Annotated in this window: 55 protein-coding genes and 2 pseudogenes (2 of these 57 only partly in view); 35 read left to right on the forward strand and 22 right to left on the reverse strand. The window is 41.8% G+C overall.

Annotation, left to right across the window (positions count from 1 at the left end; all coding sequences use genetic code 11):
- On the forward strand, positions 1-437 hold the 3' portion of the coding sequence (locus BQ4305_RS17275; protein WP_110928997.1) for an urease accessory protein UreD. The gene continues 379 nt to the left of window position 1, outside the view; only the last 437 of its 816 coding nucleotides appear in the window; the start codon falls outside the window, past its left edge; the stop codon is at positions 435-437.
- 90 nt (positions 438-527) lie between these two features.
- Entirely contained in the window at positions 528-2,042 is a 1,515-nt protein-coding gene (locus tag BQ4305_RS17280) for a coproporphyrinogen III oxidase (protein ID WP_110928998.1), read from the forward strand.
- Positions 2,043-2,155: 113 nt separating this feature from the next.
- Here the strand turns inward: BQ4305_RS17280 and BQ4305_RS17285 are convergent, their stop codons facing one another.
- Positions 2,156-3,013, reverse strand: a complete 858-nt coding sequence (locus BQ4305_RS17285) for a dimethylarginine dimethylaminohydrolase family protein (protein WP_110928999.1) — start codon at positions 3,011-3,013, stop codon at positions 2,156-2,158.
- A 243-nt stretch (positions 3,014-3,256) separates the two neighbouring features.
- On the opposite strand from BQ4305_RS17285, the gene BQ4305_RS17290 reads away from it, so the two are divergent.
- Positions 3,257-4,048, forward strand: a complete 792-nt coding sequence (locus BQ4305_RS17290; RefSeq protein ID WP_110929000.1) for an enoyl-CoA hydratase — start codon at positions 3,257-3,259, stop codon at positions 4,046-4,048.
- A 46-nt stretch (positions 4,049-4,094) separates the two neighbouring features.
- Here the strand turns inward: BQ4305_RS17290 and BQ4305_RS17295 are convergent, their stop codons facing one another.
- The gene (locus BQ4305_RS17295) at positions 4,095-4,283 is read right to left on the reverse strand and encodes a YhzD family protein (protein WP_110929001.1); all 189 of its coding nucleotides are present in this window, start codon (positions 4,281-4,283) and stop codon (positions 4,095-4,097) included.
- A gap of 259 nt (positions 4,284-4,542) precedes the next feature.
- Here BQ4305_RS17295 and cysK point away from each other — a divergent pair, with 259 nt between their 5' ends.
- From cysK to BQ4305_RS17330, 8 genes are all read left to right on the forward strand, one after another.
- The gene (gene cysK, locus BQ4305_RS17300) at positions 4,543-5,463 is read left to right on the forward strand and encodes a cysteine synthase A (protein ID WP_110929002.1); all 921 of its coding nucleotides are present in this window, start codon (positions 4,543-4,545) and stop codon (positions 5,461-5,463) included.
- A 155-nt stretch (positions 5,464-5,618) separates the two neighbouring features.
- Positions 5,619-6,830, forward strand: coding sequence for a metallophosphoesterase family protein (locus tag BQ4305_RS17305; protein WP_110929003.1), 1,212 nt, complete (start codon positions 5,619-5,621; stop codon positions 6,828-6,830).
- A gap of 18 nt (positions 6,831-6,848) precedes the next feature.
- Positions 6,849-9,848, forward strand: coding sequence for an AAA family ATPase (locus tag BQ4305_RS17310; protein ID WP_110929004.1), 3,000 nt, complete (start codon positions 6,849-6,851; stop codon positions 9,846-9,848).
- Between the two features lie 193 nt (positions 9,849-10,041).
- Complete coding sequence (locus BQ4305_RS17315) at positions 10,042-10,455, forward strand: hypothetical protein (RefSeq protein WP_110929005.1); 414 nt, start codon at positions 10,042-10,044, stop codon at positions 10,453-10,455.
- 178 nt (positions 10,456-10,633) lie between these two features.
- Positions 10,634-10,786 carry a hypothetical protein gene (locus tag BQ4305_RS21640; RefSeq protein WP_199880741.1) on the forward strand — a complete coding sequence of 51 codons (153 nt, stop codon included), beginning with the start codon at positions 10,634-10,636 and terminating at the stop codon, positions 10,784-10,786.
- Positions 10,776-11,489: an IucA/IucC family C-terminal-domain containing protein gene (locus BQ4305_RS17320; protein WP_110929006.1), complete on the forward strand. Its 714-nt coding sequence runs from the start codon at positions 10,776-10,778 to the stop codon at positions 11,487-11,489. The genes BQ4305_RS21640 and BQ4305_RS17320 overlap by 11 nt, the downstream gene beginning before the upstream one ends.
- Positions 11,490-11,632: 143 nt before the next feature.
- Positions 11,633-12,571, forward strand: coding sequence for a 3'-5' exoribonuclease YhaM (yhaM, locus tag BQ4305_RS17325; protein WP_110929007.1), 939 nt, complete (start codon positions 11,633-11,635; stop codon positions 12,569-12,571).
- 106 nt (positions 12,572-12,677) lie between these two features.
- Entirely contained in the window at positions 12,678-12,878 is a 201-nt protein-coding gene (locus BQ4305_RS17330; protein WP_110929008.1) for a sporulation YhaL family protein, read from the forward strand.
- 24 nt (positions 12,879-12,902) lie between these two features.
- On the opposite strand, the gene BQ4305_RS17335 is transcribed toward BQ4305_RS17330, so the two are convergent.
- Positions 12,903-13,757 carry a peptidylprolyl isomerase gene (locus BQ4305_RS17335; RefSeq protein ID WP_110929009.1) on the reverse strand — a complete coding sequence of 285 codons (855 nt, stop codon included), beginning with the start codon at positions 13,755-13,757 and terminating at the stop codon, positions 12,903-12,905.
- Positions 13,758-13,952: 195 nt separating this feature from the next.
- Between BQ4305_RS17335 and BQ4305_RS17340 the strand changes: the two genes are divergently transcribed.
- Both BQ4305_RS17340 and BQ4305_RS17345 read left to right on the forward strand, forming a co-directional pair.
- Positions 13,953-14,081 (forward strand): YjcZ family sporulation protein, encoded by a 129-nt coding sequence (locus tag BQ4305_RS17340; protein ID WP_110929010.1) that lies wholly within the window; start codon positions 13,953-13,955, stop codon positions 14,079-14,081.
- Between the two features lie 76 nt (positions 14,082-14,157).
- Positions 14,158-14,238, forward strand: coding sequence for a YjcZ family sporulation protein (locus BQ4305_RS17345; RefSeq protein WP_110929011.1), 81 nt, complete (start codon positions 14,158-14,160; stop codon positions 14,236-14,238).
- Positions 14,239-14,323: 85 nt separating this feature from the next.
- Here the strand turns inward: BQ4305_RS17345 and BQ4305_RS21940 are convergent, their stop codons facing one another.
- Positions 14,324-14,506 carry a hypothetical protein gene (locus BQ4305_RS21940; RefSeq protein ID WP_110929012.1) on the reverse strand — a complete coding sequence of 61 codons (183 nt, stop codon included), beginning with the start codon at positions 14,504-14,506 and terminating at the stop codon, positions 14,324-14,326.
- 86 nt (positions 14,507-14,592) lie between these two features.
- A complete protein-coding gene (locus BQ4305_RS17355; RefSeq protein WP_110929013.1) occupies positions 14,593-15,132 on the reverse strand; it encodes a DUF3267 domain-containing protein in 540 nt (179 codons plus the stop codon).
- A 114-nt stretch (positions 15,133-15,246) separates the two neighbouring features.
- Here BQ4305_RS17355 and BQ4305_RS17360 point away from each other — a divergent pair, with 114 nt between their 5' ends.
- Positions 15,247-15,573 (forward strand): DUF1878 family protein, encoded by a 327-nt coding sequence (locus BQ4305_RS17360; protein ID WP_110929014.1) that lies wholly within the window; start codon positions 15,247-15,249, stop codon positions 15,571-15,573.
- Between the two features lie 3 nt (positions 15,574-15,576).
- Here the strand turns inward: BQ4305_RS17360 and BQ4305_RS17365 are convergent, their stop codons facing one another.
- The 5 genes from BQ4305_RS17365 to BQ4305_RS17385 form a co-directional block, all read right to left on the reverse strand.
- Positions 15,577-16,167: an HTH-type transcriptional regulator Hpr gene (locus BQ4305_RS17365; protein ID WP_110929015.1), complete on the reverse strand. Its 591-nt coding sequence runs from the start codon at positions 16,165-16,167 to the stop codon at positions 15,577-15,579.
- Positions 16,168-16,376: 209 nt separating this feature from the next.
- Positions 16,377-16,745 carry a YtxH domain-containing protein gene (locus BQ4305_RS17370; RefSeq protein WP_110929016.1) on the reverse strand — a complete coding sequence of 123 codons (369 nt, stop codon included), beginning with the start codon at positions 16,743-16,745 and terminating at the stop codon, positions 16,377-16,379.
- Between the two features lie 418 nt (positions 16,746-17,163).
- Entirely contained in the window at positions 17,164-17,691 is a 528-nt protein-coding gene (locus BQ4305_RS17375; protein WP_110929017.1) for a tryptophan transporter, read from the reverse strand.
- A gap of 118 nt (positions 17,692-17,809) precedes the next feature.
- The gene (serC, locus tag BQ4305_RS17380) at positions 17,810-18,916 is read right to left on the reverse strand and encodes a 3-phosphoserine/phosphohydroxythreonine transaminase (protein ID WP_110929018.1); all 1,107 of its coding nucleotides are present in this window, start codon (positions 18,914-18,916) and stop codon (positions 17,810-17,812) included.
- 174 nt (positions 18,917-19,090) lie between these two features.
- Complete coding sequence (locus BQ4305_RS17385; protein WP_110929019.1) at positions 19,091-19,513, reverse strand: HIT family protein; 423 nt, start codon at positions 19,511-19,513, stop codon at positions 19,091-19,093.
- 705 nt (positions 19,514-20,218) lie between these two features.
- On the opposite strand from BQ4305_RS17385, the gene BQ4305_RS17390 reads away from it, so the two are divergent.
- The 5 genes and pseudogenes from BQ4305_RS17390 (at position 20,219) to BQ4305_RS17410 (ending at position 26,733) form a co-directional block, all read left to right on the forward strand.
- Entirely contained in the window at positions 20,219-20,950 is a 732-nt protein-coding gene (locus BQ4305_RS17390) for an ABC transporter ATP-binding protein (protein WP_110929020.1), read from the forward strand.
- A 1-nt stretch (position 20,951) separates the two neighbouring features.
- Positions 20,952-22,160, forward strand: coding sequence for an ABC transporter permease (locus BQ4305_RS17395; protein ID WP_199880743.1), 1,209 nt, complete (start codon positions 20,952-20,954; stop codon positions 22,158-22,160).
- A gap of 216 nt (positions 22,161-22,376) precedes the next feature.
- Entirely contained in the window at positions 22,377-23,009 is a 633-nt protein-coding gene (locus tag BQ4305_RS17400) for a phosphatase PAP2 family protein (protein WP_110929022.1), read from the forward strand.
- A gap of 198 nt (positions 23,010-23,207) precedes the next feature.
- Positions 23,208-24,840, forward strand: a pseudogene (locus BQ4305_RS17405) (Na/Pi cotransporter family protein).
- Between the two features lie 129 nt (positions 24,841-24,969).
- Entirely contained in the window at positions 24,970-26,733 is a 1,764-nt protein-coding gene (locus BQ4305_RS17410; RefSeq protein WP_110929023.1) for a helix-turn-helix domain-containing protein, read from the forward strand.
- A gap of 285 nt (positions 26,734-27,018) precedes the next feature.
- On the opposite strand, the gene BQ4305_RS17415 is transcribed toward BQ4305_RS17410, so the two are convergent.
- From BQ4305_RS17415 to BQ4305_RS17430, 4 genes are all read right to left on the reverse strand, one after another.
- Complete coding sequence (locus tag BQ4305_RS17415; protein ID WP_110929024.1) at positions 27,019-28,224, reverse strand: M20 family metallopeptidase; 1,206 nt, start codon at positions 28,222-28,224, stop codon at positions 27,019-27,021.
- Between the two features lie 27 nt (positions 28,225-28,251).
- A complete protein-coding gene (locus tag BQ4305_RS17420) occupies positions 28,252-29,811 on the reverse strand; it encodes an AbgT family transporter (RefSeq protein WP_110929025.1) in 1,560 nt (519 codons plus the stop codon).
- A 392-nt stretch (positions 29,812-30,203) separates the two neighbouring features.
- Positions 30,204-31,592, reverse strand: coding sequence for a hypothetical protein (locus BQ4305_RS17425; RefSeq protein ID WP_110929026.1), 1,389 nt, complete (start codon positions 31,590-31,592; stop codon positions 30,204-30,206).
- Positions 31,593-31,786: 194 nt separating this feature from the next.
- Complete coding sequence (locus tag BQ4305_RS17430; protein WP_110929027.1) at positions 31,787-32,290, reverse strand: antibiotic biosynthesis monooxygenase family protein; 504 nt, start codon at positions 32,288-32,290, stop codon at positions 31,787-31,789.
- Between the two features lie 246 nt (positions 32,291-32,536).
- Here BQ4305_RS17430 and hemE point away from each other — a divergent pair, with 246 nt between their 5' ends.
- The 3 genes from hemE to BQ4305_RS17445 all read left to right on the forward strand — a co-directional run bounded on the left by hemE (position 32,537) and on the right by BQ4305_RS17445 (position 35,325).
- The gene (hemE, locus tag BQ4305_RS17435) at positions 32,537-33,577 is read left to right on the forward strand and encodes a uroporphyrinogen decarboxylase (RefSeq protein ID WP_110929028.1); all 1,041 of its coding nucleotides are present in this window, start codon (positions 32,537-32,539) and stop codon (positions 33,575-33,577) included.
- Between the two features lie 92 nt (positions 33,578-33,669).
- Entirely contained in the window at positions 33,670-34,602 is a 933-nt protein-coding gene (gene hemH / locus BQ4305_RS17440) for a ferrochelatase (protein WP_110929029.1), read from the forward strand.
- A gap of 147 nt (positions 34,603-34,749) precedes the next feature.
- Positions 34,750-35,325, forward strand: a complete 576-nt coding sequence (locus BQ4305_RS17445; RefSeq protein ID WP_110929030.1) for a TetR/AcrR family transcriptional regulator — start codon at positions 34,750-34,752, stop codon at positions 35,323-35,325.
- 130 nt (positions 35,326-35,455) lie between these two features.
- On the opposite strand, the gene yhfH is transcribed toward BQ4305_RS17445, so the two are convergent.
- On the reverse strand, positions 35,456-35,584 hold the full coding sequence (gene yhfH / locus BQ4305_RS17450; RefSeq protein WP_110929031.1) for a protein YhfH: 129 nt from the start codon (positions 35,582-35,584) through the stop codon (positions 35,456-35,458).
- Between the two features lie 170 nt (positions 35,585-35,754).
- Here yhfH and BQ4305_RS17455 point away from each other — a divergent pair, with 170 nt between their 5' ends.
- The 6 genes from BQ4305_RS17455 to BQ4305_RS17480 all read left to right on the forward strand — a co-directional run bounded on the left by BQ4305_RS17455 (position 35,755) and on the right by BQ4305_RS17480 (position 42,773).
- Positions 35,755-36,492: an MBL fold metallo-hydrolase gene (locus tag BQ4305_RS17455; RefSeq protein ID WP_110929032.1), complete on the forward strand. Its 738-nt coding sequence runs from the start codon at positions 35,755-35,757 to the stop codon at positions 36,490-36,492.
- 30 nt (positions 36,493-36,522) lie between these two features.
- Positions 36,523-37,512 (forward strand): lipoate--protein ligase, encoded by a 990-nt coding sequence (locus BQ4305_RS17460; RefSeq protein WP_110929033.1) that lies wholly within the window; start codon positions 36,523-36,525, stop codon positions 37,510-37,512.
- A gap of 189 nt (positions 37,513-37,701) precedes the next feature.
- Positions 37,702-39,240 carry a fatty acid--CoA ligase family protein gene (locus BQ4305_RS17465; RefSeq protein ID WP_110929034.1) on the forward strand — a complete coding sequence of 513 codons (1,539 nt, stop codon included), beginning with the start codon at positions 37,702-37,704 and terminating at the stop codon, positions 39,238-39,240.
- A 188-nt stretch (positions 39,241-39,428) separates the two neighbouring features.
- Positions 39,429-39,956 carry an HD domain-containing protein gene (locus tag BQ4305_RS17470; RefSeq protein WP_110929035.1) on the forward strand — a complete coding sequence of 176 codons (528 nt, stop codon included), beginning with the start codon at positions 39,429-39,431 and terminating at the stop codon, positions 39,954-39,956.
- A 531-nt stretch (positions 39,957-40,487) separates the two neighbouring features.
- Positions 40,488-41,753, forward strand: a complete 1,266-nt coding sequence (locus BQ4305_RS17475; protein ID WP_110929036.1) for a M48 family metallopeptidase — start codon at positions 40,488-40,490, stop codon at positions 41,751-41,753.
- A gap of 210 nt (positions 41,754-41,963) precedes the next feature.
- Positions 41,964-42,773, forward strand: a complete 810-nt coding sequence (locus BQ4305_RS17480; protein WP_110929037.1) for a YitT family protein — start codon at positions 41,964-41,966, stop codon at positions 42,771-42,773.
- A 347-nt stretch (positions 42,774-43,120) separates the two neighbouring features.
- On the opposite strand, the gene BQ4305_RS21645 is transcribed toward BQ4305_RS17480, so the two are convergent.
- The gene (locus BQ4305_RS21645; protein WP_199880744.1) at positions 43,121-43,285 is read right to left on the reverse strand and encodes a hypothetical protein; all 165 of its coding nucleotides are present in this window, start codon (positions 43,283-43,285) and stop codon (positions 43,121-43,123) included.
- Between the two features lie 131 nt (positions 43,286-43,416).
- Between BQ4305_RS21645 and BQ4305_RS17485 the strand changes: the two genes are divergently transcribed.
- A complete protein-coding gene (locus BQ4305_RS17485) occupies positions 43,417-43,983 on the forward strand; it encodes a competence protein ComK (RefSeq protein WP_110929038.1) in 567 nt (188 codons plus the stop codon).
- A 100-nt stretch (positions 43,984-44,083) separates the two neighbouring features.
- On the opposite strand, the gene BQ4305_RS17490 is transcribed toward BQ4305_RS17485, so the two are convergent.
- Positions 44,084-44,497 carry a hypothetical protein gene (locus BQ4305_RS17490; protein WP_110929039.1) on the reverse strand — a complete coding sequence of 138 codons (414 nt, stop codon included), beginning with the start codon at positions 44,495-44,497 and terminating at the stop codon, positions 44,084-44,086.
- 90 nt (positions 44,498-44,587) lie between these two features.
- A complete protein-coding gene (locus BQ4305_RS17495; RefSeq protein ID WP_110929040.1) occupies positions 44,588-44,950 on the reverse strand; it encodes a YhjD family protein in 363 nt (120 codons plus the stop codon).
- Positions 44,951-45,214: 264 nt separating this feature from the next.
- On the opposite strand from BQ4305_RS17495, the gene BQ4305_RS17500 reads away from it, so the two are divergent.
- The 6 genes and pseudogenes from BQ4305_RS17500 (at position 45,215) to addA (ending at position 56,494) form a co-directional block, all read left to right on the forward strand.
- Complete coding sequence (locus tag BQ4305_RS17500) at positions 45,215-45,829, forward strand: TVP38/TMEM64 family protein (protein WP_110929679.1); 615 nt, start codon at positions 45,215-45,217, stop codon at positions 45,827-45,829.
- 37 nt (positions 45,830-45,866) lie between these two features.
- A complete protein-coding gene (gene lepB, locus BQ4305_RS17505) occupies positions 45,867-46,439 on the forward strand; it encodes a signal peptidase I (RefSeq protein WP_110929041.1) in 573 nt (190 codons plus the stop codon).
- A gap of 289 nt (positions 46,440-46,728) precedes the next feature.
- A complete protein-coding gene (gene addB, locus BQ4305_RS17510; RefSeq protein ID WP_110929042.1) occupies positions 46,729-50,223 on the forward strand; it encodes a helicase-exonuclease AddAB subunit AddB in 3,495 nt (1,164 codons plus the stop codon).
- Positions 50,216-51,574, forward strand: coding sequence for a UvrD-helicase domain-containing protein (locus tag BQ4305_RS17515; protein ID WP_110929043.1), 1,359 nt, complete (start codon positions 50,216-50,218; stop codon positions 51,572-51,574). Before addB ends, BQ4305_RS17515 begins: the two co-directional genes overlap by 8 nt.
- A gap of 587 nt (positions 51,575-52,161) precedes the next feature.
- Positions 52,162-53,978, forward strand: a pseudogene (gene ltrA / locus BQ4305_RS17520) (group II intron reverse transcriptase/maturase).
- A gap of 122 nt (positions 53,979-54,100) precedes the next feature.
- Positions 54,101-56,494 (forward strand): helicase-exonuclease AddAB subunit AddA, encoded by a 2,394-nt coding sequence (gene addA / locus BQ4305_RS17530; RefSeq protein ID WP_324611621.1) that lies wholly within the window; start codon positions 54,101-54,103, stop codon positions 56,492-56,494.
- 137 nt (positions 56,495-56,631) lie between these two features.
- On the opposite strand, the gene BQ4305_RS17535 is transcribed toward addA, so the two are convergent.
- The 4 genes in view from BQ4305_RS17535 to gerPC are tightly spaced (at most 19 nt apart) and all read right to left on the reverse strand, a layout consistent with a single transcriptional unit that may run on beyond the window.
- Positions 56,632-56,850, reverse strand: coding sequence for a spore germination protein (locus BQ4305_RS17535; protein ID WP_110929045.1), 219 nt, complete (start codon positions 56,848-56,850; stop codon positions 56,632-56,634).
- Positions 56,851-56,869: 19 nt separating this feature from the next.
- Positions 56,870-57,271, reverse strand: coding sequence for a spore germination protein GerPE (locus BQ4305_RS17540; RefSeq protein WP_110929046.1), 402 nt, complete (start codon positions 57,269-57,271; stop codon positions 56,870-56,872).
- Positions 57,272-57,274: 3 nt separating this feature from the next.
- On the reverse strand, positions 57,275-57,454 hold the full coding sequence (locus BQ4305_RS17545) for a spore gernimation protein GerPD (RefSeq protein ID WP_110929047.1): 180 nt from the start codon (positions 57,452-57,454) through the stop codon (positions 57,275-57,277).
- A 14-nt stretch (positions 57,455-57,468) separates the two neighbouring features.
- On the reverse strand, positions 57,469-57,671 hold the end of the coding sequence (gene gerPC / locus BQ4305_RS17550) for a spore germination protein GerPC (protein ID WP_110929048.1). 391 nt of this gene lie beyond the right edge of the window; the window shows 203 of its 594 coding nt (coding positions 392-594); its start codon lies off the right edge, out of view; it ends in the stop codon at positions 57,469-57,471.

A 57,671-nucleotide genomic window follows, 5' to 3' on the forward strand; every position in this document is an offset into this window, starting at 1 on the left:
AAAAAGGATCCGGTTTGATACTGACGGACATTTTTACTCCGGGATGGTCGGAGGACCGGCGGGAATTTAGCTATGACTGGATACGCTCCAGGATGGATGTGTTTTATGAAGGAAAAAGAATTATCTATGATAATCTTGTGCTCCAGAGAGAAGATCTATTATCTTCCATGCTGCAGCTTGAAGGGTTCACTCATTACGGTTCATTATTGTTTATTCATGAGGAGCTCAATGAAACGGTGATGGAAATGATTTGGGGGAAGGCAGAAAGCTTTCAGGGAATCCGGGCAGGCATGTCCCGCCTGACGGTGAATGGATTTTTCTTAAGGATATTAGCGAACCAGACACAGGTCATTGAAAAGGCATTCTCTGAATGTGAAACGATTCTCAGAAAGAAAGTGTTAAAAAAGATGACCGGGGTTTTTTACCGCAAATACTAAAGAGGCCGGCGTCATGGCAGTTGACCAGAATATGCTGATTGGGTAAACTTATAAGATATTTTAAAATCAGCATACAGATAGGTGATTATCTTGAATATAGAAGTAAAAGGGTTAAATGATGAGCGGTTCCAGCGGCCGCTTCAAAATATAGCAAATCTCTTTTTTGAAGAATCCAAGGCTGCACAGAAAGCAATGGAGGATCCGGACATCACGATTGAATTTCAATGGTCGGTAAGCAAAAGGGTCGATGTTTCAGCCGTCTTGGTTCATCATGAGGACGGCCTGCAGTTTACCGCACACCATGACGAAGAGCTTGTTCTTCCTGCCGGAGAGAAAGAACGATTCATACAAGTCAAAAGGGCTGTCTCGAATGTCTATCTTCAGGTACTTCAGCAGCTGACAGGGATGACACAAAAATGGGGCATTCTCACTGGCATCCGGCCGACAAAGCTGCTTCATAAAAAGCTGCACCAGGGTCTTTCTGCTGATGAAGCCTATGCGGAACTGCAGAATGATTATCTGATTTCAGATGAAAAAATCGATTTGATGCAGCGAATCGTGGACCGCCAGCTGGCCGTTGTTCCGGATTTATATGAGCTTAGAAAAGAAGTCAGCATCTACATTGGCATTCCCTTCTGCCCAACCAAATGCGCATATTGTACGTTTCCGGCTTATGCCATTAATGGGCGCCAAGGATCGGTTACTTCCTTTTTAGGCGGTCTGCATTATGAAATTAAGGAAATGGGCCGCTATTTGAAAGAGAAGGGAATTAAGATTACGACCATTTATTATGGCGGCGGGACTCCGACCAGCATTACGGCTGAAGAAATGGATATGCTGTATGAAGAGATGTACGAATCTTTCCCGGATGTGGAAAATGTCAGGGAAGTAACAGTTGAAGCGGGGCGTCCGGATACGATTACCCCTGAGAAACTGGAAGTATTGAAGAAATGGAATATTGACAGAATCAGCGTGAATCCGCAGTCTTACATTCAAGAAACCCTGAAAGCGATTGGACGGCACCATACAGTTCAGGAAACAATAGATAAGTTCCATCTATCCAGAAGGATGGGCATGAACAATATCAATATGGACCTGATCATCGGACTTCCGGGAGAAGAACTGCCTGAATTTGAAACAACACTGGATGAAACAGAAAAACTGATGCCTGAGTCTTTAACGGTTCATACATTATCTTTCAAACGTGCTTCCGAAATGACCAGAAATAAACAAAAATATAAAGTCGCTTCACGGGAAGAAGTAGAAAAGATGATGCATGCCGCCGAAGATTGGACGGCCAGAAAAGGATATATGCCTTACTATTTATATCGCCAGAAAAACATTCTGGGCAATCTGGAAAATGTGGGTTATTCCATACCTGGGCAGGAAAGCATCTATAATATTATGATTATGGAAGAACAGCAAACGATTCTTGGTCTGGGATGCGGAGCGGCGAGTAAATTTGTCCATCCTGTCACAGGAAAAATCGAACATTTTGCCAATCCAAAGGATCCAAAATCGTATAATGATAATTTTGAGCATTATACTCATAAGAAAATTGAGATGCTTGAAGAAGTATTTAAAGAAGAAAGCTCCCAGATATAGGTTCGGAAGCTAAAGAAGGCACCGGAGGATATTCTCTCGGTGCCTTCTTTTAATGGCAGATAATTCTTAGACAAGCAAACGAAGTCCCGAATTACTCGGATTAAATCGCTTTATCAGGCCCTCCGCAGCGGCATCGAACAGCAGCGGAATGACCCGCCGGATTTTATGATTTCGCTGATGTCCACTTCAATAACTGTAAACCCTTTTTTTCTAAGCTGATCATTCGTCTTTTTATTGACAGGCAGGCTGATGATCTTGCCATCCCCAATTGAAAGCACGTTCGTACCCAAGGTGAATTGTTCTTCTGATGGCACTTCAATTAAATGGTATCGGCTTTCGAGCTTCTTTAAGACTTCTGGATCAATGGCATCACGGTAAACTAAGGCATCATTCGGTGATATGACATTGAATATGCAGTCCAGATGAAGATATTTTTCCTCAAAAGAGATAGCAGTAATGTCATAATCCGGCAGCATTTCGTTTAAGTAGTCAATTGAAACTTCATGGGTTCGGGAGCTTTGCCCAATGTATAACTGCTTGCCGTCCAGAATGACATCCCCTCCTTCGATATGTTTTTTGCTGATATTGTGATAAGGGACATTATGTTCAGTAAGCCAAGAACGCAGGATTTCTTCTTCTCCCTGTCGAATGGGCTGTGCCATTTCTGCTAAGTACACTTTATCATCAATGGTAAAACCGATGTCTCTCGTGAAGACCTGCTCGGGAAACTCTGGAAGGGAAGGCAGTTTAATAACCTCGATTCCCTCCTTCTCCATGGCTGCAACGAAATTATTATGCTGTTTGAGCGCTTCAGTGATGTTGATATTGTTCTTTATATATTTCTTTTGGGTTTCATTAATAATATCGCGGATTTTCATATGTTCTGGATCGCAGACAATTACTTTTTCTAACGTTCCATACTCCGTTCTGCAAGAGCAGGCCGTTGTTGCTGACTTTTTTGTTTGTAGCATACTTCATATTCCCCCATTTTTTTGATACTTATATAGTTCCCTAATATCGCACTGAAAAAACAGCTAATAACTTGCTTTTGAAAAATACAGGGAAAAATCTGCAGGCAGGGGCTTTTATGAATTCATCAGCCAGCTTAACATAACAATTAGTCCTTGTTTGTATAAAAATTCAAAAAAGTACAACAATTAAAAGTGGATAGATTGTATAATGATTATAGAATCGCTTACAGAGGAGGAAGAGGAGTGGAAATTGAATCTGCTTTGTCGAATGTCCTGGTCGATTATAATGGCAGAACAGCGACTGTATCGATGAATCGCCCGAAGTCCATGAATGCGATCAATCCGGAAATGCTGCAGGAATTAGTAAAAGCCTTAAAAGAAGTATCAGAGAATGAAGATATTGATATCGTGATCTTAAAGGGAAACGGGAAAGCGTTTTCGTCTGGCGGAGATATCAAAATGATGATGGATGCGGGGCAGGAGGGGCAATTTGATGAACTTATGGACGGAATCAGCGAATTAGTGACATCGCTTTATTTCATGCCTAAGCTGACGATCAGCGCTATCCATGGTGCAGCTGCAGGATTAGGATTAAGCCTGGCTTTGGCTACGGATTATCTGATCGCAGAGTCTGACAGCAAAATAGCGATGAATTTCATCGGAATTGGTTTGGTTCCGGATGGAGGGGGACACTTTTTCCTTGAAAGGCGTTTGGGAGAAGTCGGTGCCAAGGAACTGATTTGGGAAGGAAAGGTGCTCACGTCTCAGGAAGCATTCGAAAAACGTCTGATTCACGAAGTGGCAGAGGGCTCTTTAGAGGAAGCTGTACATCGCAAGGTCGAGGGCTGGCTTGCCAGCCCAATACAGGCCATGGTCAAAACAAAAAAAATCCTCAGTGAAAAAAATCGGCCGCTCCTATTGAAAATATTGGAAATCGAAAAAGCAGCACAGATGAAAATGCGTAAAACAGAAGACCATCTCGAGGGAATCCGTGCCTTTGTCGAGAAAAGGAAGCCGAATTTTACAGGTAAATAAAAAACAAAACAAGGCGTATGAATAGTTCATACGCCTTTATTGTGTGTCATCGGTGGAATACAATCATTTTTCCGTCTGGTGCCGTACAACGATGCGTGCGTTCTTCATAGCCCTTTTCTTCTAAAATCCTTTCAGCAATTTCTTTCGCGTCGTTATTGTTCTCCGCATTGATCGATTCATCCAGCAGTTTTTCTCCGGATGGATCAAAAACGGTCAGTTTATAAAGTTTGCTCATGCGTCAGCCTCCCCATACACTGTTTTCCTTCTGATTACATCGTATTGCTATCCATATTTTAACACCTGAATAGCAGTTCGCCAATCATTTTATGAATAGTCATTCAGTTTTCAAGAAATACTGCAGCTGATTCAGGGCATACTGAGAAGAGGATGATTATAAGTTTCCTTGCTTACAGTCCAATCCCAACTAATGCTATAATATAAAGGGAAAATAAATGAATTGTGTATTGGATTGACCAGAAAGGGGCATTTTTGTCATGACAGACAGAATCGTGAATAATATTACAGAATTAATCGGAGATACACCGGTTGTGAAAATTAACCGCCTTACAAATGAAGGGGATGCGGATGTATATGTAAAGCTTGAATATTTCAATCCGAGCAGAAGTGTAAAGGACCGGGCTGCCTTCAATTTAATTAAAGTAGCGGAAGAGCAAGGTCTTTTGGTGCCGGGATCGACAATCATTGAGCCTACAAGCGGGAACACAGGTATCGGACTTGCCATGAATGCAGCTGCAAAAGGATACAGAGCCATTTTGGTCATGCCTGATAATATGTCAAAAGAGAGAATCAATATTTTAAAAGCTTACGGGGCGGAAGTCGTCTTGACACCTGCAGCGAAGAGAATGCCTGGTGCGATTGAAAAGGCGAAGCAATTAGTTGAAGAAATACCAAACAGTTTCATGCCGCAGCAATTCGAAAATCCGGCCAATCCGGATATTCACCGGACTACAACAGCTGTGGAGATTCTTGATCAAATGGACCGCCAGCTGGATGCGTTCGTAGCAAGTTCAGGTACAGGTGGCACGATCACTGGCACAGGCGAAGTATTAAAGGAAGAGCTGCCTGATATTAAGGTTATTGTCGTAGAGCCTAAAGGGTCACCAGTATTGTCTGGGGGAAAGCCTGGCACCCATAAGCTGGTCGGAACAAGCCCGGGATTCATCCCAAGCACGTTAAATACGGAAGTATACGATGAGATTATTCAGGTAGCTGATGAGGATGCCATTGAAACAATGAAAGCATTGGCTGCTAAAGAAGGGATATTAGTCGGCCCTTCTGCTGGAGCGACTGTCTGGACAGCTCTTCAGGAAGCAAAACGGCTTGGCAAAGGAAAAAGGGTTGTTTGCATTGCGCCTGATAACGGAGAAAGATATTTAAGCATGAATTTGTTTTAAAAAAGTAAGGTGAAAAGAGAATAAAAAAATGCAGTCCATGGATAGTAGGGCCGGATCATTACCGGCTAATCCTGGGCTTTTTTTCTGTTTTGAATGGGAAAATACGTTCCCTTTATGATAGAATGAAGGCATTCAATTGGATGGAGGTGGAATGAATGGGAGGAGTGACCTTCATACATGCTGCAGATCTTCACCTGGACAGCCCGTTTACCGGCTTAAAAGATCTTCCAACTTTCGTGATGGAGGATTTAAGAGCCAGCACTTTTAGAGCCTTTCAGAAAGTCATTGAAAGTGCTTTGTTCCATAAGGTAGATTTTGTGATCTTAGCAGGTGATTTGTTTGATGGTGAAAATCGGAGCCTGAGAACACAGGTTAAGATGCGCATTGAGATGCAGAGGCTGGATGCAGCAGGAATTCCGGTTTATATCATACATGGCAACCATGACCATCTTTCCGGATCCTGGATTTCGATAGAGATGCCGGAAAATGTTCATGTATTCGGGGGCAGGACTGAGAGTGCAGTTTATGTAAAAGAAGATGGAACAACTGTCCGTTTATATGGTTTCAGCTACACCAAACGTCATGTAACGGAAAGGATGATCAAAACCTATTCGAAGGAGGGCGAGGCCGATTATCATATCGGACTGCTTCACGGAAATCTTGAAGGAGAAGCGGAACACAGCCCTTATGCTCCCTTTTCTCTAAGGGATCTATCTGATAGGGAGTTTGATTATTGGGCACTGGGGCATATACATAAACGCCAAATTGTTTCAGAAGAGCCGCTTGCTATTTATCCAGGGAACATACAAGGGAGAAACAGGAAGGAAAGCGGACCAAAAGGCTGCTGTCTTGTCGAGCTGGATGGATCGAATAAACGTTTTCAGTTTATAGATACAGCTGAAATCGTATGGGAAAAAGAAGTGATTCAGCTGCCTGAAACTGCTGGATTCGATACGACCCTGCAGCTTTGTGAGAGAATAATTGAAGAAAAAGGAGGAAAAAAAACGCTGCTGGACTTGGAACTCGATATTGCCGGTCACCAAGATCCGTTTTTTTTCAGCCTGGAAATGCTTGAGGATATAAAGGAGATTCTGCAGGAGCAAATCCAAGAAGAAAATTATGCGGCCGTGCACCGGCTTCGCACTGCGAATCATGAAAATTTGAACAAGCTGACGGAAGAATCCCCTTTTTTACAGGAACTTTCTGCCTTAGCAGCAGATTTTCAAGGAGTTGACTCCGCTATTGCCCCCCTTTATAAACATACAGCTGCCAGAAAGTATTTAGAGCCACTAAGCAAGGAAGAAGGAAAAGAACTTCTCATTCAGGCGGAAAATTGGCTGAAAATGCAGTTTTTGAAATCAAAATAGAAAGGAGGGAACCCGTTTATGAAAATAAAGGAATTACATATCTATGGATACGGAAAGCTTGAGAATGAACGGTTCACTGATCTTAAACAGCTGCAAGTCTTCGCAGGGAAAAATGAATCGGGGAAATCAACGATTATGTCATTTATCCAGAGTATGCTATTTGGCTTTCCGACTAAGGCCCAGCATGAGCTTCGCTATGAACCGAAGCAGCATGCGAAATATGGCGGAGCTCTTGTCCTTGAATCCAAGGAATATGGAGAAATCCATATCGAGAGGGTAAAAGGAAAAGCAGCAGGGGATGTGAAAGTGACCTTTGCAAACGGGGAAACAGCGGGGGAAGAAGGATTGGAAAGAATCCTCCAAGGGATGGATAAGCCCCATTATCAGTCGGTATATTCCTTTAATCTCGACGGGCTTGCACAGGTTTCTTCTATAAACGAGAAAGAATTGGGGAAATATTTACTTTCTGCCGGGCTCTTCGGGAATGACAGATTAACTGATGTCGAAGCAAAGCTTCAAAAAGAACTGGATAAACGTTTTAAACCATCCGGACAAAAGCCGGAACTGAATATAAAACTAAAGAAAACAAGAGCACTTAATGAGCGGCTGAAAGCGGCAGAATCAGAACAAAGTGTCTATTCTGCTCTGCTTGATGAGAGAAAAAATATAGAAAAAAAGCTGGCCGGGCTAATGGAAGAATTCAGCCAGACCGAGAAGAGATTAATGGAGCAGACCGAATTTCTTCGCATGAAGCCATTACTGGAGAAGAAAAAGGAAATAGAGGAAAGAATCGGCCATTTGAAGGACGGTACAGATTTCCCAGCCAATGGCCTGCGAAAACTGGAACAGATTCAATCTGCTTTGATCCCGCTGCACTCCCAGAGGAAGGCGCTGCTCGAAAATAAGCGAAGGATAGAGGAAAAACTGGCAGATAATGAAATCTTGCCTTATATCAGGGACAATAAAGAAGCAATAGAGACATCGATGTCGCAGTCTGCTTTTTTCGATAAATTGGAATTGGATATTAAGACTCTCGAAATGGAAATGAGAAGCAATAGGAGAGAAATTGAGAGGGTTAAGCAGACACTCCATTTGAATGACGAAACAGTCCATATTCTGCAGTTGGACACCAGCACATTTATGAAGGAAAAAATAAAAAAGCTGGAACGTAAGCTGCATCGTTTGAGAGACACGAAAATGCAGTTAGATCAGAAGTATGGCACACAAAAGGATAAATTGGAGGCTGCCGAAAAAAGGGTAGCCGAATTACAAAGTAAGCTTCTTCCAAATGACAAGAGAGAACAGCTTGAAAATCAGCGGGCTGCTCATGAGAATGAGACTTACCGTACATTAAAAAAACAGCTGCTGGATGACCAAATAAAAGAACTTGAACAAGCTTCAAAAAGAAACAGGAACTTCAAACAGGCGAATCATCGTTTAGCTGGAGCTATTAGCTGGGGGATTGTTTTCTTATTTATACTGATGGCTGTTTGGAGTTTTTTGAAATCAAATGAGCTGGCAGGTGCCGCTCTAATGGCAGCAGCCGTAATGATGGCTGTCCTGCGGCCATTTAAAAATCCTTCTGGTCAGGAAATGAGTCTGCAAATCAGTAACCTGAAAAAAAAGCGAGAAGAACTCGAATCCCGCACGCCGGGAGATGGGGGAACAGAGTGGCAATCAGCTGAAAGGCTGCTGGAAAATGAGAAAGAAATCCGCCGGCTGCTGGCAGCGGAGAAGACTAAGCTTTCAGAGCGGGAACAGGCCTTTGAAGTGATTATCCAGGAATATGAGGAATGGGAGCAAGCATGGCTTCAAGTGAATGATGACGTGACTGAGGTGTTGGCAGCCTGGGGGCTCTCTGGAAATTCAGCAGAGATTCCGCTCGAAACGGCATTTGAGCTATTGGTAAACTGGAAAACGCTGCTGGAAAAGAATCAGGATATGACAGAGAGGCATCATCTGCTGAAGAAGGACTTCGAAAAAAGGATCGAGGAGTTGCTCTGTCATGGCGCTCGGCTCCGCAAAGGCTTGCAGTCATGGAAAGAAGCAGTGTTTCATGTCCAGAAAGCATTGAAGGAGGCTGCTGCACAGCAAAATCAGACTGAACATTTAAGGGAACAAAACAGTCAGGCAGAGGAAGAACTGGCAAAGCTGCAAGCTGAGATTGAATTTCTTGATAGGGAGATTCAGAAGCTGTTTGTACAGGCAGCGGTCGAATCTGAAGAAGAATTCAGAAGCAAAGCGAAAAGAGCGGAAGAATTTGAAGAATTGCTTAAACAAGCTGAAGTGATTAATATCCAGCTGCGGCAATCCAGGCTCACCGCCGAACAGATGGAGGACTTTTGGGATCAGGATATAAGTTCCTACACAGTCAACAGTCTGGAAAGCCAGCGTGAATCATTGCAGTCCAGAAGAACGGAACTTTTAGAAAAACGATCTGAATTAAAGCATCACATTTTGAAGCTTGAGACAGCCGGAACGTATGATGAAATTCTTCATCAATTCCATGAAGAAAAGGCTTCTTTTAATGAGGAAAGTAAAGAGTGGGCAGTATTTGCACTTGCCAAGGAAATGCTTGAGAGAACTTTAGAGCAGTTTAAGAAAGAACGCCTTCCCAACGTGATCAAGAAAGCCACAGAGTATTTTTCGATGTTAACAGAAGGAGAGTATATCAAAATAGTTTTCAATCAAGAGACAGAAGCTCTTCAGGCTGTCAGAAAGGATCGGCAGCTTTTTGACGCTTCTGAAGTCAGCCGCGGTACAGCAGAGCAAATTTATGTTTCTTTAAGGCTGGCACTTGCTGCGTACAGTTTTGAAAAAGACCCGTTTCCGATGATCATCGATGATAGCTTTGTAAACTTTGATTCTGTAAGAGCGGGTCTTACTATTCGGCTATTAAAGGAAATTGCCCAGAAGCATCAGATCATCTTTTTTACCTGTCATGAACATATGCTTCAGCACTTCAGCAGGGAATCAGTCATTGTGCTGGGAGAAAGCAGCTTTTTAATAAATAGATGAAAAAAATACCAGAGAGTCTTCTCTGGATTTTTTTTCGTTTTTTTGAAATAATAAACATTACCTGTTTTTTAGGAGATAGTAAGATGTGGGAATAAAAGATCATTCTTCCGGATAGGATTATTTACATACTCCTTATAGAAGAAGAATATCATATACTATCAATTATTTTTTAAACAAAGAGAGTGAAGCATAGATGGATTTATTTACATTTAATACCCTTACGGATCCGACATTAAACCTTCGGGTTGAAAAAGAGTTTCCCGGTTTGAGATGTGTTGGGGGAAAATATACGGCTGAAAACCATACCATTACCTTATACGAAAGAGATATCGCGATTCAATGTGAAAGAAAGCTGGGTTCTCTTGAAAGAGTTGAAGAGTATGCCTGGATTATTTATGCTCATGAACTGGGTCATGCGATGGATCCCTTGCTATCAGAAATGAGTGAGGAATTTTTCAGGACATCGGATTCTGGAATCCTCTACCAGATTGAAAGTAATGCCTGGGAAATTGCAAAAGGTTATATTCCGTTTATTGATCAAGACCTATTTGCCCTCATTCGTGAGGAATCACTGCGTCATTGTACGGCGAGAGTAGAAGCTGTCTAAGTCTAAAAATAATCCTTTCAGTATGCCGCTTTAAAAGGGATGGAGAGTATTCTCGATTCCTTTTTGGCGGTTTTAGGTTACTGGTAAAGGAGGCGGTATGCCCCTGTTCACCCAGCATTGACACTGATAATCTATTTCATTAGACTGAATATAAAAGAGAATGAAAGGGGGAAGTGGAATGGGGCAAGCGATGTCAGCTTGTAACAGGGCACTTCCTCAGCTTGTAATAGCGAAGCAAGATGTGCAATGGACAAGCATCATGTATCCTGCTGTTATTTTTAGGGGCGGCAGTTCGCGGCAGAAGGTAGGAGTGAACGGTTATGGTGAATAGTACATCTGATTTAAAAAAAGAGATAATGGACTATCGTTTATCTTTTCAGCAAGAAGAAGATTTTATTCTGATTCAAGACGGTTTAGGCGGAAATCAGGACAGACTTCTGGAATATATGAAGAGAAGGACAGGCGCAAAATCAGACAGGGTTGCTGCTTCTATGTGGATTAGAAGATATGCTTTCTTTTTGGTCGGCCATTTTTTTGCACTGAGCAAGTACCGCTTTCTCTGGAAAGGCAAGATGGAAAATGTAAGGGTCCTGGATGATCCGGATGACGAGATTTGTGCAATGCTGACCTATTATTTGGAGGAAGATGAATGGATTGTGGCAGATGAGAAAGAAGTAGCTGAATCCTTTCATTATATATTGAAAAATTTTGCTTCCTCTATTTTGAATCCTCTTGCATCAGAAACTAAGATTCCTAAAATGGTGATGTGGGAAAATATTTGGAGTTATATTGTATGGATGTATTCCCAGCTTCTTGAGGATCCCGAGAGGAAGGAAAGAATTGAACAGGATCTGTCCATCCTTTTCGACGATGCAGTGTGGGATGGAGTGGAGAGGAAGTCCCCTTTTAAGAAATTGATTGGAAATCAAACGATCTCGGAATATATGAATCCTTTTCAACGGAAGACCTGTTGCTTCTACTACGAAATTGATGGCTATGATAAATGCCCTTATTGTCCTAAACTCGGAAAATAGTAAGTCGAGCAAAAAGTGTCCTTCTAATCAATGATTAAAAGAAGATCAAACCATTGTTGAGAAACAATGGTTTTTGCTTACTGATTCTCCATTAGAAGCTGCGTGTGGTATACTGTATATACTATTTGAACGGAGGCATGGGCATGAAAACTGGTATTATACATTATAGCATTGGTGATTCAGTAGATACATATATGTACATTAAATCTAGCACAAAAGCAGTGGCGAGCAATGGCAAGCCTTTTTTGACGTTGATTTTGGCAGATAAAACAGGAGAAATCGATGCCAAGCTTTGGGACGTTTCTGAAAATGACGAAAAGGCCTTCACAGAGGAATCGACTGTCAAAATTCAAGGAGAAATTCAAAACTTTAGAGGCCGGAGCCAACTAAAGATTCGTAATATCCGGTTAACAACAGAGGCTGATGGGGTAGAGAAGGCGGATTTAATTCAGACAGCTCCTCTTAGCCAGGAAGTGATGATGGAGAAAATCACTCAATACATCTTTGAAATGAGAAATCCTAACCTGCAAAGGATTACTAGATATTTGCTTAAGAAGCATCAGAACGAGTTTCTTACTTTTCCGGCGGCTACGAAAAATCACCATGAATTCATGTCTGGTCTTGCATATCATGTTGTTTCCATGCTTGATTTGGCCAAGGCGATTGCCGGTCTGTACCCATCCTTGGATAAGGACTTGCTGTATGCGGGAATCATCCTTCATGACCTTGGAAAAGTTTTCGAATTATCGGGTCCTGTATCCACGGTCTATACAGTGGAAGGGAACTTGCTTGGGCATATTTCCATCATGGTGAGCGAAATTGGCAAGGCGGCAGATGAATTAAAAATTGATGCAGAAGAGATTATGATTCTTCAGCATCTTGTGCTCGCCCATCATGGCAAGGCTGAATGGGGCAGCCCGAAACCGCCGATGGTCCGCGAAGCGGAAGTACTTCACTACATTGATAATCTGGATGCTAAAATCAATATGATGGACAGAGCATTGGAAAAAGTAAAGCCGGGCGAATTCACGGAAAGAGTGTTTGCACTCGATAACCGTTCTTTTTATAAGCCAAAATTTTAACTAGACGAAAAGTATGCTTCTGATTCCTAATAAGGCGGAAGCATATTTTTTTTGATTCTGCATATTCTCTAGTAAAGCATTGATAGATTTTCCGGAGGTGGGGGTTTTGAGTATTTTAGTATGGCTGCTCTTGGCGGGTATTGTCATCAGTGCCTTTATGTTCGTTCGGGAGGCTAGAGTGGATCAGACTGCGGAAAATGTATGGATTGAGAAAGAGGGACAGAAATATATCGACAGAATGATGGAAGAAAAGGAAAAACGGGGATTGTTGGAAGAGGAAGAAGCAAAAAAAGACGGACCAGCTTAAACTGGTCCGTCTTTTTTCTTTTCCTTACTGCTGTTCATTGTTGGACAGAGCGTCTTTTAATTCTTTATCTTTAATTTCAACGTCTGAATCTTTAATTTCTTTATCTAAAATATCCTGCAGTTTAGCCTGGTCAATTTTTGCAACTTTCAGTTGGCGTTCAAGCTCAGCCTTCTTATCTTCGTAAGATTCCTTAGCTTTTTTATCAGTAAGCTGGATAATGTGATAGCCATAATCGGATTTCACAGGATCGCTGATTTCATTTTTCTTCAATTTATAAGCTGTCTCTTCAAATTCAGGAACCATTTCTCCTGCCCCGAACCAGCCAAGGTCACCGCCATTTTGGGCAGAGCCTGTATCAGTTGAATTTTCTTTTGCCAATTTAGCAAAATCTTCCCCTTTATCCAGCTTCGCTTTGATTTCTTTTGCTTTCTTTTCATCATCGACAAGGATATGTCTTGCCTTGATTTGAGGTTTATAGTCTTCGTAGGCTTTTTTTACTTCATCTTCAGATACTTTAATATCCTTAATGGCAGCTTCTTCCTGAAGCATGCCAATCTTCAAGGAGCGTTTCAAGTCGTCTTCTGTTTTAAATCCTGAAGAAGCAAGAGCAGAATCAAAGTTTTCTCCCATTTGATCTTTAAGCTCTTTTAGCCGTGCATCTACTTCTTTATCCGTTACTTTATATTTATCAGAAAGAACTTTTTCATATACCAGTTCTTGAAGTACTTGGTCCCCATAACGCTCTTTCAAGACATTGTATAAGTCATCTTGGGAGATATCCCCCGCTTTAGATTCTACGACTGCTTTATCTCCGTTATTGCATCCGGTAAGGCCGATCAAACCGGCAGTAACAGCAATCGATAATGCCCATTTCTTCATCAAAACATCTCCTAATAATTAAATTATGTCGAAATTCCTAGATCTCATAAATAATACTATAACACATATTGTTTACCAGCCCAAAAAAATATTACAGCAAAAACCCAAGATTTTTTAAAATTTAGGCAATGGGCCTAACCCATTTAAGGACCCGGGCATATGATAACACGAAGACTTAAAAGGAGGTAAGATTACATGAGCAATGTAGGTGGAGGAGATTGCGGTTGTAATACTGGCGGCGGTTACGGATACGGAAGCGGCTTTGCTTTGCTGGTAGTGCTCTTTATATTATTGGTGATTATCGGAGCATCATTCTGCTGGTAAGTATGTTCGTATCTTGGAAGCGCCGGGCTAATTAGCCATCAATTTGATGCTTTTAGAATTGAAAGGGGGAAGAAATATGTATGGAAGAAACGGCGGTTTTGCGCTGATAATCGTACTTTTCATCCTTTTGATTATCATCGGTGCTGCCTGGCTGTAAATAATAAAAAGGGGAAGCGGATGCTTCCCCCTTTCTTTTACAGTCTGCTGCAGACTGATAAATGACCGAATAAGTATGAAGATTCTCAAGTATATATAATTTCAATGTAAGAGGATAACAGCATAATTGTAATTAAAATATTGATGGTCCTGAATACTTTAGGCTGACGGTCTTCAGGAATCTCCTTTTGTACACATAAAGAATTGGTCATTTTGTTAATATTATATAGGATAAAAAGCGCGAAAATAATAAACCAAAACGAGATCAAGCCTGAATCCCTCCTTGCAAAACATCATGTAAGAATACGATACCAAATTATAAACAAAAAAGATACAGAAAAATCCTTTGTACCGGTCACTCTTCGTTGATGAGTATATCAAATTCTTTCCCATTCTTTTCAATATAACATTTCTGAGGCATGCTGATGATGTGTTTCAGATAAATAAAATCTGAAAGACAAAGCCCGATATGTGCTGATAAAAGAATGGAGAAGTAATGGGCATACTGGGTAAAGAGGGCCATTAAAATAACGAGTAGGATATTAATCAGCATAAAAGGCAGACAGAGCGCGAAAATATAATATCGTTTGGAAACAGGTTCCAACACTTGCATTTTTGGGACAGGCATCATCATAAATTTTATAGACCATGAGGTTTTAAAATTTTTATAATGTAATAGCAAAGGGATATAGTGTAATAGTTTGTGGACAGGATATAATAGAAAGAGGCCAATAATAAATATCAGTTCCAGTCCGTCGTGCAAATTACCGGGTAAAACGGCGCTCATCGCTGTGTAGATTAAAAGAAATGAGATCAACATGGTAAGGATGGACAACACTTGAATGCGCTGCTGTCCGTATTGTCTAGCCAAGTTGATGGATTTCAAAGAATTCATTGATAATATCAGCCTCCAAAGACCGTTAAATTTCACCTACATACATTACGATGATTTACATAAAATTGCAATAGAAATTTTAAAAGATATTTGATTGAATGGGGATAAAAGGAAATGGAGAATTTGGATCAAGAGATCGAAACATTGCGCTATCATCAAAAATTATTAATGAACGTGATTAAACAGCCTGCTGCCAAGCTGGATTTATTGTTTGTGGAAAGGAATTTCACTGAGAAGGAATCAGAGGAATTACTAAAGATTTGTGAAGTGATGAGCAAAAAATACGAAATAGAAAAAGCGGAAGGTTTCGTTCATTTTCAACCGCTTTTTGTTCAACTGGAAGAGATAGTGAATCCGAAAATAAAGGTAAAAGAGCTGGTTCAGGCTTGTTTATCTCAGGGTTTATTTATTCCCTTCATGACTGAGATGGCTCAGTTCTGATTGTTAAACCGGCTCAGTTTCCTTTTCAATCTTTTCTTCCTGCTTTTTTTTTGTAATTTTGCCGTTAACATCGGTAAAGTCTTTTTCTATATTGGAAAAGGAGCGTTCGAATATCTGCATGAAATCTTCGCCGTAAATATTTCGGATGACGGCCATCATTTCAATCATATCTGGGAACTTTCCGTATAAATCACGAAGGGGCAGTGCGCCGGAGAATGCAGCATTGTTGGCCGGGTCATAGGTTTCCATTAAGTCTAATAGGATTTTTTCACCTTCTGAAGTGATTTCGATATACGTGTTGCGCTTATCATTCTCCTTTTTAGAGAATTTTAAAAATCCCCGTTCTTCCAGCTTTTTTGAAAAATTGAACGCTGTTGAAACATGCATGACCCCGAATTTAGCTACATCAGAAATAGATGATCCATTAAGATGATAGGCAATCCACAAGATATGATGCTCATTGATGTTTAAGTCATAAGGTTTAATCCATTGCTGCCAATCTTTTTCAATTGATTTCCAAAGAGCTTTACTTAATTGGGCAATGCGCTGGCTAAAAATCATGGCCTCTTTCATAGAATAATTTCTCTCTTGCATAATATGGCTCACCTACTTATCAGATTCTGTATATTTATTATGACAATAAAATAAAAATTAATAAAGATAAAGTTTGCTAAATTTTTTGAATTTTCCGCAAGGTATAAGATCCTTCTGTTTTTTGGCTGTTAGACCGGCCGAGAAGGGCAGGGGAAGTGTCCGCTGGATATATGAAAGGATCCGGTACAAAGAACGTACCGGATTGTGTATCATTTCTTTTCACCTGACTGCGGCAGTATATTCTCCAGTTCCTTCAGGGAATTCTCAATTTCCTTAATACTTCCCAATAACTCGTTCTTATTTGGTTCAATATCTTGTTTCCAGTCCTGAATAAGAAGCTGAACATCAGAAATGAAGGATTGGATGGATTCTTTGCTTATTTGTGCGGCCTGCATCGTTTCTTCTTTAATATCGAGGATTTTCATTTTCAGTTCCTTGATTGTGCCAAGGATTTCATCTTTGTTTTGGTTCAGGCGTTCTCTGAGGTCCTTGCCGGAACTTGGGGCTGTCAGCAACGCAGCAGCGCCTGCAACAACAGAACCAGTCAAGAAGCCTAGAATAATGGATTTCGTTTTCATACAATCACCTCATTTTCTATTTTAATTTCGCTTTACAGTAGCTAAATCCCTTCTATCCATGAAGAAATGATTCGAATTCAAGGACAAAATAAAAGAGAGGGTATTGATTACAAAATACCATATTTTACATCTTAATGGAAGGGAATCTGCCATTTTATCTTTATATCACAAAAATAATATTTAAAACCTCTTTAGCAAAATGCGATATCTTTTAAGAGTGTGAATTTTCAGATGATAAGTGGATCAGGGAGGATTTGAGTTTCTTTCCGGAAGCACCTATGGGTGGATGCCTGGTTATTTTAAAGAGGTGGAATAAGGGGAGACAGGGGACAAAACTTCCCTTACTGCTATTCTCTGAGCTCCTCAGAATATTTTATAAAGAAAAAAGCACCGGAAAATTCATTTCCGGTGCAGCAGGTTAACTTTTAACCAATTTTGTTCCTTGATTTGTCCTTTGGAAGATGCTTTTAACAATTGGATAGATAATTGCGATAGCGATTGTATTTAAAAGTACAGCAGGCAGAACGACCATTGAAAATAATCCAAGGAAAGGCCCTGGAAGACCGACGATGAAATAAGCGGAAGTCAGGAAGACCGTTCCTGAAACGAGCGTGCCTATTACAGTCAGTACACATATACCAGTGACGGAAGCTGCTGCTTTTCTGAATACCAGAAATAAAGCGAAAAAAACAAAGGCTGTCACAAATTTATCGATGATGTTCGGGAATAGGCCGCCTGGGAAGGCGGTTGAAATTCCTGAAATCACTCCGCTTGCCAAAGCAAGAATAAACACATTCTTTTTTTCCGGAAATAGGGCAATAGCCAAAAACATCATTAACAGCATCATATCAGGCTTCATTGAGAAAAAAAATCCCGGAATGATAAAATGCAGGGCTGCACCTATCCCAACAAACAGCGACATGGAAACAAGGGTTTTTGTATTCATAAATTTTACTCTCCTCTTCTAAGCTAAACTGTCCCCCAGCAGTGCTCTGATGCCTGTGGCGGGATTATCCAACAGTATATCACGGTCCGGAATGTTTTAGAAGCAGTTTCTCTTCTGCTTATTTTACTGCAGCAGCAGGCTTTCCGGTATAAGATGCCTGGAATTTTTTCATGAATCCAGCCAGTTCCCGGCAATGGGAAAGCGGAACCGCGTTATAAATAGAAGCCCGGCAGCCGCCAATAGAACGATGGCCTCCAAGACCTACAAATCCAGCTTCTTTCGCTTCCTGCAGGAATTGCTTTTCCGCTGCTTCGTCCTGCAGATTGAATGTGACATTCATATAAGAGCGGCTGCCTGGCTCTGCATGGCCTTTGTAAAATCCGCCGCTTTGGTCGATAACATCATAAATCGTCAGGGCCTTCTCTTCATTTATTTCAGCTATTTTATCAATGCCGCCTTGTTCCTTTGCCCAATCCAGGACAAGAGACAATAAATAAATGGCCAGAGTCGGCGGTGTATTGTATAAAGAATTGCTTTTCGCATGCGTCGCATAGTTCAGCATGGAAGGAAGTTTGTCGTCACTGCTGATTAAATCTTTTCTTATGATGACAACTGTAATACCTGATGGACCAAGGTTTTTTTGCGCTCCGGCATAAATAAGACCGAATTTGCTTATATCGATCTTTTTGCTGAGTATATCACTGGACATGTCAGCGATAAGAGGAACTTCCCCAGTTTCGGGAAACTCTTTCCACTGAGTTCCGTAAATAGTATTATTGCTTGTTATATGAAGATAAGCTGCATCATCCTGGATTTGAATCTCTTTTGCATTTGGGATGAAGGTATATTTCTTTTCTTTAGAAGAAGCGGCAACAAAAGTTTCTCCAACCTTTTTTGCTTCTTTTAAAGCTTTTTCAGACCATGATCCTGTTAGGACATATTCAGCTTTTTTTCCAGGTTTGAGCAGATTCATCGGGATCATGGAAAACTGGAGACTTGCACCGCCCTGAAGTAAGAGGACTTCATAGTTTTCAGGGATATCAAGCAATTCCTTTAATGAATCAATTGCTTTATTATGAATCTGATCGTATTCTGCACTGCGATGGCTCAATTCCATGACAGACATCCCTGAATTCTGGATGTTCAGCCATTCATTTTGTGCTTTCAATAGAACTTGTTCAGGTAGTGCGGCTGGGCCGGCGTTGAAATTTAATGCTCGTTTCAATTTTCTTCCTCCTATGCGGCAATGTGATAAAGAATTCTGTCTATTTATATCCTAACAGAAAAAAGAGAAATTGGGAGGTAAATGTGGAATTTTTCTGAAATCCGAAAAGATGTCAAAAAGAGAAAATGGCACCAAGAATGTTTCTTGATGCCATTTGCCTGCAGACTGAGCTTTTTATTTTATATGCTTGGAAATAGAACCCGCGAGTTCCGTTAATTCCTGGGGTGTATAGTCGCTTGTATGGGTTTTCCATACTGCTCCGAATCCGTCCCCGTCTCCATAGCGGGGCAGAAGATGAAGGTGATAATGGAAGACGGTCTGTCCTGCTGCTTCGCCATTATTATTGACCATGTTCAGCCCAATAGGCTGCAGCTCTTGCTTCAGTGCATGTGCAATCTCAGGCACCGCTTTGAATAATTCCTGTGCAATTTCCGGTGTCATATCATAAATGTCTTTCTTGTGAATCTTTGGGATGACCAGTGTATGCCCTTTTGTTACCTGGCTGATGTCAAGGAAAGCCAATACATGTTCATTTTCGAATACTTTGGAGCTTGGGATTTCTCCATTGATAATGCTGCAAAAAATGCAATCGCCCATGAAAGAACATCCTTTCTGTATGTTTACTTTTTTCAATATATGTATGGGTCTGAAGCTGTTTTAATCGTACCACAGCTTCTTTCTTGCCGACAATATAAAACAGGGCACAGCTAATTGCTGCGCCCTGTTTTTGAAGGGCAGGGTCTTATGAGCTTCTATCGCATTAGCTAAAATACTCTTCGGCCAACACCTCATTTACCATGTTGTAAATTACAGTTACTGGATGAAGGTTTTGCCATTCAAAGCTACCATCTCCTATATCTTTAAAGTTTCTTCAACTTTCAAAGCATATTCGATCATTTTTGAATGTGATTTTGGCTATACGTGCAAGACAAACATCTCCTTGCGCGAAACGATTTTTTGAAGCCTTATCGTCCAGTTAGTACGTCTTTAACTGACACCCCATTTAACGTCTGATTATGATCATGAGTTAGAAAGGATTTCATTGTTTATCCAGTTGAACGTCTTTAACTGACACCTCATTTTACATAAGATTTTTTTAATCCTTCAAATGAAGTCCCTGCCTTCCTTAATATCTTGTTCAAACGTCCAAAAAACATGAATGGTTATTTATGGAATTAAAAGATGCTCGGACTATAATATGCGAGGGCAATTTGGTAAAATGAAAAAAGAAGTTTATCTAGATTGTTCTTTTATCTGGTACTTGGTAAAAACATAAAACTGTCTATAGAAGGGATTGTTAGTGTGTCATTATTAGAAATTAGCGAACTGGTGGGGGGGTATACAAAAACTCCTGTCTTAAAAGGAATCAGTTTTGAAATTCAGCCTAACGAAATCGTCGGTCTGATCGGTCTGAACGGTGCAGGGAAAAGTACCACCATCAAGCATATTATCGGATTGATGGAGCCGAAAAAAGGAAAGATTTCAATAAATGGAAAGACTTTTGAAGAGCCTGATACGTATCGAAAGCAATTTACATATATACCGGAAACACCGATTCTTTATGATGAATTAACACTTGAGGAGCATCTGAAGCTTACTGCAATGGCTTACGGAGTAGAAGAGAGTGTGTATAAACAGCGAATTGCCGGTTTACTGAAGGAATTCAGAATGGAAAAGCGGCTTAATTGGTTTCCGGCACATTTTTCAAAAGGGATGAAGCAAAAGGTTATGATTATGTGTGCTTTTTTAGTTCAGCCTGATTTGTATATTGTAGATGAGCCGTTCCTCGGTCTTGATCCGCTTGGAATCCAATCTTTGCTTGACATGATGACCAAAGTAAAGGAAAGCGGTGCTGGAATCCTGATGTCTACTCATATTTTGGCTACCGCGGAACGGTACTGTGATTCATTTGTGATCCTGCATAATGGAGAAATCAGGGCAAAAGGAAAGCTGGAAGAACTCCGTGCCGAATTTTCGATGCCTGGTGCCAATCTGGACGATATTTATATCCGGCTTACAAAGGAAGAGCAATAAGATGGATATTCAGCTGCTTTGGAAAGAAAGGTTTATTGGATTCAGCAAAGAAATCCAAAGATATTTAAAATATATTTTTAACGGTCACTTTGCTTTTGTGCTTGTGCTGGGTCTGGGAGGGCTGGCGTATTATTACAGCAATTGGGTGAAGACACTGGACAGCGGTTTTCCGGCTGTCCCCATTGCGGCCTTCATTCTGACCGTCGTTCTGACAAACAGTCCCGTTCATACTTTTCTCAAGGAAGCGGATACGGTGTTTTTGCTTCCTCTGGAAACAAAGATGGGCAGTTATTTTCAGCGTTCCATTTTTTTGAGCTTTATCCTGCAGGGATATATTTTGCTGTTTGTCTTTGCGGCCATAATGCCGATGTATGCGAAGGTGACCGGAGCCGGTATTGGTAATTTTATTTTTCTGCTTCTCGCCATGCTTATCTTGAAGCTTTTTAATTTAAATAATCATTGGCTTGCTTTAAAATTTCCGGAGTCTTCGGCTGTCACATGGGATTGGCTTGTAAGATTTGTGATCAATCTTGTAGCGCTCTATTTTCTGCTTAATGAACATACACTGCTGTTTGCGATTATCCCTGTCTTATTGCACCCGGTCTTGTATGCTTATTATAAGAGCGCCGTGAAGGGCAATTCGCTCAAATGGGAAAGGCTGATCCACCTCGAAAGCAAGCGGATGCTCGCCTTTTACCGGGTGGCCAATCTGTTTACGGATGTTCCAAAATTGCGCGGAAAAGCAGCCCGGAGGAAATGGCTTGATTGGCTGCTCGGATTTGTGCCATATCGTCAGGCCTCCAGCTACATGTATTTGTACGCACGTACTATTCTTAGGTCCAATGATTATTTAGGATTGCTAGTACGCTTGTCCATAATCGGTTCGGTTGTTTTATATGTGGTTTCCAATTTGTGGGCAGTCATCCTGGTTACACTTTTATTCCTATATATGACTGGCATCCAGCTGCTGCCGATGTGGAAAGTGCATGAACTGAAAATCTGGGTTTCGCTTTATCCGCTGCCGGCTGTTATGAGGCAGCAGGCTGTTTTGAAACTGATTGCCTATTTTCTTTTAGCTGAAACGGTCATTTTTGCGCTGGTTTTGGCTGTAAAAGGTAACTGGCTGCCGGCAGCTTGTTCACTGATTTCAGGCAGTATCTTTATTGCGGTGTTTTTCCAATATGCAAAGAAAAAATTGAAAAGTTTTTAAATGGAGGAAAGAGTGCAGATTATATCGCGCCCTTGAGAGCATCTCTGAAACGAAATTCATGCAGTATATAACCCTGAAATATCAACCTTCTGTGTGAGGGTTGATATTTTTTTGTCCACTCTATAAAAATAGCCCTTTGCACGTACAGCCAGTGCAGGAATACATGCTTGAATGGGTATACTTAGTGTAAGTGAGCTGTAAGGAAGGAGGAGAGTGATGAAGGGAAGAGAGGCAATTGCCGTTTTGATTTTAACTTTACTTTTTATTCTGATGGCGATTCTGCAAAAGAATAAGATCAGCGTGCCTTTGGAAACGGTTATACAAGATGCGCTTTATCATAAAGAAGGGACAGTGATTCATTCGATCTTTGAAAAAGTGACGGAACTAGGGTCTTCCTTTGTCATATGGACCGGCTGCTTTCTCCTTGTCGGTATTCTCTGGATATCGGGCAGGAGTTATTTAAGTATGGCCGCTGCAGCTTTAACCATAGCTGCCGGATATCAGCTGAATCATTGGATAAAGGCACTCATTGGAAGGGAAAGGCCGGAATTGAATCCGGCTATTGATGCGACAGGATTCAGTTTTCCGAGCGGACATGCAATGATGAGTATGATGTTCTATGGTCTCATTTACTATTTCTTTTTTTTCCATCGGAAGAGCCGCTTCGCTAGATGGGGTGCGGGAGTTCTGATTGGGATCCTGATTGGATTAATTGGTATAAGCAGAATCGTATTAAAGGCCCATTATCCGTCAGATGTGCTAGCCGGATTTATGGCAGGAGTTATCTGTCTGTACATGATCCTTTCTTTGTACCGCGTTTTATTAGTCCGTATTAAGGAGCGCAGATAGGAGGGGAAATCATATATCGCTGTCACAATAATTGGCAAAGAGTAAATTTTACCATTTCAATATTTTGCCTATGTACGCCTTTTGTTAAGGTTTTGTAAAGCTGTTTTGAGATTCTTCTGTCTCTGTTTACTTTAGAGCACTGACCATGAATAATGGGGGTATATTGCTGAAAGATGTCGACTGAGGAGATGATGATAAATGGAATTTGATATACAGAAAATGATTTTCGAATTTATTGGAGGACTGGGTATCTTCCTTTATGGAATAAAAACGATGGGAGACGGACTTCAAAAATCAGCCGGCGATCGGTTGCGGGAAATTCTGGACCGTTTTACAACTAATCCGCTGATGGGAGTTTTCGCAGGGATTATTGTCACAGTTCTCATACAAAGCAGCTCAGGAACAACAGCTATCACGGTCGGACTGGTCAGCGCTGGATTTATGACACTCCGTCAGGTCATTGGTGTTATTATGGGCAACGAATATTGGGACAACGATTACAGCCTTTATCATCGGCTTTGATGTCGGTGCCTATTCTTTACCAATTCTTGCTGTCGGTGCCGTTTTGCTTTTCTTCTTTAAAAATTTGAAGGTAAACAATGTAGGTCAGATCATGTTTGGGTTTGGTGCTCTGTTTTATGGATTGGAATTAATGAGCGGCGGCATGAAGCCCCTTCGTTCCCTTGAGTCTTTCCATGATTTGACGGTGAGCCTCAGCGACCATCCGCTGCTCGGTGTCGCAGCCGGAACCATTTTTACCATTGTTGTTCAAAGCTCAAGTGCAACAATTGGGATTCTGCAGGGCTTATATTCAGAGTCGCTGATTGATATACATGCTGCACTCCCTGTTTTATTCGGAGACAATATTGGGACAACCATCACGGCTGTTTTGGCTGCTATTGGATCAGCAGTTGCAGCAAGAAGAGCGGCTGCGGTTCATGTTATTTTTAATCTTATTGGCACCTTACTTTTCATGCTGCTGCTCAAGCCTTTTACTGCATTGATTGTATGGTTCCAAACCGAATTAAACTTAAATCCTGAGATGACCATCGCTTTTGCCCATGGGACTTTTAATGTAACGAACACATTGATACAGCTGCCTTTTGTAGCGGTATTAGCCTGGATCGTCACGAAATTGATTCCCGGTGAAGATGTCTTTGTGGATTATAAAGCAAAACATTTGGATCCGATTTTCATTTCTCAGTCGCCGTCGCTCGCTCTCGGACAGGCAAAACAGGAAGTTATTCGAATGGGAGAGTTTGCGGTGAAGGGGCTGGAGGATTCGCTTGAATTCCTTCAGACGAAGCAGTCAAAATATAAAGATAATGCTTATCAGATTGAAGAGGCTCTCAATAATTTGGACAGGAAAATTACTGATTATCTTGTACAGCTGTCTTCCAGTTCGCTTTCAGAAAATGAGTCGGAAGAGCATCATCATTTGATGGATTCCATCCGTGATATTGAACGAATTGGCGATCATTACGAAAATATTCTTGAACTGGTGGAATATCAGCTTGCTAACAAAGTGAAGCTGACAGGTTCTGCAATGGACGATCTGGAGGAAATGTTTACTCTGACAGTCACGACTGTAAAAGAAGCGCTGACCTCACTGGAAAAACGTGATCAAGGATTGGCCGAACATATTATTACCCAGGAAGAAAAAATCGACAAAATGGAACGCCGTTTTCGCAAAAAGCATATTCTCCGCCTGACAAACGGAGAATGCAGCGGTCAGGCAGGCATTGTCTTTGTTGATATAATCAGTAATCTTGAACGAATTGGCGATCATGCGATGAACATCGCACAAGCGGCAATGAGTGAAAAACAATAAAAAAACAGGAGGCCGAATAGGTCTCCTGTTTTTCGTTCCCCTTGAAATTTGAAATGGAACGTAAAAGGACATTCTTTTCGTTATAATAACAATAGAGATGAAGTCAGAATCAGATACGGGGTGAACGGAATGAACAGCAAGAATCATATTGAACGCCGCCTGCATACATTTATACAGGTTTCAAAAAATATTATAACAAATGAAAGTTTAACAAACCTGGTGGAAGAAATCATCGAAGAGGTCATTCAGGGAATGGACAAAGCAGATGCCGGGTTTTTACTCCTTTGGGATGAAGATAGGGAGCTTTTGAAAATTGAAGCTGCTGTAAATTTTAGAGAAGAAATGTATCTCCAAAACACGCTGCTTCCGGGGGAAGGTATTAGCGGTACAGTCTTTGAAAATGGACAGAGTTTGCTGATCAATACAGAAGAAGACATACGGAAAGCGATGTCCAATATGAGAAATCAGACATTGGAGTATTATCTGAAATCAACAATCGATGCTTTAATTCCAGTCAGCTGCATCTCTGTCCCCTTGATCCATCAGAATCAAAAAATCGGAGTCCTCACCATTGATAATTTCAAAAATCCGTATTACTTTTCAGAGGAGGATTTAAGGTTTCTTGAAGCAATTGGGAATCAGATTGCTATCTCCATTGTGAATGCGCGGGCTTATCATGAAAAACAGAAACGGACCGAACAGCTGGAGACGATTCTTACCTTCCATAATCAGCTGAATGAGGCGGTTCTAAAAGGAAGCGGGCTGCAGTCTCTTATCGAAAAATTGGCGGATATTATACAGCGGCCAATCTATTATTTTGACCCATTATTCCGTTTTGAGTTTTCTGATTCTGAAGCGGGTGCGGACATACGATCTTTGCAGGACTGGCTGAGGAAACAGAGTGATTCACTGATTAGATCTCAGCAGATCCAGGTTATATATACGGGTGAAACGGTATGCGGTCATGCTTTGGCAGTCCAGTCATCATTTGGAACGATAGGCTATATGGTGATTGCAGGGAACACCTCTTCCCTGGATATTATTAATGAGCTTGTAGTCAAACATGCGGCATCCATTATTGCAATGGAACAAATAAAATTTCAGGAGCGGATGAAGCATAGGCAGGCGGAAAAAGGAGCACTCTTAAGCGAATTGCTGCAAGGAAATTTAACGGCTGAGGTGCAGAGCTCTCTAAAAAAATTCGGGATGCAGCATGCAAAGTCTTATTGTTTTCTGTTACTGAGGAATGAAAAGGTAGATTTAGAGGATATGTATCAAGTGATGGCTTTCGAAGAAGAAATTGTGCAAGTGTTTGCTAAAGAGTATTATGTGACAGTGTTTCCTGACCATAAAGGTCTTTTCATATTGCTCGGAGCTAAATCAAAAGGGGAAGACCATCGTAAGATGATACGCAAACAGGCGGCAAGACTGCTGTCTGTCTATTCAGGACTGACTATATGTATTGGAAGGATGGTTAAGAATCTGCAGCATACTGTCATTTCTTACAAGGATGCGGAACTGTCACTGATGGAAGGTGAGCGTTCTAGTGATGAGACGCGAATCGGAACCTTCAGGGATTTAGGAGTAAAAAGATATCTTATGGAATTAAGTGAGGAAGATGCAGTGTATTTTGTAGAAGAGATACTTGGAGAAATTCTTACCCATTCAGATTGGACGAACAGGAATGAATGGCTGGTGACCTTGCAAGCCTATCTCCAATGTAACAAGCATGTAGGCCTGACTGCTAAGAAGCTGCATCTGCATCCTAATACAGTTTATTATCGTCTGCAGCAGCTTCAAGAGAAGCTTTCCTGCGATTTGGACAATATTCAGGATATGACGAATCTGTATGCAGCTCTCCTGCTGTATGAGCATCATATTTTCAAGTACTGACAGGCAGCTTTTCTTTAAAAGAGACAGTGACTGAAGTAAAAATTCTTAGAAGGGGATAGAATTATTAGTATGAAATACATTTGAGGCTACTCCAATGGATTTAGCACATTTACCAATACTTACATGTCCCTCTGTTCCTTCAAGATATCTTTTTAGAGCTTATATTTTCTGTTGAGCTGTAAATTTGGCCATAAAGAAACTGCACCTCCAATTGTTAGATGTATCTAACAATTCGGGTGCAGTTCAAATTTGATATTTTTAAGTTTTGTCCCAAACTCATTATCGTTATTCAGCAGTCTCCATATATTCCACGGCAGCTGCCCCTAGCGTTTTGGCTGCAATAAGGAGTGAGCGCTCATCTATATTGAACTTTGGATGATGATGGGGGTATGTTTCCTCCCATTCAGGATCATGAGCTCCTGTAAAAAAGAACGTTCCTTTGACATGCTCAAGATAATAGGCAAAGTCTTCTCCGCCCATCAGCGGTTCACATTCCCGGACTTTTTTTACTTCAGGGATATTCTGTACAGCCTTTACCAAAAGTTCAGTTTCTTCCGGATGGTTAACGACTGTTGGATATCCTCTCAGGTATTTATATTCATATTTTGCATCAACGGCTGAAACAGTTGATCGAATAACCTGTTCCAATTCTTTTTCAATTAAACTCCGTGTTCCTTCATCAAATGTACGGACCGTTCCTTTTAGAAAGGCGGAATCAGCAATAACATTGAATGGATTAAGTGCCTCAAAATGAGCGACAGAGATGACCGCCGGCTGCAGAGGATTTACTCTTCTTGATACAATCTGTTGAGCGTTCATGACGAATTGTGAGCCAAGCATAATGGAATCTTTGGTCATATGAGGCTCGGATCCGTGTCCGCCTTTTCCTTTGATGGTAATTCTGAACTCATCGGCAGCGGCCATGATGGGACCGCTTTTTACCATGATATTGCCAACAGGCTCGGTTGCCCAGAGATGGGTGCCGAAAATAACGTCCACACCATCCAGACACCCGTCCTCAATCATGGCAATGGCTCCGCCGGGAGCAAGCTCTTCTGCGTGCTGATGGATAAATACGATGCTGCCTTCCAATTCATCTTTGATCGAATGCAAAGCTTTTGCAAGGACTAAGAGAGTTGCGGTATGGCCATCATGTCCGCAGGCATGCATAATGCCGTCCGCCTTTGAACGATAGGGGAGATCGTTTTCCTCCTGAATCGCAAGAGCATCGAAGTCCGCCCTCAGCGCTACTGTTTTCCCAGGTTTTCCTCCCTTTAAGACTGCTACGACTCCGCGTCCGCCGACTTCTGTCCGGACTTCATGTCCAAGCTTGCGATGATACTCTGCGATATAGGCCGGCGTATGCACTTCTTCGAATGAAAGCTCAGGGTTTTCATGCAGGTAGCGTCGGATTGAAATCACTTCATCTGAGAGTTGGTTTAAAAAGGAGAATAACTTTTCTTTAGCAGTTCCTGTAACTAGTTTTTCCATATCGGTTCCTCTTTTCTATTAAAGTAGTTAATTAATATGCATCGGTTCTCCAGGTCCAAGCGGCAGGCCGAGCAAGTACCAGACAGAGAACATGATGATCCATGCAACGGCGAAGAAGAAAGAGTAAGGCAATAAGGCAGAAATCAATGTGCCCATTCCAATTGATTTATCATGCTTCCGGGCAAAAGCGAGCAGGATGGCAAAATAGGCCAGCATCGGTGTGATAGGATTTGTAATGGAATCTCCTATTCTGTAAGCCATTTGAGTAAAAGCCGGACTATAGCCGAGATACATGAACATCGGTACAAAAATCGAAGCCAGAAGCGCCCATTTTGCAGAAGCACTTGCCACAAGCAGGTTGATGAAAGAACAAATAATAATGAAGCCGATAATCATTGGCAGGCCGGTAAAATTCATGGCCTGCAGAAGTTCTGCTCCCTTTATGGCCAGAATCGGACCGATGTTGCTCCAAGTAAAGAAGGCAATCATCTGCGCCGCGACGAAGGCCAGTACAATGAAAGGGGCCAAATCAGCGATCGACTTAAATAATTTTTCAGCCATGTCTTTGTCGCTTTTCAATGTCTTGGCTCCAATCCCGTAGGCAAATGCCGGCAAAAGGAAGAAGAAAAGCATGATAGGGACAATGGATGACATGAAAGGGGAATTTAAGAGCGAACCGGTTTCGGCATCGCGCAGCCAGCCGTTTTTAGGAATCGTCACGGCCAGTAAAAGTGCAATATAACCAGCCATCGTAAAGACGGCATACTTCAGGCCCTTTCTTTCAAGCAATGTAATATTTTCGATTTTTTGGATTTTTCCTTCGTATTTTCCGAATCTCGGTTCCACAAATTTAACGGTTACCCATGTAGCTACGGCAATTAACAGAATGGTGGAAGCAATCAGGAAATAGTAATTCATCGTTGGATTTCCTGTATAATCGGCGTTTACCGTTTGTGCGGATTGTTCAGTGATTCCGGCCAATAAAACATCAAGTGAATTGATAATCAGATTGGCACTGTATCCGCCTGAAATAGCAGCGTATGTAGCAACGAGTCCAACAATCGGGCTTCTTCCTACGCTCATAAAAATCATGGCTGCAATGGGCGGAAGGACAATGAAAGCTGCGTCTGCTGCTATATTACCGATCATTCCTGCGAAAATGACGGCGGGAACAATTAAGAATGGCGGTGCGCTAAGTACTGTTTTTTTCATAAATGCCGTAATCAGGCCGGTTGATTCAGCCAGTCCGACTCCAAGCATGATGACCACAACCAGACCAAATGGCGGAAAAGCGGTGAAATTTCCAACCATATTCGTTAAAATTTCTATGATTCCTTCTCTGTTCAGAAGATTCACGGCTTCGATTTTCTTTCCGGTTCCGGGTTCTGTTGCGGAAACCCCCAATGAAGATAGGATGAAGGAAGCTCCGAGAATGATCAAAGACATAATTACGAATAGGGTTACGGGGTCAGGGAGCTTATTCCCGGCTTTTTCGATTGCATCTAAAAAGCGGCTTGTCCACTTTTTCCCGTTAGGGTGATTTGGCGAGGGGGATTGCTCTGGGTTCAGTTTTTCTGCAGCATTCATAACATTCCTCCTAGCTGATTTATTTAAATTTTTTGAATGTTTAAATTATAATTCGCCCATAAAGAGAAATCTATGGAATTTACCACAAATTATAATCATTTTTTTGGGTTTTTTTATAAAATGTTCCTAAAGGGATGTGAAATAAGTAAAACATTAAAGAATATCAGGGTAAGAATCTGCAGGGAAAATAGGTAGGAGTGCAGAGGGAACTTTTAGGGGCACAGCACAAGCTCGGTCGTACCCCGGGAAGCGTTCCTGAAACGAAACAACATGCAGCATAAACAAAAAATATGAAATTTCATATTTTTATTTTGTCCCGCCCTTACCGTCTGGTATGTTTATTGACAGCCGCCCTGTTCTTGCTGCAGGGGATGTTTATTTTTCAAATATAGTTACATGAGCAGCATAGCGACGATGGTTGTGGCAGCAAGCCCTGCTGCAACTGGGATCAGATTCCGGCGGGCCAATTCAAACGGGCTGACCCGGCAAATGGCGGCAGCGGGAATTAACGCCCAAGGAATTAAAGTTCCTCCTCCAATCCAAATTGCTGCAATCTGTCCGAGAGCGGTTAAAGTGGCTGTGCCTTCGCCAAGTGCGGTACCGAATAGGCGGGCAGCGGAGCCGGCCAGTGATATTCCGGAAAAACCAGATCCGTCTAATCCGGTTATAGCGCCTATTCCCGCTAAGGCAACAGCCGCAATTTCTTTTGTCAAGGGAACAATGCTTGCCAATGCTACTCCAAGGTCATTGACAATTCCCTGGGATCCATTGGGAAGCTCGTTTCCGGTAATCTGTATATAACCGGCATCACCGAGATAAAAAAAGGCCGCTATCGGAATCACTGGGCCGAAAACTTTGAAACCGAATTGAAATCCTTCTATAAAATAGCCGGTCGTTTTTTCTAGTCCTTTTCTTTTATGGGCTGCTAAGGACAGAAGGAAAAGAAGGCAGACCGAGGTCCCGCCGATCAGAGCGGTTGCCTCTCCTCCTTGAATCTTCCAAATAGACATTGCCGCCACATCTCCTAAAAAGACCGCCGGAACCAGAATGGCAAATGCTGTTCTTAGCCGTCCCTTAAGCAAAGTCTTCTCTTCGATGGCAGACTCTTTTTCCTGGAATTCTGATTCAGTAAAAAGGCCGCGCTGCATATCCCTTTTTAATAGAACAAACGCGGTGATTGTACTGACAGCTCCCATTGTCAGGACTAAAGGAATGCTGGCGTGGAGAATGTCTGAGACTGGCAGTCCTGCTGCATCCGCTGTCAGCTTCGGTGCGGCCTGGATAATGAAATCTCCAGATAAGGCGATTCCGTGTCCGAACAGGTTCATTGCCATGGCTGCCCCGATGGCGGGAAGTCCTGCTCGCAATGCAGCCGGAAGGAGAATAGCGCCAAGGAGCGCTACCGCCGGGGAAGGCCAGAAAAAAGAAGAAATCATCATCATAAGAAGCCCAATGACCCAATAGGCGAGTACAGGGCCTTTAATCAGTTTCGTGAAAGGGGAAATCATCACATCATTAACACCCGACTGGTTTAAAGCCTTGCTCAGTGACACAATAATAGAGATAACAAGAATGGTAGGCAGCAGCTCGGTTATGGCAAAAACAAAACTATTAAAGATGCTGCTGACAGAGCCAGTCAGGCTGTCGGTTGAAATAATAGAAATAGTTAAAATGCCCAACGTGGAAATAATCGTAGTATCAAGCCTCCTGATCATAAAAAGGATGATCAGCAGGATGAATCCTGCGTATATCCAGTGGAGGCTGCTTAATTGAACGGCCATGGCTTTCACTCCTGCCTTTTCTGTTTCGAAGAGAAGTCTATGGCTTTGAAGGAGACAAAATCTTTCTGGAACCAATTCTCTTCTGGAGCAGTATATGAATAGGCTTTTAATTGGTGATTGGGCCGGATGAAATCCCGGCAGTGAAGGAAAGATAAAAGGGCTTAGAATGCAGACATTCTGAGCCCTTTTGGCAGTTACTCCGTAATAAGAGAATATTCAGTTTCATAGGCTGAACCGGAAAAGAGGGGCTTAGTTGATGTCCCTTTTGTGCTGTCGGCGTAGAATTTCACTTCGGAGTAAGATGGGGAGCTTTTCCAATCCCGATAGGATCTTTCATTTTCCCAAACGGTCAGCAATACATACGTATCGGATTTAACCGGCCGTAAAAAGCGGAGTGCAATCAGTCCGGCCTCCCTTGAAACCGGAACAATGTTTTTCTTCATTTTAAGCTCAAACATGGATTGGTCATCAATTTCCACGGGAGTATGATACATGGCTGTGATTCCGTTTTCAGGCCAGTCTCCGACACTTTCGATGACTTCAAACTTTCTTGGTGAGCTGAACAGCGTTTTCCCTTCCGTTTCATGAAGCAATAAGGTTTTCTGGCTGTTTTGCATCATCAGGATTTTTTCTTTGGGGTGTTTTTCCTTTTTGGGCTTTAAAAAATTGTATGAACCGGTTGTGATATATATATTCATGGATGTTCCCCCTTTGCATATAAGTGGTCCAGCTATACAGTGCTGGCTGCTTCTACTAAATTTATACCCGAAAAGAGGATAAAATAGTAGATTTTTTGACAATTAATTGTGTTGGCTATACTTCTTTTATCGAAAAAGCTATAGTTAGATGAGATGATTTTTAAATTTGTTCATCCTTCTGATATTCTATGTACGAAGATGATATGATACAGGGCATTTTTGCTTGAAAGGTGGATATTAAATTATATGGTAAATAAAATCACGAATGATACATTTCTGAAGGCGGCGCGGGGAGAAAAGACCGATTATATCCCAGTCTGGTATATGCGCCAGGCAGGAAGATCACAGCCTGAATACAGGAAAATCAAAGAGAAATATTCATTATTCGAGATCACGCATCAGCCCGAGCTATGTGCATATGTCACCCGGCTGCCTGTCGAACAGTATGGGGTGGATGCAGCTGTTTTATATAAGGATATTATGACACCGCTGCCGGCAATCGGCGTTAATGTAGAAATTAAGTCCGGCATCGGTCCGGTTATTGATAATCCCGTCCGCTCTATGCAGGATGTGGAAAAACTCGGAGAATTGAATCCTGAACAGGATATTGCCTATGTGCTTGATACCATCAAACTTTTGACGGAAGAACAATTATCAGTTCCGCTGATCGGCTTCTCAGGAGCCCCGTTCACGATCGCTTCCTATATGATTGAGGGCGGACCGTCCAGGAACTATCATAAAACGAAAGCATTTATGTATTCTGACCCGGCAGCCTGGTTTGCTTTAATGGACAAGCTGGGTGATATGGTTATTACATATGTCAAGGCGCAAATCAAGGCGGGAGCTTCTGCTATTCAGTTATTTGATTCATGGGTAGGAACATTGAATGTTGAAGATTACCGCCAGTTTATTAAACCGGTCATGGAACGGATTTTCTCCAGCCTCAGAGAGGAGAAGACACCCTTAATCATGCATGGTGTCGGAGCAAGCCACTTAGCGCTGGAGTGGAATTCTCTTCCTCTGGATGTTGTCGGACTGGACTGGAGACTGCCAATTTCAGATGCGAGAAGCCTTGGTGTCACAAAGGCTGTTCAGGGGAATCTTGATCCATCTTATTTGTTAGCATCCTGGGATGTAATCGAAGCTAAGGTGAAGCAAATCCTTGATCAGGGAATGGAAAAGCCAGGCTTCATATTTAATTTAGGCCATGGCGTATTTCCGGAAGTAAATCCTGAGACGCTAAAGAGAATGACCGCATTTGTTCATGATTATTCTGCACGAAGATAAGAACGGCCTAATACAAGCGGTTCATTTGCTAAATGGAAGGCAAACATACAAAATGGTACATGAAAATAAATCATTATCGAGGTGTAAATGGCATGGGAAGAAAAAAAATGGGACTTCTGGTTATGGCTTATGGAACGCCTTATACTGAAGAAGATATAGAAAGATATTATACACATATCCGTCATGGAAGAAAGCCGTCTGATGAGCTGATTGAAGATTTAAAAGGAAGATATAAAGCAATCGGCGGGCTTTCTCCTTTAGCCAAAATTACAGAAGGCCAGGCAGCTGCACTAGAAGCTGATTTAAACAAAGTTCAGGACAAAATTGAATTCAAGGCTTATCTAGGTCTTAAGCATATCGAGCCGTTTGTTGAGGATGCTGTTCAAAAAATGAATGAAGATGGGATTACTGAAGCTGTCAGCATCGTCCTTGCGCCGCATTTTTCAACTTTCAGCGTAAAATCATACAATGGGCGTGCACAGGAAGAAGCCGCAAAATATGGGATGAAGATCACTTCTGTTGAAAGCTGGTATGATGAGCCGAAGTTCATTCAATTCTGGGTAGATCAATTAAAGAACATTGTTGGCTCCATGTCTCCTGAAGAGAGGGAGAATTATGCGCTGATTGTTTCTGCGCACAGCCTTCCGGAGAAAATCCTTCAGTTCGGGGATCCATATCCCAAACAGCTGGAAGAGACAGCAAAATGGATCGCGGAAGGTGCCGGCGTGAAAGAGTATGCCGTAGGCTGGCAAAGCGCCGGACAGACTCCGGAGCCATGGCTTGGACCGGATGTGCAGGATTTGACAAGAGATTTGTACAAAGAGAATGGATATAAGGCTTTTGTCTATATTCCTGTTGGATTCGTTTCCACTCATTTGGAAGTTCTATATGACAATGATTATGAGTGTAAGGTTGTTACAGAGGAAATTGGAGCAAGCTATTATCGTCCTGACATGCCCGATGTGCAACCGCCGTTTATCGAAGCTCTTTCAGCAGTTGTCCTAAAAAAACTGGGGAAAGCGTAATCCATCCAGGCAGCCTGATGAGGGCTGTCTGTGCTTTTATTTTTTCCTGTTTTCCAAGTCCGTCCGAAAAGGGTATGATAGAGATAGACCAGCTCTTTTTCAAAAGGTTGATTTACGTTTTGAAAGAGGCAGTTTAGAGGTGTATTTATGGCGATCGATCGAAAAAAATTAATATTAGAAGCCGCAACCAAGTCTTTTTCCCTTTTTGGCTACAAAGCGACCACTATGGATCAGGTTGCAAAAATAGCAAATGTCGGTAAAGGTACAATATATACGTTTTACACGAATAAAGAGGAACTTTTTAAGGAAATCGGGAACCGTCTTATTGAAGAAATGAAGTATGAGGCAGAGCAAGTAATGAATCCGGAACTTAGCTTTTACGAAAACCTCCATCGGACTGTTTACCGTTTGCTGGAATTCAGGCAGGAACATCAATTATCCATGAAATTGCTTGAAGAAGAAAGGGAAATTGGGACTCCTGCTGTTCAGGAATTGGTAAAAGAAATGGAAGGGGCTATTGTTTCTTATATAAAGAATAAGCTGCAAAGCGCGATTGAGAAAGGATACATTGTTGAATGCGATCCGGAAATCACGGCGTTTGTTATGCTTAAGCTTTATTTAGCACTGATTTATGACTGGGAAAAGAATCATGCCCCGTTAGAAAAAGAAAAAATTGCTTCCTTATTCGATTTATATCTGTTTCAAGGACTCTCTGCCCGCTGACATATAAAAGGCCTGCTTCCTATCGGGAAGCAGGCCTTTTATGTTAGTAAATTTGGGGTAATACAGTTAGGGGAACTGTATTGTATGGAACATCCAGCGAACGAAAGCGGATGGAGGTACCCATCACAGATTATTCTATCTCCAGGCAATGATCACATTTATTTCCGTAGCATTCATGCTGTTCTTCAATCTTATTACCACAGGACATGCACTGTTTGGCGGGAAGGTTTCTAAAGAACTCGACACAGCTTTGAATCATGTAAATCATCCTCCTATATTGATAGAATAATAATTTTCTTGATGGTTACATTGTATTATAACAGTTTGGCTGTGTCAATATATTGTTTTATAACATGTTTGAAAAAGGTGAAAAGCGAGTCATAATGGTTTATATTATGTGTAGTAAAGACCAAGATGGGGGATGAGACAATGAAAATTACCGTGATTGGCTGTTGGGGCGGATATCCTGCTAAGAATGAAGCCAGTTCTGGATATTTGCTGGAATATGAAAACTATCGCATTTTGCTCGATTGCGGAAGCGGTGTCTTATCAGAATTGCAAAATCACTTGAAACCGGGAGAGTTGGATGCGGTAGTCCTTACCCATTACCATCCCGATCATGTAGCAGATATCGGTGTGCTGCAGCATGCCATCTTAATTGACCAATTCTTGGGTCAAAAGAGGGAGAATCCTCTGCCGATTTATGGACATGATTTAGACAAGGCAGAGTTTGATAAACTTACATATAAAAATATTACGAAAGGAATTGCATACTCAGAAGAACAGCCATTGAAGATCGGTCCTCTCACCTTTACCTTCATGAAAACGGAACATCCAGTACCATGTTTTGCGATGAGGATTGAGGCAGAAGGGGATACGATTGTTTATACAGGGGACAGCTCCTATATGGATGAACTGGCCGAGTTCTCTAAAGACGCAAATGTATTGGTTTGTGAAAGCAATTTTTACAGTGATATGGATGCTTCAAAAGCCGGACATATGACAGCCAAAGAAGCTGGAATTACAGCACGAAAAGCAGATGTTCAATTGCTGCTGCTGACCCATTTGCCTCACTATGGAGAATTGGAGCAGCTAAAAAAAGAAGCAGCAGAGGAATTCCCAAGGGAAATTGCCATAGCCAGGTGCAGGCTGGAATTTCAATTATAAGGAAGCGACAGTTGAGGAGGGTGCAAGAACATGCTTTTTATCGACAATAAAGGAATAACAGACCCGCAAATCAATCTCGCAATAGAGGAATTTGCGTTAAGGCATTTAAATATTGATGAAACATATTTACTGTTTTATATTAATCAGCCATCCATCATAATAGGAAGAAACCAAAATACGGTGGAAGAAATTAATACAGACTACGTGGAAGAACAGGGAATAACAGTAGTCCGGCGCCTGTCAGGGGGCGGAGCTGTCTATCATGATCAGGGAAATTTGAATTTCAGCTTTATTACAAAGGATGACGGAGAAAGCTTTCATAATTTCTTAAAGTTCACTGAGCCGGTTGTTAAGGCACTGGGAAAACTGGGCGTGAAGGCTGAACTGAGCGGCCGCAACGATTTAATGGCCGAAGGAAAAAAAATCTCGGGCAATGCGATGTTTGCAACTAAAGGCCGGATGTTCAGTCATGGAACACTGCTTTTTAATTCAGAAATGGAACATATTGTTTCTGCGCTGAAAGTAAAGAAAGAAAAAATTGAATCAAAAGGAATTAAATCGATCAGGAGCCGTGTTGGCAATATTGCGGATTTCATGGAAAAGTCCATGACAATAGAGGAGTTCAGATCGTTTCTATTAAAAAATATTTTCGAAGGAACAGAGGAAATTCCTGAGTATGTGCTGACGGAAAAGGATTGGGAGAAAATTCATGAAATATCTAAAGAAAGATATCAGAATTGGGATTGGAATTACGGTAAATCACCCAAATTTGATGTCCAGGCCTCCCATCGGTTCCCAGTCGGCACAATCGATTTTCGCTTTGAAATTAATAAAGGCATCATTCAATACTGCAAAATTTTCGGCGATTTCTTTGGCGTAGGGGAAGTTGCAGAAATTGAAGATAAATTAACGGGTATACGGTACGAGAAAGAAAAGATTCGGGAAGCTTTATCAGGAGTTGACGTGAAACATTATTTTGGCAATGTATCAAAAGAAGAACTGCTAAATTTGATTTATTGATACCGGAAAACCGCTTGAAGTTCCATTTTGAGCGGTTTTTCTGTTATTTAAGTGTGTATTTTCTGGCTTAAGCGAAAATATTCTTGCTGGAATGATTTTCTTTTACTATAATATGAATTGTAAAAACATTTATTGGTAAATGAATGATTAATCATTCAATATCTTTGAGAGGAAGAAGGGGGAGGGGAAATGAATATATCAGACAGGCTCCGCGAAACTGCTAGGCAAAGCGCTGAGAAATCAGCCTATTATTTCATGGATCAGGCCGCCACATATGGTGAACTTGATGCCGCTGTAACTAGGTTTGCTGCCGGACTTCATAAATTAGGTATAAAAAAGGGCGACCACGTGGCATTACTGTTAGGGAATTCGCCGCATTTTATTATCAGCATGTACGGTGCATTAAGAGCCGGAGCTACGGTAATTCCAATCAATCCAATCTATACTTCTGATGAGATCCGTTACATAATCAATAACGGAGATGTAAAAATCGTCATTGCCATTGATAAGCTTATGCCTGTGTTTAATCAACTGGATCCCGTTTTAACAAGCGTTCAGCAATACATTATATGTGAAACGGGAGATGGAAACGGAAGTTTGGAATCGCTGTCCAAAAAAATGAAATCGTTTACAAGTTTAATTTCTTCCGGAACAGCAGACTTTCAAGGCCCTGTATTGGATGAAGAGGATGTTGCTTTGATTCTATATACTTCCGGGACAACCGGAAAGCCGAAAGGAGCTATGCTGACCCAAAAAAATTTATTTTCAAACGCGAGTGATATTGGCGCTTACGTAAAAATAAATGGGGATGACCGAGTGATCACTGCATTGCCGATGTTTCATGTCTTCAGCCTTACAGTCGTCTTGAACGCTCCGCTGTTAGCCGGTGCAACTCTCTTAATTGTTCCGCATTTCAGTCCAAAAGAAATTTTCAGATTGATAAAAAAATATGAAGCTACCGTTTTTGCGGGCGTACCAACGATGTATAACTACCTTTACCAGTATGCAGAAGGAACAGCGAGTGATTTAAAGTCACTGAGGCTATGCCTGTCCGGCGGTTCGGCTATGCCGGTAGCCTTGTTGAATTCTTTTGAACAAAAATTTAATGTGCGTCTTTCCGAAGGGTACGGTTTGTCAGAAGCTTCCCCAGTCACTTGTTTTAATCCGCTGGACCGTCCGCGAAAAGCGGGCTCAATTGGTACTTCCATTCTGAATGTGGAAAATAAAGTAGTGAATCCTTTGGGTGAGGAACTCCCGCCGGGGGAAGTCGGAGAGCTGATTGTCAGAGGGCCTAACGTAATGAAAGGGTATTACAAAATGCCGGAAGAAACGGCTGCTGCTCTTAAAGATGGGTGGCTTTACACCGGTGACTTGGCAAGAATGGATGATGAAGGCTACTTTTTTATCGTGGACCGAAAAAAGGAATTGATTATTGTCGGCGGATATAATGTTTATCCCCGTGAGGTAGAAGAAGTATTATATGCACACCCGCAAATTGTTGAAGCGGCAGCGGTCGGTGTACCAGATCCGGCGCTGGGAGAGACGGTACATTGTTTTATTGTTCGAAAGGAAGGTTCACTGACTGAAGAAGAAGTGATTGCTTACTGTACTGAGCATCTAGCTAAATATAAAGTTCCCTCCTTTATTGAATTTTTGGATGAACTGCCTAAGAATACAACTGGAAAGATTCTTCGCCGTTCCTTAAAGCAGAAAGTCCAGTCAGGCTGATCGCTAAGTGCCGGCTCAAGATTATCCTAAACGGGATAGTCTTTTTTTATTTTTAAAGGCTTATTTCATGTTATCTGTGCCTTATTTCCCTCATTTGGATGGATAATAGGTGTTCCTTGATTATGGGAAACAAAACCGTTATCATAGTTAGTAAAAAAATTTTCAACATGAAGAGGAGGAACAGTAGCATGAGGGATGTGACACTGCTTCAAATTTTTGAACATCGGATCGCTCAAAAATATTTGAATCGTTCCGGAATGGCTCATGCGATTGCGGTCGCATATCATGCATTTAATCTTGCCAAGGAGTACAAGGTAGATCCGGACACCGCGGCTAAAGCTGGATTTATGCATGACATGGGGCATTTTACTTGGTATCGCAATGGAAAATGGGACTATGATTTATACAAGCAAAATGACATTCATCCGATAAAAGGGGCTGAAAGGGCTCATAAATTGTTAATCAGGCTCGGAGAAAACCCGGTTAAAGCAAAAACAATCTCCCATGCCATCCTGTTTCATACTGATTCTTTTTTACCCTCTAACGACATTGTCCGAACACCTTTGCAGCAGATTGTAAAATGGGCAGATGAAAAGGATGAGGAAGAAGGCGGGCTGCATCATTATCGAAAAATAACCCCAGAACGTGCAAGGGAAAGTATCATCAGGCTCGATACGCTGATCGATGAAGAAGAAAAGAAAGAATTGCTGTCCTGATCTAATGACTGGCAGTATGTCATGATTTTAGAGGATAGGGGTAAAGCAGGAAATTCTTAGTATGGGTAAGAATTTACTGGAAGAAATGGATCTTTTGTGAATCCAGAGTGAAGGCCCGACACATGGAGGCATCAGTACGTTGGATAAAATTCAGGCCCGGTTCATGTCTCCGATAGTGCAGCATGAACAAAAATATCAATTTTCTCTGCTTTCTCTGCGAGAAATTTGATATTTTTTATTTTGTCCAGGCGTCTATCGACCAGCCGGAGCTCTCGGCATCCATAATTTCCAAATTCAGGAGACCTTTTGCTGTATATCCGCATCTTCTATCTTATATAATTTAATTATTCGGTGAGCCTTCATTCACTTTGTGCGCTGCACGGCCGCGGGACAATAGTCCAGCTTGTTTCCGGAGACTTTTCTTTTCTATAACTTTTCCTGCTTTTTTACAGTTTTTTGTGATTTTCGGGTTCTAACCTGTCTAATTTGGACTTACATTAATAGAAGGTTCCTATAGAAGGAGGAGGCACAATGACTAGAAAATGGGCAGGCTATGCCGTAGGATTTTTTTTAGTATATTTGGCGGTCATGTACTGGTATATATTTTTCGGGGCTGACACCTCTATTCCTGAGGCACTGAAAGGGACTGGGGCAGATCCGGAAACCTTTTTATCCCCAAGGGAGCTAATGCTCAGTGAAGAATATTCCGGCATTCGTAATTTTCTCTTTTTTTCCTCAGCTCCATATGAATGGCTCGTCTATTTCTTGATATTGCTGTTTGGCATCTCGCGCCGTTTTGAGCAATGGTCCAGGATGACTGTACGCTGGAAAATTGTCCGGACAGCTGTTTACCTTTTTTGGCTTTCCCTGCTTACATATATAGCCGCATTTCCTATTTCTTATATTAGCTACAGTTACAGCAGAAAATATCAAATCAGCACGCAGTCTTTCTCATCGTGGATGAAGGATGAGGTGATCGATTTCTGGGTCAGTTTTGCGATGATGCTTCTGATTGTCTCGGTTCTCTACTGGCTCATGAAAAAAGCGAAAAAGAGATGGTGGCTCTATGCCTGGCTGCTGTCGATTCCCTTTTCCATTGTTCTGATGTTCATCCAGCCAGTTCTAATTGATCCTTTATACAATGACTTTTATCCGTTAAAGAATAAAGAACTGGAAACGAAAATACTGGAGATGGCTAAGCAAGCGGATATTCCTGCTGATCATGTGTATGAAGTGAATATGGCTGAAAAGACTAATTCACTCAATGCCTATGTAACAGGCATTGGTTCGAATTCCAGAATCGTCCTCTGGGATACGACACTTAATAAGCTGGAAGAGAAGGAAATTTTGTTCATCATGGCGCATGAGATGGGGCACTATGTGGAGAAGCATATTTACATCGGCATTGGAGGCTACATTCTGCTTACTCTGGCCGGTCTGTGGCTGACAGCGAAGCTGATGAATGGCATTGTCAGGCGCTGGGGCCACATACTGAAGGTCTCTTCGGTGGCAAGTCTAAGTTCTCTTCCATTATTCCTCCTGCTTATTTCAGTTTTGTCCTTTGTCTCCGATCCGCTGACAAATTATGTTTCCCGATACCAGGAAACAAGGGCTGATCACTATGCGATTGAAATGACGAAGGATCAAGAGGCGGCCATACACACATTTCAAGAGCTGACCAGGTCAGGGCTCAGTCAGGTAAACCCGCCGGCACTGGTAAAATGGATTCGCTATTCTCATCCGCCTATGCTGGAAAGAATTGAAGCAGTGGAGAACGGAAAATTGGATACAAAGTAAAGCCGGCAGCTGTATGCCGGCTTTTCCTATGCAATCCATAGGTGAAAAAAGTCTATGAGTCTATTTTTCAGAAAAAACAATCATTTTTCTAACCTATTAATTTTTAATATAATTAATTAACTCGGATTTATTTGACGGTTTGATTGTAATATTTATGAAACAGGTCAAATGATTGGCTTCGTGTTGCAGTCTATGTGAAGGAGAAAAGGCATGCGAAATATTTTATTTATCATTTTTGGTTCAGTATTGGTTGGAGTAGCTTATAATTTCTTTTTAATTCCGCATAAGATTTTAAGCAACGGACTTAGCGGCATCGCCATATTGCTTGGAATTGTCACTCCTATTAATACAGGAGTTCTCAACTTCTTGCTGAATCTGCCTTTGTTGGTGTTGGGAATCATTAAGCTTGGCAGGAAATTCATCGGATACACCATTCTCTCAGTAGCAATCTTATCGATCAGTCTGTATTTGATCCCCATTTATGCAATCTCCTCAGAACCATTTCTATCCACGCTCTTTGGAGGCGTTCTGACCGGTGCAGGTATCGGTATCATATTCAGGGGATCCGGCTCATCAGGAGGGCTGGATATTATTGCTGTCCTTCTCACAAAAAAGCATGATTTTCCTTTAGGTGCATTGCTTTCTGCTATGAATGCAGTCGTTGTGCTGATTTCAGGCTTTGTATTTGGATGGGATGCCGCTTTGTATACGCTTGTCAGCATTTATATAACCGGCAAAGTAATTGACACTGTTCACACGAATCATATCAAACTCACGTTAATGATTGTAACCAAACATGGAGAAGAGATGAAGCAGAAGCTCTTGAGCAGTCTCTATCGGGGTATTACGATCATGGACGGTCAAGGAGCCTATTCAGGTGAAGAGAAAAAGATATTGATGACGGTTATCACTAGATATCAACTGACTGATGTAAAAGCAATCATTGCGGAAGTCGATCAAAATGCTTTCGTTAATATTACGGAAACAACCGAAGTTGTAGGCATGTTTCATAAAGGGTAGGAAAAACCCTCCCCACCTAGGGGAGGGTCAGAGTGTCGGCAAAAGGCATTGAGAGGATCCCCTCTCGGTGCCTTTTGCCATTTTGGATGAACTTACGGTTAAAATCTGTTGATTTCCGCTTCGAGCACTTGCTTTCCGGGAAGACCCGCTATCGGTGATCGATCTTGTAGGGTCTCACCTGTCCCGTATTCCTCCAGTCATGCTCCACCAGCTTGGGACAACTCCACCAGTTTGCCAACAAGCTTTAGTGGTCATTTCTCAAATTCATCTCTGCAAATATAAGTATCCCCAGAATTTCTCAGGAGAAACCGGCTTTTCCCCAGGTTCCTCGCGATCCTAAATAAGTTTCAATGGGAGTTTTCCTTCATAGATACATGTTTTTTACGGCTGTTTTTTATCAATTTATTTGCTCTCGCTTTTGCATGTTTAGAATCTAAGAAGGTATGGTCAGCAGATAACAATTCGTTATCCGTACTATCTTTCCAAATAGGATCCGACGTTTTCGAACTCATTTGAATCACTCCTTTGTTTTACCCTTTCTTGCCAAATAGAAAGTTTTTGGAATCTTTTTATTATTTTTTTGCTTTGAAAGAGTAAATTTATGGTACTATTGGATTATATTTATATATAAAGAGGTGAAAAGATGAAAAATAATCATCAAGGTTTAGTAGAAGAGTATGAAATAACCCCGCAAACTTTAATCGTTATGCCTTTTGAATACGGCATCAAAATTTATTCCAGAATCATCGAATTGGAAGATGATTTTATTTCTCCCTTCAGGCCTTTGGATACAATAAAAAAAAGCTGTGAATATTTTGGAAGCAGCTATGACGGCAGGAAGCAAGGGACCAAACAATTAATTGGGATTACACATAAGGCGCCAATTGCAATTGACCCGACAAACTCCATTTTTTTCTTTCCCACAACCTCTGCAATGCGTCCCCAATGTGTCTGGATCTCACATGAGCATGTGAAATTTTTCAAAAGATTGGACTCAAGAAGAACATTGGTCCGGTTTCGCAATAATATTGAGACGGAGCTTGAAATCTCAAGCAGCTCCTTTGAAAATCAGCTACATAGAACAGCTTATTTGAAATCAAAATTGAACTCCAGAATTGAAGAAACAAGAAGGAGGGCTCTATACTCCGATAAAGAGATAGACTCAGTCCAGGCATCCGAGCATGCAGCCCGTTACCGTCCTGGGATGTAAGGGTAAAAGGGGGAATTTACACAAAAAAGGCCTTTTCTCTGTCTGGAATCGGCCTTTTTGAAGGAGAGCTTTATCTGCTGCCGCCGTTCAAAATACCTGCTCAGTCTCTTCGGGAAAATTGATTCAGGGCTCTTTTGAAAAGCAGGATAATAGCAGAGATTACTAGAAAAACAAGGAAAAAAGCGAGGAATCCCCATAAACCTACTATGGCATCTTCAAACTCCATATTTCCTCTGTTTGTCAGTGCCTGCTGAATTTCAATCGCAAAAACGAGCACAATCATAAATGTGAAAGTATAGAGAAAAGAAAGAATCGTAATGCCGTATGGAAGGGAAATAAGAATTTTTGAGATTAAAAGCACAAACATAAAAATAATAATACCGATAATTCCCATAATCCAGAAGTGGAGGTCTTTATCTGTTAAATTAAGACCAAGTGTGTCAAAAACAAATATCTCTATAAAATCATGCATATTATTTACTATGTCTACCATAGTTTGAATAATGTCTTTCAATGTATCACTCCTTATTTGTCTATTATATCAGCCAGATCTCCTGGGCGGAAATAAAAATAGACAGCCAGGCTAATATGTATGAGCGCTCTGTCAGCCTTTATGCATGTTTAAAAAATAACGGATCATGATGGTTTCTGTCATATTTCTCAGGCGGGGATTGAAATAATTATGCTGCTCCTCATATCCTTTATAGCTGAAAAGGTACATAGTAAACGTTTCATCTCGTCTAATCTCGCGGATCTTGATGTTTTCCTTCCTTAGATAACGGCGTGCTTCCAACAAATCTTGCTGTACGTTCTTTAAGATTTCTTCTATAAGGGAAGAATAAGGTTTTTTTAATTTAAATGGGCTTATTTCAATCACTCTTAAATCTCTGTTTAAAATGGTGGCCACCATAGGAAGATATATGGCTTCTTCAATGATCTCTCTGTCGTGTTCAGGAATACGGGTCATCCTGCTGTCTCCTTTCATTAAGGTTTTAATTTGTAAGAAAGTTTTACAGGAAAAGAACAAATGTTCCCTTTTATATTAATACATTCTTGAGAGGCCCGCAAGGATAAACGGGAAGAGCGAGGGGCTATTCGCATAAACTTCGATTATCGTTTCCCAAAAATGGGAATGTATGAACATATAAAATCTTTTCTTGTTTTTTTTATACAAAGTGGTATACCTAAATTAAGAATGATTTTTTTACATACAATTCCAAGGGAGAAAATTATGGATTTTGATTCAATTCGTGAGTGGATTACGCAGGAAAATATATATGAATGGATTCAGGAGTACCGTTCTTTAGGACCGTTTGTGGGAATACTTCTTACACTGCTTGAAGCTTTCCTTCCATTCTTGCCTTTATTTGCTTTTGTATTAGCCAACGCTAATGCATTTGGTCTGTGGTGGGGCTTCCTTTTTTCATGGGCAGGAGCTGTCGGCGGAGCTTTTCTCGTCTTTATGATTTTCAGAAAGTATGGACAGGCTAAGTTTTTTCATTTTTTAAAAAAGCATAAGCAAGTGAAAAAACTTATGGACTGGCTTGATTATCATGGGTTTGGGCCGCTGTTTTTGCTGATGTGTTTCCCTTTTACACCTTCTGCTATTGTAAATGTTGTGGCAGGACTGTCGAAAATAAGTCCTGTTCAATTTGGACTTGCACTCATATGCGGTAAGTTTGTGATGATTTTTACCATCAGTTACGTAGGGTATGATGTCGTTTCCCTCCTCCATCAGCCAATACGGACAGCAATCGTCTTGATTGTTATTTTTATTCTCTGGTTTGTGGGAAAAAGAGTAGAAGTCCGTTTAAATAAAAGTATGAAAAGGGAAAAAAGCAAATAGACATCAATAAGGCTTTAGGTGATAGGGGTGCAGAGCGGTGGGAAAAAACAGGAAAGGCTCTTTGTTTGATTGGCTAAAGGCCATCATAGTTGCCGTGATCATTGTTGCTTTAGTAAGGTCCTTCCTTTTTTCCAGTTATATTGTGGATGGGAAGTCCATGAGACCCACATTAGAGGATGGAAACAAGCTTGTCGTCAATAAAATCAGTTACCAGGTCAGTCATATTAAACGGTTCGATGTCATTGTTTTTCATGCAAATCCAAAACAAGACTATGTAAAGAGAGTGATTGGTGTACCGGGGGATTCCATTCGTTATAAGGATGACCAATTATTCATTAACGGCAAAAGGTATGAAGAGCCATATTTGGATGAATATAAATCTAGAGCTGAAGGGGAGAGTCTGACAGGGGATTTTTCTCTTGATGAACTGACGGGTTCTAAAACCGTTCCGGAAGGTAAGCTGTTTGTGATGGGGGATAATCGAATTGAAAGCTCAGACAGCAGGCACTTCGGCTTTATATCCATGAAACAAGTAGTCGGAAAAGTAGATATTAAATATTGGCCTCTTAAAGATTTAAATTCACAGACTGCTGATCAAACCGGAGAGTAAAATCCTTTTTGGCCAGTGCTCGAAATAGGCTTCTGAGAAAATGCCAGGCGAGAATCCTGCTGTCTTCTTGGGAGTTTTTTTAATGTCTGGAAAACGAACGTATGATTGGTTTTTTGTGATAAAAAGGTGTAAAATAAAAAGATAAACGAATTATTGGAAACTCAGTTTTTATAGAAAAATGTGCTTGAAACTCTGTTATGATTGGAACAGAAGCATACCTGCCCGGCAGGTTAGAAAAAGCTGTGAATGGCCCCAGAAATGGGGCTGATTGTATATAAGGAGGTTTCATATGTCACTCCAATTTCTGATTGGAAGGTCAGGTACAGGAAAAACGTCATATATTTTAGATGAAATTCGCAGCAGGCTGAGAGAAGAACCGGATGGCAATCCGCTCCTTTATCTGGTGCCTGATCAAATGACGTTCTTGTCTGAATATAAGCTGGTGAAAACACCGGATTTGGCAGGCATGGTCAGGACGCAGGTTTTCAGCTTTAGCAGGCTTGCCTGGCGTGTCTTGCAGGAAACCGGCGGGATGACAAGGATTCATTTGGACAGCGTCGGCGTTAATATGCTGATTAGGAAAATAATAGAAGACAAAAAAGAAGACCTGAAGATGTTCCGGCGATCAGCCGATAAAACAGGATTCATTGCACAGCTGGAAGAGATGGTAGCAGAGTTCAAGCAGTATTGTATCGAACCTGCTGATATTGCTGCCTTCATGAAAGGGGAGGAACCTGAGAACGGAATATCAGATAAACTCCATGATTTAGAATTGATTTATCAGGCCTTTGAAGATCGGTTGGCAGGGAAATACCTTGATTCAGAAGATTACTTCACATTGCTGGCTGAAAGAATGGAGTCGTCATCCTTTTTGAAGGAGGCGGATATTTATCTTGACGGCTTCTATAGCCTAACTCCTCAGGAATTAATGATTGTCGAGGGGCTGATGAAATACTGCCGCAGTGTTACAGTCTCCCTTACCTTGGATGAAGCGTACAGGCAATCTCCTCCCGAAGCCCTTCACCTGTTCAGGCAAACAGGAAATACGTATCATCAAATCTATCAGGCGGCTTTGCGGCTTGGGATTCCCGTTTTGGAAGATCTGTTGCTGGAGACAGAAGGCCGGTTCAGCCAAAATCGGGCTATAAAGCATCTTGAAAGCAATTTTGCTGTCCGCCCTGCAAAAGAGTATAAAGGAAATCCGGGAGTTTCCATTTCCCAAGCGGTCAGCAGAAGGGCAGAAGTAGAGGGGGTGGCAAGGAAAATCCGGGCTCTTGTCAGGAACGGCAATCTCCGGTACAGGGATATTGCGATACTTGTCAGGAATGGTGCGGCATACCATGATTTATTGGAGACTGTCTTCAATGATTATCAGATTCCTGTTTTCATAGATACAAAAAGGACCATGCTTAATCACCCTTTAATTGAATTGATCCGTTCTACTTTAGAGATTCTGACGGGCAACTGGAGATATGAATCTGTTTTCCGGGCTATTAAAACAGAGCTGCTGTTTCCCTTGCAGCCTTCTCATGAAAAAATGCGTGAACAAGTGGACAGGCTCGAAAACTATGTCCTGTCACGAGGGATCAAGGGACAGCGTTGGACCTCGCCGGAAAGGTGGACTTACCGGCGTTTCAGGGGTCTGGAACTAGAAGAAAAGGCTCAGACAACAAAAGAGCTTGAATTGGAAAATGAATTCAATGATCTGAAAGAATTGTTCACAGTGCCTATTATGAAGCTGGGCCGCCGGGTTAAAAGAGCGATAACCGGACGGGAAATGTCTGAAGCTCTGTACTTGTACCTTGAAGAGCTTCATATCCCGGAAAAATTGGAAAAGGCAAGGCTTGAGGCAGAGGAATCAGGTGATTTGGTTGCAGCCAGGGAACATGAACAATCCTGGAATGCCGTCATTGATTTATTGGATCAATTTGTTGAGCTGCTCGGAAATGAAGAGGTGAGCCTGAAGAGTTTTTCCACGATTATCGAAACGGGATTAGAGACCCTGGAGTTTTCTCTTGTGCCGCCGGCTATTGATCAGGTAGTTGTCGCTAACTTGAATCTATCCAGGATTGACGATGTTCATACGGCTTTCGTCATTGGCCTTAATGAAGGAGTTCTTCCGGGCAAAGTATCAGCAGACGGTATATTTTCTGATAATGATCGGGATGTGCTTCTTTCACGGGGCCTTGAAGTAGCTCCCGGGTCAAGCCTGCGCTTATTGGATGAAGAATTTACGGCCTATAAGGCATTCACAACGCCTGCCCAGGCACTCCATCTCTCTTATCCGCTTGCTGATGAAGAAGGGAAGGCTTTGCTGCCGTCTTCCTATTTAAAGCGGGTACGGGATGTTCTGCCTCATCTTACTGAAACCTTTTATACGAATGATCCTTCCGAATTGCCGGAAGAAGAGCAGGCAGAATTTGCGGTGAATGCTGATGTTTCCCTGTCCTATTTGACAGCGCAGCTTCAGCTGAAGAAAAGAAATTATCCTATGTCACCGGTTTGGTGGGACGTCTACAATGCTCTTATTTCCGATGATTTATGGAAACACGAAACATCAAGAGTATTGTCCAGTTTGTTTTACCAAAATAAAGCACAAGCACTGGCAGAGCATACAACAAGGGATTTATATGGTGAAAATATTTCCACAAGTGTGTCCCGCATGGAAATGTTCAACAGCTGTCCATTTTCTCATTTTGCTGCTTATGGATTAAAGCTGAAGGAGAGACAAGTGTTTCGTCTGGATGCCCCGGATATCGGTGAAATGTTCCATGGCGCCTTGAAAATGATTTCCGATTATTTATATGAAAATCAAATTTCCTGGGCCGCACTGACGAAGGAACAATGCATGATGCTTGCAAAAAAAGCGGTGGATAATCTGGCTCCTAAACTTCAGAATCAAATCTTGCTAAGTACGAACCGCCACCACTATCTGAAACGTAAATTAGAACAGGTAATCGGCAGGGCTTCGCTTGTTTTAAGTGAACAAGCCAAACTAAGCGGCTTTGCTCCGGTTGGCTTGGAACTGGGATTTGGAAAAAATGGGCAGCTTCCTCCGCTCACATTCACGCTGAAAAATGGAGTGAAGATGGAGCTTATGGGGAGAATTGACCGAGTGGATAAAGCAGTAGACGGAGAAGGTGTGTTTCTTCGGGTTCTTGATTATAAATCGAGCGAGAAGGAATTAAATGTAAGTGAAGTGTATTATGGGCTGGCTTTGCAAATGCTGACATACCTTGATATTGTCATTACTCATTCACAGGAACTGGTGGGAGAACATGCTGTTCCTGCCGGGGTGCTTTATTTCCATGTGCATAATCCGGTTGTGAAATCAAAAGGGATGATGAGTTTCGAGAAAATTGAAGAAGAAATCTTCAAGAATTTTAAAATGAAAGGTTTGCTTCTTGGCGAACCGAATGTTGTTCAGCTGATGGACCATACGCTTAGTGCGGAAGGATCCAGCAAGTCGAATATTGTACCGGCGGGCTTCAAAAAAGACGGCACATTGTCTGCCGCCTCAAAAATCGCCAGCAGTGAAGAATTCTCTTTGCTGAAAAATCATGTTCGCCATGTGTATGAAGAAGCCGGAAACCGAATGGTAGAGGGAGATGTAGGAATTGCTCCCTATAAATTAAAGGACAGGATGCCTTGCACCTTTTGTTCTTACAAATCTGTCTGCCAATTTGACCAGAGTTTAGAGGATAATGATTACAGAGTTCTGCAGGCTAAAAAACAAGAAGAGGTGCTGGACATGATCAGAAGGGAGGAGGAGCAGCATGACTAAAAGCAGCATACCGGAACTTCCGGCAGATGTGACATGGACAGAGGATCAGTGGAAGGCGATTTGGGCTAAGAATCAGGATATTCTGGTGGCAGCTGCCGCGGGTTCCGGAAAGACGGCCGTTCTTGTGAATCGTATCATTCAAAAGGTGCTCTCTGAGGAAGAACCAATCAATGTGGATGAACTTCTTGTCGTTACGTTTACGAATGCCTCTGCTGCCGAAATGCGGCATCGAATCAGCGAAGCGCTCGAAAAGGCAATCGATGAAAACCCGGCGTCGCAGCATTTGCGGAAGCAGCTGAGTCTGATTAATAAGGCCTCGATTTCAACCTTGCACTCTTTTTGTCTGGAAGTGATTCGGAAATATTATTATAAAACGAATATTGATCCAGGTTTTCGCATTGCGGATTCCACAGAGGCGGAACTGCTGCGTGATGAAGTGATGGAGGATTTATTTGAAAATCAATATGCTCAAAGCGATAATGAGGCATTTTTCAAATTGGTGGATGCTTTTACCAATGACCGCAGCGATGAAGAACTGCAGCGTATGGTACGGGCACTCCATGATTTCTCCCGTTCGAATCCAGACCCGGGAAAGTGGCTGGACCAGGCGGTTTCTATGTACGAGCTGGATGAAACAGCTGAGATTGAAGACCTGCCATTTCTAGCTGCCCTTGCCTTCGATCTCAATTTGCAAATCGAGACGGCCAGAAGTTTGCTTGAAAGGGCCATGGAGCTGACAAAAGTTCCGGGCGGTCCGGCACCGCGGGCGGAAACGTTTCAGGAGGATTTACAGATTATTGATAGGCTGTCGAAGGCCAGGGAGATTTCATGGGAGAGGCTGCACGAAGAGATTCAAACAGTCAAATTTCCAACAGCTAAGCGCTGCTCTGGATCTGATTTCAACAAGGATATTGTAGACAGAGCCACTAAATACCGGGATAAGGCAAAGAAGGTCATTAAGGGACTGCAAGAAGAGCTTTTCTCAAGAAAACCGGAACATTATCTTCAGGATATGAGGGAGCTAAAGGATTATCTGCAAACATTGGTCTCGCTTGTCAAACAATTTGATGAACGCTTTTTTACGGCAAAAGCTGAAAAGAATCTGGTCGATTTCTCGGACCTTGAACATTATTGCCTGGACATTCTGACAGGCGAAATAGATAAGGGAGTACGTATGCCTTCAGAAGCAGCCCAGGAATACCGCCGTCAATTTAAAGAAGTGCTTGTGGATGAATATCAGGATACAAACCTTGTTCAAGAGTCGATCTTGCGCTTGGTGACGGCTGATGGGGAAGAATCCGGCAATTTATTCATGGTTGGAGACGTGAAGCAGTCGATTGTGCGCCCATAAGGGTGTTGCATATTTCACCATTAGGCGGTGAATTAACTACAGAAACGGTTAATATACCAACCGACTTATCTTGGAGGGAAACCGAAGAGGGAGTGTAGCATGTCGGGATAAGTCACGAGTTAGCCTAGACGGAAAAGTTAAGACTGAGTGGCGAGGTATAATGGATAAGTATAAGGAAGAAAGCTATACTGCTTGAAGAACAGTCCGAGTGGGGCAATGCTCGACCTTCTAGGAAACCGTCTGTAACCTAGAATCCATCCTGCTTTACGTACTATATGGATGCGATAAAGCATGGGAAAGTGTACTAAATTGATACGCTGACCTAGTTTCTGATTTAATAGGATGGACGCACCCACAGATGTGGGTAAAGGATGAACGTTCCTTCCGAGAACTTATCGAGCCTGTATGCAACATACTAAATGGGGATTACCTAAGTTGGAATGCCAATAATGGCTATGTACAAAGGTACTGAATATCCAATATGGTAACGGAGTCCTCGTAGTAGTCTGAGATAGGGAAAGCCTATCACATGGCGAAGGAGGACAGCTTGCAAGGTATAAACAATGACGAAAGGAGCGAAATGCTCTATGCAAAATTCAGACGTTGTGTTATACAATCTATCCAAACAAGCTAGTAAAGAAGATTACCGTTATGACAGATTGTACAGAAATCTATACAACAAAGAGTTCTATATCAAAGCCTATGCAAAGATATACAAAAATAAAGGTAGTGCAACAAAAGGAATAGATGAAGAAACGGCAGATGGTTTTGGGGATGAAAAGATAGAATCCATTATCTCTTCATTAAAGGATGAGACATACCAACCAAAACCAGTAAGAAGAGTAAATATCCCAAAGAAAAACGGTAAAACTAGACCGCTTGGTATCCCGACCTTCACAGACAGAATTGTTCAAGAAGTTTGTAGGATGATGTTAGAAGCAATATATGAACCAACGTTCTCGGAGTTCTCTCATGGTTTTAGAGAAAAACACAGTTGTCACACGGCTCTTGTTCAAATCCGAAATACATTCACAGGGGTAAATTGGTTCATTGAAGGAGACATAAAAGGATTTTTTGATAACATAAACCATCATGCACTCATAAATATACTTCGTAAGAAAATAAGTGACGAACGCTTCATACGGCTCATTTGGAAATTTCTTAGAGCAGGGTATCTCGAAGATTGGAGATATAACAAAACGTATAGTGGAACGCCACAAGGTGGAATTGTCAGTCCGATTCTAGCGAACATTTACCTTAACGAATTTGATAACTATGTTACAAAGGAACTAAAACAAGAGTTTGACCAAGGAGAGCCAAAAAAGCGAAAGCGAAATACCGAATATCGCAAATATGATATGAGGAATCAGAGGCTCAAAAAGAAAATTGATGGGACAACTGACGGAGAAAAAAGAGAAGCCATGACACAAGAATACAAAGAGAATAAGAAGATACTGCTTAATCTCCCCTACTACGAACCCGAAAATCAAGGATATAAAAGTCTAAAGTATGTAAGGTACGCAGACGATTTCCTAATCGGAGTAAATGGAAGCAAGGAAGATTGCCAATGTATAAAAAATATGATTGGTAAATTCTTAAGCGAAAAACTTGAACTAGAAATGTCAGAAGAAAAGACCCTTATCACACACAGTTCTAAGCCTGCAAGGTTCTTAGGATATGACATAATGGTTAGCCATGACCTAACAGTTACAAAGGATAAAAACAATGTTGCAAAAAGAAGTTACCGTGGTTATATCCAGTTAAGAATTCCTAAGGGAACTATTGAAAGGGTCATCGTAGATAGAAAAATGGTCAAAGATATCGATGCGAAGCAATGGGATATGCTTCACAGACCAAGATTATTAGGTCTCTCAGACTTAGAAATTGTACAAACTTACAATGCCGAATTAAGAGGATTATACAACTACTATTCCCTAGCAGAAAATGTATCCAAGAAAATGTGGCAGTTAAAATACGTCATGGAATATAGCTGTCTTAAAACACTCGCCAACAAATACAAGTCCACAGTTGCCAAAATGAAAACAAAGTACAAACAAGGCAAATACTGGGGAGTTAAGTATCAAACGAAACATGGTGAGAAAATAGCTTTCTTCTATAAAGACGGTTTCACAAAAAGAAAAGTGAGTCACAAAAAGGATATTGATATAAAACCTAACCTTTATGTATATCAAGGTAAAACAATTTAGAACAAAGACTTAGTGCAAGAGAATGTGAACTCTGTGGAGATAATTCTCCCGATACGAAGTTTGAAATTCACCATGTTAATAAGGTGAAGAACTTAAAAGGCAAAACGTATTGGGAAATGATGATGATTGCAAAACAGAGGAAAACATTAGTTGTGTGTAAGGATTGTCATAACGAAATTCATAAAACTAGAAGATAGATATTTGTAAGTGGAGAGCCGTATACTCTGAGAGGAGTACGTACGGTTCGGAGGGGAGTGTCTGGAAACCTACTGTAGAAATACAGCAAGGCGCTGGGGGCTTACCCTACTATCGGTTCCGGCTGGCCGAGCCCAATCTGTTCCTCGGGAAATATTTACGCTTCAGCCATGATGGAAAGACGTCCGGACTGAGAATTGATTTAAATCAAAATTTCAGGAGCCGAAAAGAAGTGCTCGATGGAACGAATTATATCTTCCAGCAAGTAATGGGGAAAAAGGTAGGGGAAATTGACTATGATGAAGATGCACAGCTGAAAAAAGGTGCTCCATATCCGGAGGATGAACAGCACCCGATTGAACTGCATCTGATAGACGGAGCCCCAAGCGAGGAAACAGATCAGGAACAGGATGCAGCGGAGCCTGGCTTTGAAGCAGAAGGGCTGGAAAATGCCGAATTGGAAGCACGAATGATGGCAAAATTAATTAAGAAGGCCATTCAGGAACAGCAGCTGATTTTCGATACGAAAACAAAGCAATACCGTCCGATTATGTATCGGGATATCGTAATCCTTCTTCGCTCAATGCCGTGGGCTCCCCAAATTATGGAGGAATTTAAGAAACAGGGAATTCCTGTTTATGGGAATTTATCTACCGGCTATTTCGAAGCGACTGAAGTAGCGATCATGCTTTCGCTGCTGAAGGTGATTGATAATCCGCAGCAGGATATTCCGCTTGTTGCTGTGCTTCGCTCCCCGATCGTCGGATTGAATGAGGAAGAGCTTGCTCAAATTCGGCTGATGAATAACGGAACATATTATGAGGCTTTGGCTGATTTTTATCGGATGGGCAGCACAACAGAATATCCAGGACTTTACGAAAAAGCTGCTTCCTTCTATACAAAACTCGTGAAATGGAGAAAGCTTGCCAGAAAGGAAGCATTGTCAGATTTAATTTGGCAGTTGTTCCGCGAAACGAAATTTTATGATTTTGCGGGGGGGATGCCGGGCGGAAAACAAAGACAGGCAAATTTACGGGCTTTGTATGACCGGGCAAGACAATATGAAGAAAGCTCTTTCAGGGGCTTGTTCCGTTTCTTGCGATTCATTGAGAGAATGCAGGAACGCGGTGATGATTTGGGAGCTGCCAGAGCTCTTGGAGAACAGGAAGATGTGGTCAGACTGATGACAATCCATTCATCAAAAGGTCTCGAGTTCCCGGTTGTCTTTATCGCAGGCTTGTCCAGGCAGTTTAACCAGATGGATTTGCGTAAATCGTATTTATTGGATAAGGACTACGGATTTGCTTCAAAATATGTCAATCCAGAACTAAGGATTACGTATCCGTCACTTCCGCAGATGGCATTTAAGAAAAAGAAACAGCTGGAAATGATTGCTGAAGAAATGCGTGTTTTATATGTCGCCTTAACAAGGGCTAAGGAGAAAATTCATTTAATTGCAAGTGTCAAGGATGCCGATAAGAGTATTCTTGAATGGTCCGCTAACGGCTCAGGCCAGGAGTGGCTCCTTGATGATTACATCCGGGCAGGAGCGAAAAGCTACCTGGACTGGATTGGTCCTTCCATCATTCGGCATAGGGACTGCCAATCCATCTCACAAATCGGCAGCGATTCAAATGCACCGGATTTTATTACGGCACATCCTTCAAGCTGGTCGGTCTCTGTTGTCCCTACTGAAGAGCTGGCCGTGGATAATCAGCAGGAACAAATGGAGGAGGAACAGCTGCTTGAAAGGGTGAAACAGTCAGAAAGGGTGGATATTTCTTCAGATTTTTCACATCAGATTGAAGAACAGCTTCATTGGGAATACAGCCATTTGGATGCATCTGTTCATCGGTCCAAACAGTCGGTTTCAGAATTAAAGAGACAGAATGAAGTAAGGGATGACCGAAGCTCCACAGAACTGCTGCGTAAATTCAAGCGGCCTATCACAAAGCGGCCGGCCTTTATGCAGGAAAAAACGCTGACTCCTGCAGAGCGGGGAACCATTACCCACTTAGTGATGCAGCATATAGATTTTACAGCAGATGTTACGAAAGAATCTATAGAGGATCTGGTCCGGGAGTTAATTCGCCGGGAGCTGATGACAGAGGAACAAAGCCTTGCCGTTGTGCCGGAGGCCATTCTCGGGTTTTTCTTGACTCCGGTAGGCCGGCGGATGCTAAAAGCTGAAGATATCAGGAAAGAGGTGCCGTTCACCATGTCTTTCCCAGCCAGTGAGGCATATCCAGACTGGCGGAATGGTGAGGAAGAAATTCTCGTTCAGGGTGTAGTGGATTGTTTGTTCGAAGATGAAGAAGGCCTTGTTCTGATTGATTATAAAACGGACGGAATTACCGGACGTTTTGCCAATGGATTTGAAGGCGCGCGCGATATCTTGGCAGATCGCTATCGGAAACAGCTTGAACTCTATACCAGGGCAATCGAAGGTATTTTAAGAAAAAAAGTTGCTCAGCGCTATTTATTCTTTTTTGACGGGGCCCACTTGTTAGAATTGTAGAAGGAATCTGTCATTGTCATTTTTAAAACAAGCCGTCTGCATAGAGGAACGGGGAAATCAGTTTCATTAAGGAAGACCAAAAAGGATCGAGAGATGTCTCCCGATCCTTTTTGGTGTGTTTTTTGGACAGGTATTAGTCAATTGTTCGCTGTAATCGGCTGGTCAATTCCATTTACATCAAGTACATTATTGCCGTTCAGGCCATTCCCAGTGAAAATCAGGGCGCCGGTACTGAACGATCCTGATCCGGCAATCGTTTTAGTAGCGGCTTTTGGAGAAATAACCGCAGCATCTCCAAATAATAGGTTTCCATTTGCAATGGTATTGATTTGAACAGGGCCTACAATAGCTGGCATCGTAATCCTCCTTTTTTAGTCAGCGTTTTATTTCTCCGACTGGTTCATCGGGCTGATTCTCCTCAGGAATTTCCCGTATATGTTTGATGCGGGAAATCATTCGGACATCGCCAGCATTTCCAACTCCGACAACAGAGGATGACGAAATACCGATAATGTCCACGCTATTCACCTGGATGACTGGACTTGGGTTTTCGAAGGAGATGGATACAGGTTCATCAAGAGGCAGAAATATAGGCGGCCGGCGAAAGACAGGATAATCAAAATGCCCTTCCTGACCCAAAAATGTGCTCTCTTTCCGCTGATCGGCTAAAGCATAAGAGACGCCATCAATATAAGACATATCTCCAATTTGTAATAAAGAACTAAAGGATAATGTTTGAACTTCAATGGATTTTACTTTGGAAAGTCTTCGAAACATTTTCTAAATCTTTGGTGTCAGAGGCACTAAAGGCCCGATAATTAAAGATTCCGGCGGGGTGTCAAAAGCTGATGAGAGCTGCACGGTATGGACGTCACCGATCAGGAAAAGTCCAGAACTTGAAACACCGGTTATCTTAATGTCCCCGACACATAATTGATGATTTGTGACATGGAAATCCATTACACCATCTCCTTTCACGAATTTGTATGGCTGATAAATTGGGTAAGCGCCGTTTGGATATCTGTTTTTACTCTCTCAGTCACCTTTTCCCCGATTCTGTCCAATTGGGTGAGATGTCGTTCATTTGGCGGAGTTTGATCGATATAGGAGATAATTTTCTGGACCAGCTGCCGTCCGACATCTCCTTTGATCATATCCTTATAAGCCGGGTCGATTG

The organism is Bacillus massiliglaciei, from assembly GCF_900098925.1.
In the GTDB taxonomy this organism is placed as follows: Bacteria; Bacillota; Bacilli; order Bacillales; family DSM-1321; genus Peribacillus; species Peribacillus massiliglaciei.

Excerpts from the sequence above, each read along its gene's own strand:
- BQ4305_RS17285 (WP_110928999.1), bottom strand. The coding sequence starts at position 3,013 with ATGCTACAAACAAAAAAGTCAGCAACAACGGCCTGCTCTTGCAGAACG.
- BQ4305_RS17295 (WP_110929001.1), bottom strand. The coding sequence starts at position 4,283 with ATGAGCAAACTTTATAAACTGACCGTTTTTGATCCATCCGGAGAAAAA.
- cysK (WP_110929002.1), top strand. The coding sequence starts at position 4,543 with ATGACAGACAGAATCGTGAATAATATTACAGAATTAATCGGAGATACA.
- BQ4305_RS17305 (WP_110929003.1), top strand. The coding sequence starts at position 5,619 with ATGGGAGGAGTGACCTTCATACATGCTGCAGATCTTCACCTGGACAGC.
- BQ4305_RS17310 (WP_110929004.1), top strand. The coding sequence starts at position 6,849 with ATGAAAATAAAGGAATTACATATCTATGGATACGGAAAGCTTGAGAAT.
- BQ4305_RS17315 (WP_110929005.1), top strand. The coding sequence starts at position 10,042 with ATGGATTTATTTACATTTAATACCCTTACGGATCCGACATTAAACCTT.
- BQ4305_RS21640 (WP_199880741.1), top strand. The coding sequence starts at position 10,634 with ATGGGGCAAGCGATGTCAGCTTGTAACAGGGCACTTCCTCAGCTTGTA.
- BQ4305_RS17320 (WP_110929006.1), top strand. The coding sequence starts at position 10,776 with ATGGTGAATAGTACATCTGATTTAAAAAAAGAGATAATGGACTATCGT.
- yhaM (WP_110929007.1), top strand. The coding sequence starts at position 11,633 with ATGAAAACTGGTATTATACATTATAGCATTGGTGATTCAGTAGATACA.
- BQ4305_RS17335 (WP_110929009.1), bottom strand. The coding sequence starts at position 13,757 with ATGAAGAAATGGGCATTATCGATTGCTGTTACTGCCGGTTTGATCGGC.
- BQ4305_RS17340 (WP_110929010.1), top strand. The coding sequence starts at position 13,953 with ATGAGCAATGTAGGTGGAGGAGATTGCGGTTGTAATACTGGCGGCGGT.
- BQ4305_RS17345 (WP_110929011.1), top strand. The coding sequence starts at position 14,158 with ATGTATGGAAGAAACGGCGGTTTTGCGCTGATAATCGTACTTTTCATC.
- BQ4305_RS17355 (WP_110929013.1), bottom strand. The coding sequence starts at position 15,132 with ATGAATTCTTTGAAATCCATCAACTTGGCTAGACAATACGGACAGCAG.
- BQ4305_RS17360 (WP_110929014.1), top strand. The coding sequence starts at position 15,247 with ATGGAGAATTTGGATCAAGAGATCGAAACATTGCGCTATCATCAAAAA.
- BQ4305_RS17365 (WP_110929015.1), bottom strand. The coding sequence starts at position 16,167 with ATGCAAGAGAGAAATTATTCTATGAAAGAGGCCATGATTTTTAGCCAG.
- BQ4305_RS17370 (WP_110929016.1), bottom strand. The coding sequence starts at position 16,745 with ATGAAAACGAAATCCATTATTCTAGGCTTCTTGACTGGTTCTGTTGTT.
- BQ4305_RS17375 (WP_110929017.1), bottom strand. The coding sequence starts at position 17,691 with ATGAATACAAAAACCCTTGTTTCCATGTCGCTGTTTGTTGGGATAGGT.
- BQ4305_RS17385 (WP_110929019.1), bottom strand. The coding sequence starts at position 19,513 with ATGGGCGATTGCATTTTTTGCAGCATTATCAATGGAGAAATCCCAAGC.
- BQ4305_RS17395 (WP_199880743.1), top strand. The coding sequence starts at position 20,952 with ATGGATATTCAGCTGCTTTGGAAAGAAAGGTTTATTGGATTCAGCAAA.
- BQ4305_RS17400 (WP_110929022.1), top strand. The coding sequence starts at position 22,377 with ATGAAGGGAAGAGAGGCAATTGCCGTTTTGATTTTAACTTTACTTTTT.
- BQ4305_RS17410 (WP_110929023.1), top strand. The coding sequence starts at position 24,970 with ATGAACAGCAAGAATCATATTGAACGCCGCCTGCATACATTTATACAG.
- BQ4305_RS17415 (WP_110929024.1), bottom strand. The coding sequence starts at position 28,224 with ATGGAAAAACTAGTTACAGGAACTGCTAAAGAAAAGTTATTCTCCTTT.
- BQ4305_RS17420 (WP_110929025.1), bottom strand. The coding sequence starts at position 29,811 with ATGAATGCTGCAGAAAAACTGAACCCAGAGCAATCCCCCTCGCCAAAT.
- BQ4305_RS17425 (WP_110929026.1), bottom strand. The coding sequence starts at position 31,592 with ATGGCCGTTCAATTAAGCAGCCTCCACTGGATATACGCAGGATTCATC.
- BQ4305_RS17430 (WP_110929027.1), bottom strand. The coding sequence starts at position 32,290 with ATGAATATATATATCACAACCGGTTCATACAATTTTTTAAAGCCCAAA.
- hemE (WP_110929028.1), top strand. The coding sequence starts at position 32,537 with ATGGTAAATAAAATCACGAATGATACATTTCTGAAGGCGGCGCGGGGA.
- hemH (WP_110929029.1), top strand. The coding sequence starts at position 33,670 with ATGGGAAGAAAAAAAATGGGACTTCTGGTTATGGCTTATGGAACGCCT.
- BQ4305_RS17445 (WP_110929030.1), top strand. The coding sequence starts at position 34,750 with ATGGCGATCGATCGAAAAAAATTAATATTAGAAGCCGCAACCAAGTCT.
- yhfH (WP_110929031.1), bottom strand. The coding sequence starts at position 35,584 with ATGATTCAAAGCTGTGTCGAGTTCTTTAGAAACCTTCCCGCCAAACAG.
- BQ4305_RS17455 (WP_110929032.1), top strand. The coding sequence starts at position 35,755 with ATGAAAATTACCGTGATTGGCTGTTGGGGCGGATATCCTGCTAAGAAT.
- BQ4305_RS17460 (WP_110929033.1), top strand. The coding sequence starts at position 36,523 with ATGCTTTTTATCGACAATAAAGGAATAACAGACCCGCAAATCAATCTC.
- BQ4305_RS17465 (WP_110929034.1), top strand. The coding sequence starts at position 37,702 with ATGAATATATCAGACAGGCTCCGCGAAACTGCTAGGCAAAGCGCTGAG.
- BQ4305_RS17470 (WP_110929035.1), top strand. The coding sequence starts at position 39,429 with ATGAGGGATGTGACACTGCTTCAAATTTTTGAACATCGGATCGCTCAA.
- BQ4305_RS17475 (WP_110929036.1), top strand. The coding sequence starts at position 40,488 with ATGACTAGAAAATGGGCAGGCTATGCCGTAGGATTTTTTTTAGTATAT.
- BQ4305_RS17480 (WP_110929037.1), top strand. The coding sequence starts at position 41,964 with ATGCGAAATATTTTATTTATCATTTTTGGTTCAGTATTGGTTGGAGTA.
- BQ4305_RS21645 (WP_199880744.1), bottom strand. The coding sequence starts at position 43,285 with ATGAGTTCGAAAACGTCGGATCCTATTTGGAAAGATAGTACGGATAAC.
- BQ4305_RS17485 (WP_110929038.1), top strand. The coding sequence starts at position 43,417 with ATGAAAAATAATCATCAAGGTTTAGTAGAAGAGTATGAAATAACCCCG.
- BQ4305_RS17495 (WP_110929040.1), bottom strand. The coding sequence starts at position 44,950 with ATGACCCGTATTCCTGAACACGACAGAGAGATCATTGAAGAAGCCATA.
- BQ4305_RS17500 (WP_110929679.1), top strand. The coding sequence starts at position 45,215 with ATGGATTTTGATTCAATTCGTGAGTGGATTACGCAGGAAAATATATAT.
- addB (WP_110929042.1), top strand. The coding sequence starts at position 46,729 with ATGTCACTCCAATTTCTGATTGGAAGGTCAGGTACAGGAAAAACGTCA.
- BQ4305_RS17515 (WP_110929043.1), top strand. The coding sequence starts at position 50,216 with ATGACTAAAAGCAGCATACCGGAACTTCCGGCAGATGTGACATGGACA.
- BQ4305_RS17535 (WP_110929045.1), bottom strand. The coding sequence starts at position 56,850 with ATGCCAGCTATTGTAGGCCCTGTTCAAATCAATACCATTGCAAATGGA.
- BQ4305_RS17540 (WP_110929046.1), bottom strand. The coding sequence starts at position 57,271 with ATGTTTCGAAGACTTTCCAAAGTAAAATCCATTGAAGTTCAAACATTA.
- BQ4305_RS17545 (WP_110929047.1), bottom strand. The coding sequence starts at position 57,454 with ATGGATTTCCATGTCACAAATCATCAATTATGTGTCGGGGACATTAAG.